A 57,671-nucleotide genomic window follows, 5' to 3' on the forward strand; every position below is an offset into this window, starting at 1 on the left:
TAAAAATAAAAAGTACACAACTATAAATACTATTAAAAATAGTATTATGAAACCAATAAATTTAATAAAATTATTAGATTTTAAGAAACTAAATATTAATAAAGAAATTGATATAACCCCTAGTAATAATAAGATTATTGACATAGAATCTCTCCTTTTATGATATTATTAGCAAACCAAACGATACCACAACCAATATTAATTTAAACAATTATATAAAAAATAATAATTTTATATAATTGTTATTTAAAATTTTAGTGTAATATATTACGTAATGTAAAAATAAATATACAAAGTTCTCTATTTTAATGTGCTTTTTAAACATTCTTAAATAACCTTGGTATATGAGAATAATTTCACTTAATATTTGAAGTCGCTTGTTTAGTAACTAAATTTAATAAAAAGGCATAATAATTTCTAATAACGATTACTTATGTTAATACCTATGATTATTACTTTTAATTGTATCTAGAAAGTCAATGCTCTAACTACAAATTGAAGAAACTAGTTTATCAAGGTTTAATTCTATTTCATTCAATTTACAACCTACTTTAGGGGGAACTACTGGTTAGACAGTTCTTTCAATGATTTTGTCTTGCTCTAATTCTCGAAGTTTTCTTATTAACATACGCTGATTGATATAAGGTAGTGTATTTTGTAATTCACTTAATCTTAAACGATTACTTTTCTAAAATTAGTAGCTATGATTGCAGTACAAGATTTAGATGATTTAGACGCAGATTATATCGCTGTTCATACTGGTTATGACTTACAAGCTGAAGGTCAATCTCCTTTAGAAAGTTTACGTAAAGTTAAATCTGTAATTAGTAATTCTAAAGTAGCAGTCGCAGGTGGTATTAAACCAGATACAATTAAAGATATTGTTGCAGAAAATCCTGATTTAATTATTGTTGGTGGCGGCATTGCAAATGCTGATGACCCTGTAGAAGCTGCTAAACAATGTCGTGATATTGTAGATGCCCATACAAATGCATAATCAGTTACAATTAATATTAAATAAGATTAAACTAAACAGATAAAAATGCACATGTAGTTGGTGAAAAAATTAGAAAACATTTTATGTTTAAACTTCCTTTTTCTAGTGTATATAGTACTTAGGTTTTAAAATATAATTGAAAGGTAGGTTGTATTATGACTAAAAAAGTAGCAATCATTTTAGCAGATGAATTTGAAGATATAGAATTGACTAGTCCAAAAGAAGCATTAGAAAATGCTGGATTTGAGACTGAAGTTATTGGAGATACAGCAAAACATGAACTTGTTGGCAAACATGGGAAGAAAGTAACTGTAGATGTTAGCATTGCAGATGCGAAACCAGAAAATTATGATGCATTATTAATTCCTGGCGGATTCTCACCCGATCATTTACGTGGTGATGAAGAAGGTCGCTATGGTACATTTACTAAGTATTTTACTCAAAATGATGTGCCTACATTTGCGATTTGTCATGGTCCACTTCTACTAGTTGATACTGATGATTTAAAGGGTCGCACAATAACTGGCGTTATCAATGTACGTAAAGATTTATCTAATGCTGGTGCACACGTTGTTGATGAATCAGTTGTAATAGATGACAATATTGTAACGAGTCGTGTCCCAGATGACTTAGATGATTTCAATAGAGAAATTATTAAAAAGTTAAAAGCATAATTTTATAATATCAATCAGTATTTATTATCTAAGAGACTAACAGCAAAGTTTATAACTTTGCTGTTAGTCTCTTGTTGTTAGGTTTTTATAAAAATAAAATGAACTTAACTTCATTAAGATAACTTATAATCTACGATAAAATATTAGATATTCTACATACTGTTTTTGTAATGTAACCTATTTCGAAATTCTACTAATCTTTTAACTTCATCTATACTATTAATTGTTAAAAATTACAATGGAGAGCAATTTAATTTATGAATGATATTACCATTATAGGAGCTTCACAAAATAATTTGAAAAATATAAATATAACTATACCTAAACATTTAGTTACAGTATTTACAGGTCGTTCTGGTTCAGGTAAGTCATCACTGGTTTTCAGAACAATAGCTGCTGAATCTGAACAACTTTTAAATGAAAGTTATTCTAGCTACATTCAATTTCATTTAAATAAGCAGCCTAAACCAAAAGTAAAAGCAATTAAAAATCTTCCTGTTGCAATGACGATTAGTCAAAAAAGATTTAATGGTAATTCTCGCTCTACTGTAGGTACAGTATCTGATATATACGCCTCTGTTAGATTGTTATGGTCAAGGATAGGTGAGCCTTTTGTCGGTTATTCAGATGCCTTTTCATTTAACAGTCCCAATGGTATGTGTGAAACATGTGAAGGATTAGGTTACATTGAAGACATTAATTTAAATGAGCTCTTAGATTGGAACAAATCTTTAAATGAAGGTGCTATTAATTTTCCATCTTTTGGACCTGATAAAGAAAGAGGTAAAGCTTATCGTGATAGTGGTCTGTTTGATAATGATAAAAAATTAAAAGCATATACAAAAGAAGAATTAGATTTGTTTTTGTATCAGGAGCCAATAAAATTAAAAAAACCACCTGAAGAATGGCGGAAATCAGCAAAATATGTGGGACTTATACCTAGGTTTAGAAGAATATTCTTGGGAGATAAAGAATTTAACAAAAAACGTTATGCTAAACATCTTAAAAATGTTGTGGAAAATAAAATTTGTCCAACTTGTAACGGTCAACGTTTAAATTCGAAAATTTTGAGTTGTAAAATTATGTGGAAAAATATTTCAGATTTCACACAATTGACTGTAAAAGAAAATTTAGCATTTCTTAATAAATTAAATAATTCAACAGCCCAGTTTATTATTGAACCACTCCGAAAACAATTAGAAGCACTTGATTATATAGGATTAAGTTATTTAACTCTTGACCGTGTAACCACTTCTTTATCAGGTGGAGAAGCACAACGGCTTAAATTAATACGACATTTAAATAGTTCCTATCTGATTTGGTTTATATCATTGATGAACCAAGTGTTGGTTTACATCCAGAGGATATTGCAAAAATAAATGAAATTTTGAAATCTTTAAAACATAAAGGTAATACAGTATTAATTGTAGAACATGACCCTGATGTAATTAAAGAAGCAGATTATATTATTGATATGGGGCCAAGTTCAGGGGCGCAAGGTGGAGAGATAACGTTTAAGGGAACATACAAAGAATTATTGTCTTCAGATACATCTACTGGGGAAGCACTACGTATCAAACATCACTTAAAAAATGAGATACGTGAAGCAAAGAGTTTTTATCATCTGGGACCAGTGACCCAAAACAATTTGAATAATGTGACAGTTGATATACCCAAGCATGTTTTGACAGTATTAACTGGAGTAGCAGGTTCTGGGAAAAGTTCACTTGTTAAGGCAGGTTTTGCAAAAAATGATAATGCAGTATTTATGGATCAAAAAGCGATACAAGGTTCCGATCGGTCTAATTTACTAACTTATTTAGGTGTTTTTGATAGAGTCAGAAATTTTTTCAGCAAAGAAACTGGATTAAATAAATCTATGTTTAGTTATAATTCGAAAGGAGCTTGTCCCAATTGTGGTGGTAAAGGTTATATTGAAACAGAACTTGCATTTATGGGTGAATTTTCACAAACATGTGAAGTGTGCCACGGTAAACGTTATAAGCCAGAAGTGTTGAATGCAACTATAGATGGCTATTCCATTGCTGATTTCCTTGAATTGACTGTTGACGAAGGTATAAGATTTTTTGATAAAGAAAATGAAATTCAGTCTAAGTTACAAGCTATAAGTAAAACTGGATTAAATTACGTAACCCTTGGCCAACCTCTATCTACATTATCAGGTGGTGAAATTCAACGCGTTAAATTAGGCCAATATTTAAATGATGATGTTACAGATAGTATTTTTATATTTGATGAACCTACGACAGGTTTACATGAAGCTGATATTCCTATATTGATAAACTGTTTTAATGATCTTATTGAACAAAATAACACTGTTATTTTAATTGAACATAATTTATCAATTATGTGTGATGCTGATTGGATTATAGATGTAGGACCAGGTCCTGGTCTAGATGGAGGTAAAGTACAATTTAGTGGCTATCCTATAAACTTTGTTAAAGAGAATAAAACATTAACATCTAAGCATTTGAAACTTTATATAGCAAATGATTAAAATTGTTTCATATTTTCATAGAGCATTGGTTAGATTTAGAAATTTTGAAACTTAGCGATTCTGAAAATTATCACATGAAATTAATAAAGAAGTCTATATACTGGTTATAATCTGTATATAGACTTCTTTATATATTTATTATTATGGTTTTAGAATTACTTTAATATTATTATCTTTTTTCTGATCGAAAATATCATACGCTTGTTTTGCATCTTCTAAAGGCATTGTATGAGTTATAATTTCTGTTGGATCAAAAACCTCATTTTTAATCATTTCATATAATTTTGGCATTTGATGAATAACTGGCGCTTGTCCACTTTTTACTTGGACATCTCTATTGAAAATTAAATCTATTGGAAAATTGTCTGCAGGTGTACCGTAAATACCAGTTAATTGAATCGTTCCAAATTTTCTTACTGATTCAGCTGCTGTAATAATGGGACTAATATTACCTCGTTGCGCTGAATTTGAACTTATCTCTAAATCATCTTGAGCAACTTGGCCATCCATTCCAACACAATCTATAACGACATCTGCACCACCGCGTGTGCTTTCATGAAGTAATTTTCCTATATTATCTTCTCTAGAAAAATTATATACTTCAGCGCCATTGGATTTTTTGGCATGGGTTAATCTATGTTCTACATTGTCAATGGCAATAACACGTTCAGCGCCTTTTAATTTAGCAAATTTTTGTGCCATTAAACCGATTGGGCCACAACCGAGAACAATAACAGTATCTCCAGATTTTACGCCTGCATGTTCAACACTCCAATAAGCTGTTGGGACCACATCAGATAAAAATAATACTTGTTCGTCTTTCAAATCACTATCTGGAACTTTGAAAGAGGAGAAATCGGCAAATGGGACTCTCAAATACTCTGCTTGACCTCCCCAGTGGTTTCCGTGCATGCCACCAAAACCGAAGAGTCCACCATTATTCATTTTCCAACTTGCCGGTGATGGATTAGAATTATCACACTGAGACTCCATTTCATTATTACAATAGAAACAATCGCCACAACCTATGTTAAAAGGTATAACTACTCTATCTCCCTTTTTTAAGGTTTTAACCTCTTTTCCTACTTCTTCTACAATTCCCATTGGCTCATGTCCAATAACAAAATCAGGATCCATAAATAAATCACCTTGATGGTAAAGATGTAAATCAGAACCACATATACCTGAAGCTGTTATTTTTATAATTGCATCCGTTGATTCTTCTATTATTGGATCATGTACTTCACGCACTTCCATATTTTTATGACCTTGATAAGTAACTGCTTTCATTTGTACCATCCTCCTCTAAAGATTTTACCCTTGGTATTATAATGTAAACTCAGAGGAATAAATTGATTTATTACTCTTTTCAGAAAATTGTTAGTTCATATGTAGCAAAATGCCAAACATCGTATTTATTTAGCCAAAATTAATTAAAAAGTAATTATAGATAAGTTTAATACACGTAAGCAATATACTATACTAAAATTAAAGATTTACCTAAAAGTAACTATACAGTTTTGAACCATTTATAAGTAATTGCTGATTTTAAAGAAGAATTTGTGTGTTTTCTTAAACCGAAATAAAAATCTGAAAAGCGAAGGATTTTAATGTTTATTGCTTTTAAAAGCTGATAATTTAAATGCACATTATGTTATTGCTACTTTTTGGGAAATTAAGTTACTTACAAACTATGGCAAGATTCTCGAAAATATAAAGTACCTCATAAGAAAAGAGAGATAAAAAATGTATAGATCAAGATATATTCGTTAACGAGCATGTTTTGAAATGATTAAGACACTCTTTATAAAGAAGTATCTTTTTTATACTACTTTATAGCTTAAAAATTTTGAAAAATTTGTTTAATTTTCATACTTACTTTTTTTCGGTGTAGTTAAAGCTACGACAGCTATAATAATAAATAGTCCGCCTACTAGTTGATAGTATCCAAAGGATTCATTTAACCAAGTAATTGAAATGATGATGGCAACAAGAGGTTCTATACTGGATAAAATGCTTGTTTCAGATGGAGATAAATACTTTAAACTTCCAATATAAAGAAGAAAAGAAAGAGTTCCACTTATAATCACACCTAATAACATGATAGTTGTTGTGATTGTTAAGTCTTCAATAAAACTTTGAATACTAAAATTTAAATTTAATAAAAAGGAAAGTACACCTGCGATTAACATCCCCCACCCAACCACAAGAATGACGCCCCATTTCTTGATTAAAGAAACGGGTTGTATAGTATAAAATGTAAAACCTAACATTGTAAGAATTCCAAAGATAATACCCTGTTTGGTTAGAAGAATGTTTTGATACGAACCATTTGTGATTAAAAAATAGAGACCAATTAAAGCTATAACTATAGAAATAAATTGTCTGGCAGTTGGTAGCTGCTTGATTTGTATGGATACATAAATTGTAATAAGGATTGGAGCAAAAAACTGAAACAACATAGCCGTGACAGCATTGCTTACATTGATTGCCTCGATAAAAAAGTATTGAGCACCGAGCATACCAATAGCGCCAAATAATATAAGTTGAATTCTGTGACCCGGGTGCTTCCAAATTTCAAAGATTTGTTTTTTTGAAAAAGAAAGGTACAAGAGAAGAAAAATTCCAGCTAATAATAAGCGAAAAACAAGAAAATCTATGGATGAAATGCTGGAATGTTGGAAAAGCCACTGTATCATCGGTCCCGATAGGCCCCAAAGAGTTGCTCCGCTAATAATAATAATAAATCCTATATGTTGATTTTGTTGATTCATTTTAACCCTCCATTGTTGTTGTTTTTTTATTTCTATGATGTAAAAATTATACTCTTGAGGTATTATAGTGAATATCTGACTCTTTTATAAGTGCCAGTATTTTATTAGTAGAGGGGGCCAGAGTTAATGTTACAGTTAACACCGAATTTTGATATTCAAGGCAAAGATCCGATTTATATCCAGTTATATTCGTATATTAAACAAGAGATAAAGAAAAAAAGATTATTACCTGAAATGAAATTGCCTTCAAAACGAAAACTTTCTCAGCATCTTTGCGTTAGTCAAAATACTGTTGAATCTGCCTATGGGCAATTAGTTGCTGAAGGCTACTTAAAAGCACTTCCTAGAAAAGGATATTATGTTTGCGATATTGAAGAAGAGGATTTTAATATAAATTATCAAAACCCCCAGTATGTGGAAGAAAAATTAAATAAAAACGATGGTTATACCTATGATTTTGCATACACTGGTGTTGATCTAGAATCTTTTCCTTTTAACCTTTATAGAAAGTTGATAAATGAAATATTTCAAAGTGATAACAAACAAATATTACAGTTAGGCCATCCTCAAGGAGAGCTATATTTACGAAGAGCGATTGCGGATTATATTTACGAAGCAAGAGGAGTAAAATGTTATCCAAGTCAAATTGTTATCGGATCTGGCACACAAACTTTAATGAAGATACTTTTTCTATTATTACCAAGGAGCAAATTTGCTGTTGAAGACCCTGGCTATCATAGGAAAGTGATGTTGTTTGAAAAAGAAGCAAATCAAGTAGAATTGGTTCCAATCGATTCAGAAGGTATGCTTGTTTCCCATTTAAGTAAATCTGATGCAGATGTAGCGATTGTGACGCCGTCCCATCAGTTTCCTAGTGGTATGATTATGCCGGTTTCAAAACGCTTACAAATATTGAAATGGGCAAAAGAGCAAAAAGACCGTTATATTATTGAAGATGATTATGATAGTGAATTTCGATATAGTGGTAAACCAGTACCTGCGCTTCAAGGGTTAGATACCGGAGAAAATGTGATTTATATGGGTACTTTCTCCAAATTACTATTACCTTCTCTGCGTATTAGTTATATGGTTTTACCAATTTCTCTAATCAAGATTTATCAAGAAGACTTTTTCTTTTATGCTCAAACAGTCTCTCGCATAGACCAAAATATCTTAAAAGAATTTTTAAATAGAGGACATTGGGAAAAACATATTCAAAAAATGAAAGTGGTTTATCGAAAAAAAAGAGATGTTTTAATTACAGCTATTTCAAAATATTTCCCAGAAAGTGTTGAAGTTATAGGCCAAGACTCTGGTTTGCATTTAACCCTACGTTTAAATAATGGTATGACGGAACAAGAGGCTATTGATCAAGCAGCAAAATTTGGTATAAAAGTAAATTCTGTTTCTGAATACGGGGAAAATGATGGCCAAACCGTCCTCCTTGGCTTTGCAGTACTATCCATAGAACAAATAAAAGCAGCAGTTAAACTGCTTGAAAAAGCATGGTTTGAAAAAAATACAAGTAATCATTATTAAGATTTTCTTTTTCAATAATGACTCTAAAGGTAAGTATATACAAAGTATTGTATATAAGAATGATGCTAAAAGAGACTTTTGTTACTCATACTGTGATATCAACAATAGTTTCGATAGCAAAGTTAGTATTTATACTAATATTCCATTATTTTTAATATTAATTTTATTATAAAGATTAACTTAAAGCGAAGTATAATTATACTTCGCCTTTTTAAATATATAATCTAATGACCCTATATACACTATTAATATCAGAAAAAATATTTTGTATGTTTAGAGCGTACTTATATGTCTCTGAGTCGTTCTCTATTTATATCGATCTACTAGTCCATATAAAAACATATCAATATTCCTGAAAGAGATTATATAAAGTTCGGTTCAATTTTTCTTCTTTTAAAAAAATTAACTAATTTTCATTGTTAATTAATTTCAAATATTCATCTCCCCATTCACAAATACCATAGACCACATTGTCGAGAGACAAACCAACACTAGTTAATCGATATTCAACTTTTGGAGGGACTACTGGATATATAGTTCTTTTTATTATCATATCCTTTTCAAGCTCTCTTAATTGTCTAATTAACATTCTTTGATTAATATCTGGTAATTTTTTTTCTAATTCACTCAACCTAAGTACTTTTGATTGTAATAAATGATAAATAATAGGGATTTTCCACCTACCACCAATTACTGATAAAGCTAAATCTTTAGAAGTGTAAAATAATTTATTATTGTATTCTATTAACAATTTCTTCTCCTCAGTGACATATTTGTCAGTATTGTATTATCGAAGTTATTATACCATAATGAATACATAATATATAGGAGGTAATAACATATGGAATTACAACTAGCAATTGATTTATTGAATAAAGAGGAAGCGACAAAACTTGCGAATAAAGTTAAAGATTATGTTGATATCGTAGAAATCGGTACACCAATCGTTATTAATGAAGGTTTACCAGCGGTTCAACATTTAAACGATAATATAGAAGGCGTAAAAGTGCTTGCAGATTTAAAAATTATGGATGCTGCAGACTACGAAGTAAGCCAAGCAGTTAAATTTGGTGCAGACGTAGTAACAATTTTAGGTGTTGCTGAAGATGCATCAATTAAAGCAGCAGTTGAAGAAGCACATAAAAGTGGTAAAGAACTGTTAGTAGATATGATTGCAGTCCAAGATTTAGAAAAACGTGCTAAAGAATTAGACGATTTAGGCGCAGACTATATCGCTGTGCATACTGGTTATGACTTACAAGCTGAAGGTCAATCTCCTTTAGAAAGTTTACGTAAAGTTAAATCAGTTATTTCTAATTCTAAAGTAGCTGTTATTGGTGGTATTAAACCAGATACAATTAAAGAAGTTGTAGCAGAAGAACCAGACTTGGTTGTAGTTGGTGGCGGTATTGCTAACGCAGACGATCCAGTTGAAGCTGCTAAACAATGTAGAGATGCGATTGAAGGCAGATAATATGACTGAAATTACAAATTATCGCTTAATATTAGATGAATTAGACCATACACTATCACACGTTAAAGATAGTGAAGCAAAAACGTTTTTAACACAAGTGGTTGAAGCGAATCAAATATTTGTTGCAGGAAAAGGTCGCTCTGGCTTTGTAGCAAATAGTTTTGCAATGCGTTTAAATCAATTAGGTAAATACGCGCATGTTGTGGGTGAGTCCACTACACCTTCCATTACCGAAAAAGATTTGTTTGTTATCCTTTCTGGCTCAGGTTCGACAGAGCATTTAAGATTATTAGCAGATAAAGCTAAAGCTGTAGGTGCAGAAGTTGTATTATTGTCAACAAATCCAACGTCAAAGATTGGTGAACTTGCAAATGCAGTGATTGAATTACCGGCGGGAACGAAATATGATGCTGAAGGTTCAGCACAACCTCTAGGTAGCTTATTTGAACAAGCATCACAAGTGTTTTTAGATAGTATTGTTTTAGATTTAATGACTGAGATAAACGTTGATGAAGAAACAATGCAGCAAAATCATGCTAATCTGGAATAAAACCTACAAAAGATAATTCACTTTAATACTCCACATTTATTTGTGGAGTATTTTTAATTTAAAGAAACGCTTTAAGATATTTCCTAGTAGTTATAAAAATTAATTAGTATTGAATATCACTACTACATTTTTGAAAAGTGATGTAGATTTATAGCCATAATTTTTAGATTTACATTGACGATACTGCATCAAAAGAAAAAGTCAATCTACTTTTTCTAGGTTGACTTTTATTTTTATATCTGAAGGCACACTTACACACCTAAAAAACGTCGTGCTAAAAACAAATTTACATATGGTAATCCAATATCCTTATTATACATTTTAACAGTTGGTTTAAAGGAAACTTTAAAAATATATAATTTTTAACCTATTCAATTACATTTGTTTCTTAAAACGCATATATGAGCCAAAATAGAAAAGAGTTGCAGGAAAGATAAAAGATTGCTTAAGAATCAGCAAGTTTTGGCGTTACAGAGTAATAAAAAAGATTCAAAAATCAATTAGAGGAAGAGAGGCTGCTTAATTATTCCTTTGTTACACCTACTAATGATAGATAAAAAGTGGATGTGTAAGAAGCATCATATACTACAGACGCTGTAAATATTAATCAACATCAGGAAGAAAAAAGGGTGAATAAACACAACTGAAAAAGGCTTTTGGAGTCGTTTGTTAGTAACTAATTGTAATTAAAAAGGTGCGACAAGCTCATAAACTTGTCGTACCTTTTTATGTGAATCGTACTTCTGATACTCATCAATTTAATTTTAAATTTAAGTTCATTTATCAATAAAATTGGGTATTATTTATTAAGAGACGTAAAACTCTTGCCACACTTATATCAAATTAATTTAATTGTAATGAGCAATTTAGCTTATTATGAAAAAGATGAGCTGAGGCAAGCATGTGCCTGCTCATTTTAAAATTGGAGGCTAAATTTACGAAAAAATTCTATTAACAGGTGCTTCAGCATATATAGAAAATAAGTCTAATGAACAAAATGTTACATGGAAATCTTCAGATTTATTTGATTTAAATGAGATAACAGAAGTAATGAAAAACGTAGATATCGCTATATATCTTGTTCATTCGATCATACCTTCAGCTAAGTTAACACAAGCAAGTTTTGAAGATATAGATGAAATATTAGCAGATAATTTTGCTAAAGCATCAAGGTTTTAATAAAGTTAAACATATCATATTTATGAGTGACCTAATTCCAAATACGAATGAATTACCACCATGTTTAAGAAGTCGCTTAGAGTGTAAAGACATTTTAGGAGCATATGGTGTGCCAGTAACTACGTTGAGAGCTGGACTAATTATAAGTGCTAAGGGAAGTTCTTATCCAATACTAAAAAATTGGTATCCAATGCTCGTTTTTATATAGTTAATATGAAATTTATATTCGTAGATTGTTGAATATAAATTGTTTTATGCTATGTTTAATTTCCTACTACTATTTCCTAAAAAAGAAAAGGAGCTAAATATGATTAATATTATATCAGCGATAGGATCGCTTGGAACATTTATTATGGCGTTATTTTATTTTGTATCAGTATCAGTTCAACTTTACCAAATGAAAATAAGTTTTATTCCTGCATTAGGATTTAATCAGATTTTATTAATTAGAGATAAAGACCAAAAATTAATTTTAAAAAACACCACTTCCAATGTGGAAGAAAATGAAGATTATTTGAAATTATATAATTTAGGAGGCGGTGCAGCAAAAAAAATCACCATTGAAGTTTTATTAGGTGAAGATAAAGTTATTCAAAAAAAGTATGTTAATATGTTACCTAGTAAAGAAGGTTATATGTTACCTATAAATAAGACAGTATTTGATGAATTAGAAGATACTATAAAAAATAACGGTTACGAATCCAATATGAATATTAAGTTATCCTATTATCATAATGTGAGTAGAAAAAAACAAGAAATATTTTTAAAAGGGCATATAGATGCATTCAATAACTACGAAGATAAGAACATTTATGAATTACAGTTTATTTAAAGTAATAAAATGAATGAAAAATAAGATAGTTAATAGTAAGGCCTTTCTTTAACAAAATGCTTTTTAATCATAAAATATGATAATGATTCTTATAATAATCGTATTTTTTATATCATCTCATTAGTTGATACTTTGCTTGTTCAGTTAACACTAACAAAGAAAAATAGAGTTCAGCTTGTTTTAAATATTGATTATGAGTTAATTATTTTATAAGAATACTAATCTACATTTTCATGATTAATTCATAAAATAACTAAAACGAAATATACAAAAGTACATTAAAGTTTTTCATAAAAAATAACTAGCCTAGAATTTGATACACTCCTCTAAAAGTAGACACTTTAAATATAAAAAGTGAATTACATTAGAGGAGTGTATTTTTATGTCTATAATTAAAATTCTAGTTAGAAAAATCGTTCGATTTTGACACAAAACCTCTTAACTTAATATTAAGAGGTTTTTCTTGGATATTTAAGTCTATAAACTTGTACTACAATCTATGCATCATAAATATCAAAACTCATGAGATTTAGGCGATAAGAGACGCGTTTATTTGCATCGAGAATTATATTTCGCTAATAAGTGTGCAAATGGCTAAAATTGGCTATGCACGTGTATCAACACAAGATCAAAGTCTTAATGGACAGATTGATACACTTGAGGAATATGGTTGTGAACGTATCTTTAGCGAGAAAGCAAGTGGTCGTAAAACAAAAAGAACGGAACTTGATAAGTGTTTGGATTGTTTACGAGAAGGAGATATTCTAGTTATCTATAAACTAGATCGTCTTGGCCGAACAACAAAGCAATTAATTGAGTTATCTCAATGGTTAGATGATAATAGTATTGATTTACATATTATAGATATGAACGTATCAACCAAGGACGCGATGGGCAAAATGTTCTTTACAATGATGAGTGCATTCTCTGAACTTGAAGCTAACTTGTTAAGTGAACGAACTAAAAAAGGTCTAGAAGCAGCGCGAGCAAGAGGACGAAAAGGTGGAAGACCTTCATTACCTGACCACAAAAAAAGAGAGATTAAATTTTTATACGATGAAAAAAACTTACCGGTGAAGAAATTGCTCAAGAGACTGGTGTAAGTCGTTCTACTGTGTATAGAATAATTAAAAACTAGTGTGATAATACCATATATAAATAGGAGAAGTTAATATGAAATACACAGAAATTTTCACTAGTTCCTTACCCTTACTTGCTACTTTGGTTACTATTATCGGTGGACTTGTAGCTACATCAAAGGCTGTTCTTAAATTTACCAAAAGTGAAGATATGACTATTAAAAAAGTTAAAATATTTTTCAGTTCACTTATTCTTTTCTTTTTCACAAATTTATTAGTTTTAATAATACTTTTTACAATTTATATAACTGTATCCTCATCTACTAATAATGAGTCAACGGTAAATAATACTTTAACTATTTCAACAATAATTATATTTTTAATTGGGTTAATTTCTTTAATGATTAAGATAAATGTTAAGAACAAGTATTTATTGACTATAAATTCAAATAGAAAGCACATGGATGATGATTACGAGAAGAACCATTCTACAAAAACATCAAATTTATTATCGATAGAGACAGCTAGTTTAAATGGAGATAATAAACAAATAAAATCAAAACTACTCGAGATCAATAACACTTTTAAAAATGAAGTTTCTTATAAATTAAATACAATCTATAACGTATTAGTTTTTATAAGCTTTTTCTGCTTACCTTCTGTAAATCTTTTATTTTTTCTAATTTCTTTATATAATAGTAACAATAAAATTGACTTACCTAGTATTATTACTACAGTTATATTAGTAGTATTTAACATTGTGCTAATATATAGAGATACAGGAATATCCAAAGGTATATTCTCAATTACTGACTCTATAGTAAAAGGTCATATTAAACGTTATCAAAAAGAATTATCTAAGAAAGGTATTATATTATAATTTTGCATTCCTCTCCACTATGATGTTATAATGCACTTAACAAGGAATCCAACATGGATACACCAATCCCCTCACTATTTGCGGTAGTGAGGGGATTTTTGTAGGTGTGGCTATTGTCGCCTATTTGTCTTTGCGATTACGCAGCCAATGCGTAAATAACGCAATAATACAACCACTGATGACTGTGGTCGTGATATGAACAAGGATTTCCAACATGAATAACACCTCCCCCTACGTCAAATTGACGCCTGAGAGATAGGCGACTTCATTATTATATCATCTGTAAATACATAAACATATGCGCTTCCGATAAGTTAAATGATGTTAATATGTCATAATTTTAGTATTTATTTAATAATATCAATTAACTCTTTCTTAGCTGCTGCTCGGGCTGGAATCCAACCAAAAACAATTCCTATCAACATAGAAACACCTACCGCAATGACGACAGAACTGATACTAACAACACTCTTAATGTAGTCTGGCGTGATCGCATCAACTAGACTGGCGATTAAAATACCTAGAATCAATCCAATAAGACCACCGAGGACACACAGGACAACACTTTCTACTAAAAATTGTAGCTCGATATCTCTACTTTTCGCACCAAATGCGCGGCGAATCGCTATTTCCTCCGTACGTTCAGTAACTGAGATGTACATTACATTCATAACACCAATACCTGCAATAAATAACGAAATGCCTGCTACTGCTGCCACAAAGTAAGTAATACCATCAAAGACTTTGTTAATTCCTTTCATCATCTCTTCAGTGTCATTATAACTATAGCTACCGTCAGGCATACCCGAACCATTTTTATTCAATTTATCCGCAACTTTGTTAGCTACTTCTTTTTTATTCGCATTATCGGCAATGATTAATTGTAATGACGGAAAATCTTGCTGTAAATTGCCCATATATTGATTAAATGTTTGAGACGGCATGCTAACAGCTTTAGGGTTCATCATATCATTCACGATACCTACAACTTCAAAGCCTTGGCCATCAATATACAACGTCTTACCTATCGCATCTTTATTAAAGACATCTTTGGCAATTTTATCATCAACCGTTACGACCTTTTTGCGTAATTCATTATCTTCTGAATCGAAGCCTTTTCCTTCTTCAGGACGCGTTACTTCGTCCTTTTTCAAAATACTGATGTCGCCTTTTTTCTGTGGATTTGTCATTTTTGCTGAATAACCTTGATCTTCAGTTTCTTTAATTTTGGCATCTGATACGCCATCAATTTGTTTAACAATACCTATATCTTGCTGACTGAATGGGTTATTTTTCGCACTTTCTCCACTGCTTGTCATAAAGCTAATAAGTGCGGAGTTTTTACCAGCGCCTGAATCTGAAAATTCATCTGCCGCAGTCTTTTTAAATCCATTACCTAATGACATAATCGTTATAACTGCTGCAATACCAATAATAATACCAATCATAGTAAAGATATTACGGCGTTTGTTTTTTAAAATAGATTTGAACGAGATGGCGATAATATTCGATAAATTCTTCATTCTACCACCTCTTCCCGCTGAACGCGTCCATCTAAAATGTGAATAATACGGTCGGCTTTATCGGCAACTTTACGATCGTGTGTGACCATGATCATCGTCGTATTAGACTCTTTATTTAACTTCATAAATAATTCCATAATATCCTTCGAAGTCTTCGAATCTAACGCTCCCGTTGGTTCATCGGCAATAATAAATTTAGGTTGATTAACAATAGCGCGTGCAATCGCCACACGTTGTTGTTGCCCACCTGATAATTTATTAGGGACAAGACTTTCTTTATCGTACAAGCCCACATCATGCAAAGTGTCGACTACTCTTTGTTTGCGCGCTTGAGATCCTAAACCAGCATACACCAAAGGAATACTTACATTCTCTAAAATGGTATTATTTTGAATCAGTTTAAAGTTTTGGAATACGAACCCTACGGTCTTATTTCTAATATCTGAGAGTTGATTATCTGAAGTTTTTTTATAATTTTCTCCATTAAAAAGGTAATCTCCTTCATATCCACGGTCAATAAACCCTAGTATATTGATTAATGTACTCTTACCAGAACCTGAGGGACCCATAATCGCAATGAATTCACCTTCGTTAATGTTGATATTAATGTCTTTCAAAATATGGTTCTCTTCATCCCCATTTTTGAAGTGTCGATTGATATCTACAAGTTCTATCATGATGACACCTCAACTTTGTCTCCATCATTTAATGTGTTTTTAGGGTTTTTGAGGACTTTGTCACCTTTGTTCAGTCCTTCTTTAACGAATATTTCTCCGTTTACTTTATCGATTTTAATATTACGTTTTTCAACTTTATTATCCTTATTAACGACAAATACGTTATTATCTTTCGTTAATACTGTTTTAGGTAATTTAATAGAGTCTAATGGGACTTTTACTTCCATAGAATAACCTGCACGTACTGGAATATCTATATCACTAATAATCACTGTATATTTAGAGGACTCTGAATCATTACCGCCACTTGGCGCTGATTGAACTGGGTTGGATGACTTCATTGTAGCACTTTCTTCATCACCACTTCCTCCGGCACTCGCACCACCTGCAGCACCAGATTCACTCAACTGATCTTCATAGCTTTTAGGTAATTCTGCGATTTTTTTAATTGTGCCATTTCCTGTTTTACCGTTACTTGTGATTTTAACGTCTACCTTGTCGCCTTCTTTGATTTTTTCTAAATCAAATTCGGACACCGTTGTTTTAATTTGTGGTTCATTTGAAACCAATTGTAATATTGTTTGCCCATCTGATACATTTTCCTTATTTTTGATATCTACTTTACCATCAAATGCTGCATAGACACTGTCATTGATTTGCTTATCATGTTGATTCAACTGTTGTTGTGCTTCGTTTAATGCACTTTGATCTTGTGTCAGTTTCTTCTGTAAATCACTATTGTTGGGCGCTTGATTAATATTTTTATAATCTTCATTAACAGCGCCCTGTGCTTCGTCTACTTTATTTACTAATTGTTGGCGTTTATTATTGTTAACGTCATAGTTAATGAGTGAGTGACCTTGCTTCACTGATTGACCATCATCAACTTGTGTACTTACAAATGTGCCTAACTGGCTATTGTTGTTATATGTTTTTACTGATTGAGGCGATGCTTTCCCCTCTAAATTAAGTGGACTTTCTTGCTCCACTTTATATGTATCGTAACCGTCTTTATCCTTTTCATCGCTATTCACTTGTTTTAATACTAAAGCAATGGCTAACAATACTATAACTGCGACAATCCCTATAAGCCACATCCATTTTTTCTTCAATTAACAAACACTCCTTGTATATATTCTCACAGTAAGAATATCACAGCCACACAATTAAAAACATAAAGCATTTCATAATTAATAAATCAATATCATTTTGAATTTATATATATAACGATATTGACACTTGAATTATTTTTATTTTTCACTGAATCTACTACATCTTTCGTTTATGTTACACCCAAGTGTAAACACTCATTTCAAACATATCATCTCTTAATGCTTTATTTATAATTGTAAATTAATATTTCATATGTATATTAAAATGTAAAAATCAACAAAAATATTTCTAAATTTTCAGAATCTAACAAATTATTTTTAATTATTTTATGGTAAATTTAATTTATTTAGCATTTATATAAGGGGGAGGTTATTTGAGTTACTTCAATAAAGCACGCAATCATGCGCCAAAACCTAAGAAAAAATTTAAAATGCCACACATCTATGTCATTTTATTTATTTTTGGTGTAATCGCTACGCTTGCTACTTATATTGTTCCATCAGGTGAATTTAAGAGAATTAAGGGCCCTGAAGGCAGAGAAATGGTGGATGCTGATTCATTTCACTACATTACTTCTGCACCAGTAGGCATTGTAGACTTTATATCGATTATTCCTAGAGGACTCATTGAAGCTGGGGAAATTGTATTCTTTACATTAATTATTGGTGGCATGTTCATGGTACTTAGAAGAACGGGTATCATTGAAATTGCTGTTGATAACTTAGCGCGTCGGTTTATTTATAAAAGTATATTTATTATTCCGGTATTAACTACAGTATTTGCTATTGTAGCTACTTTAATTGGTACCGCAGAATTATCGCTAGTTTATATTCCTGTCATCATTCCACTCATCATCGCTTTAGGATATGATTCTATAACTGCCACAGCGATTGCTCTTTGTGGAACAGTTGTGGGCTTTACAGTAGGTGTACTTAACCCTATCAATACGGGATTAGCACAAAAGCTTTCTGGTATCCCTGTATTCTCAGGTATCGGTTTAAGAATCGTCTTATTTATTGTAGTGTTAGCAGCCACAATTATTTTCATTATGCGTTATGCTAGAAAAGTTCAAAAACAACCTACTTTAAGCTCCGTATATGAGGACGACTCAGAAAAAAGAGAGCTGTATCAACACATTACAGAACATGCACCATCTAAAGCTACAACAAGACAAAAGTGGGGCATCGCTGTTATCTTTGCCTTCTTTATTATCCTGGTATACGGCGTCACTACCCAAGGTTGGTTCATGGTAGAAATGGCTGGTTTATTTATATTCATGGGCGTCATCGTCGGTTACGTTTCTGGTCTATCCATGCAAACGATTTGCGAAGCATTCAATGATGGCTTTAAGGATGTACTCATGGGTGCAATCATCGTTGGCCTTGCACGTTCCATTGCTGTAGTTCTTGAAGACGGCAAGATTATGGACACCATCGTTCATGGACTTGGTTCAGTTATTGATGGTACTACACCAACCATTGCAGTCATCGGCATGTATGCAGTACAGATGTTGATCAACTTCATCATCTCTTCTGGTAGTGGTCAAGCATTGGTTACAATGCCTATTATGGCTCCTTTATCTGACATGCTTGGCATCACTAGACAAACCGCTGTCTTAGCTTTCCAGCTTGGAGATGGCTTCACACACATATTTTATCCTACGAGTGGTTATTTTATGGCAGCATTAGCCATAGGTGGCGTTTCTTATACTAAATGGATCCGCTTCTTCTTCCCGCTCTTTATAATATGGGCAATTATTTCTATTATTACATTAATCATTGCACAACTTAGTGGATGGTCTTAAATAGCTTTTTATAATATAGTACTATCTTAAAAATATAATACTCAAGACTAAGTCAGAAATTACATATACTATGATACTTATCGCAAAACAGTATGCCTAAAATAACGACATGCATAGAAGATAGACGCGATGCTTAACAATCTATATGTCTTTTTGTGACAGTGTTTAATTTTAAGGGAGCAAGAGATAAACTTATGATGAGTTTCTCCTGTTCCCTTCACTATTGTAGGAGTTAAATCACACTACATTAAAGATTTTTACACCATGAGCTACTTCATTGGTAATCAATGATTACCAAAATCAATTTCAAAGCCTAAATCTTCTATCATTTTATAATCTAATTTATTCGGCTGACCACCTGTAATAAGATAATCTCCCACGAATATTGAATTTGCAGCTTTTAAAGCTAGTGGTTGTAGCGAGCGTAAATTAACCTCTCTACCTCCTGCAATTCTAATTTCTTTAGATGGATTTATAATTCTAAATAGCGCTATAATCCGTAAACATTTCATTGGTGTTAACTCATCCATGTCTCCAAACTTTGTTCCTTTAATAGGATGTAGAAAATTTATAGGAATACTATCCGCATCTATTTCTTTCAATGCAAATGCCATATCTATGATGTCTTGATTAGATTCCCCCATACCACAAATCACTCCAGAACATGGCGAGATATGATTTTCCTTCATGATTTCTATCGTATCCGTTCTATTTTTGTATGTATGTGTAGTTACAACTTCCTCATGATAATTTTCACTCGTATTAATATTATGATTATATCTATCCACGCCAGCTTGTTTTAGTTTTTTAGCTTGTTCATCATTTGTTAACCCTAAACACGCACATATCTTAAGTTGAGGATGTTTTGCCTTAATTTCTTCTACTGATTTACTTATATGATCTATTTCTTTGTTACTAGGTCCTCTACCACTCATTACAATGCAGTAGGTACCTATGTCATGTTCATGTGCCACTTCAGCCCCTTTAAGAATTTGCTCTTCTGGAACTAATGCGTACCTTTGTTTTTGCTTCATATCTCTAGATTGCCCACAATAGCCACAATTTTCTGGGCATATACCACTTTTTGCATTTAAAATCATGTTCAATTTCACTTTTTTTCCATAATAGTGCTTTCTCAAAATATAAGCTTCATTTAACAAATCTAATGTATCCACACTCGCGTCTTCATATACATCCAGTAACATTTCTTTAGTTAACTGCTTTCCTTGTAAAATACTTTGAGCTAATTTCATATATACATCCCCTTTTAAAATATGAATTAAATATTATTTTTAAATTTCTACTTAATTCATCATAAAACTAATTAATACTAAATGTAAACCTTTTAAAAATTTTAGTTTACATTACACCCACATTAATTCCATATACTTCATAACCCTCTCTATTTACTAAGGTAAAAGGACAAGCTTTTTACACTAAATATTTGAATGTTTTATATTGCTGAATGATAATTATAGTAATTTACATATTATTACGCAGGAGGTAACCATGAGTTTAGCTGAAACTTTATTTACGACGGGAGAATTCTCTGAATTATGTAGTGTGAAAAAGCAGACACTTTTCCATTATGATGAAATTGGTATTTTAAAGCCTCAATATAGGAATGACAAAGGTTATCGATTTTACACTTTAAAACAATTAGAAATATTCAGTGTGATTGATATATTGAAGGGGCTTGGTTTATCGCTTACTGAAATAAAGGAATTTTTAGATATTCGATCACTACCTAAAACAATTAATTTGTTAGCCGACAAAGAACAAGAAATAGATTTGAAAATCCAACAATTAAAACAACAAAAGCTAACCGTACAAAATAAAAAGCGTTATTTATATGAGTCTTACAAAGCGGACTTTTCTTCTATAGCTATTGTAACGTTACCAACACAATACTATTTGTTAAGTGATACTATCGGCGACGTAACACTTAAATCTTCATCGCATAAACTCATGATGTTTATCAATTTTATAAAGCATAATCACCTAGACTCTGGTTATCCTATTGGTGTCATCATTGCTAAAAATAATATTCAAAACGATAAATACACTGTGTTTAATCATTTTTATATTCAAGTAGAACAAAATATTAAGCAGTCACATTTTACTAGAGACAAAGGGCAATACGTGATTGCCTACCATGAAGGCCCTGATGAAACGTTATACAAAACACATAAAAAAATTAAAGATTATCTAATAAACACTGGACATAAAATGATTGGTGATAGCTTTGAAGAATATGTTGTTGATGAAATCAGTACTAATGGGCCCGATAAATATGTCACAAAAATTTCTATAGCAGTCGAAAAAATTTAATACTTTCTGCTTTGTATAAAAACTTACAAAACCATGCTTGACTATCTGGTTACCGTATAGTTTATATTTTTATATATGGAAAGTAGGTGACCGTTATGAATATAAAAAAATGGATAATCTTATGTTTGGTTTCTAGTGCATTATTTTTAATCGTGATTGATATGACAGTTTTATATACTGCCCTGCCGTTGCTAACACATGATTTAGAAGCAACAGCTACACAAAAATTATGGATTGTTAATGCCTATGCTTTAGTAGTTGCAGGATTACTACCCGGTCTTGGTACATTGGGAGATTATGTAGGCTATAAGAAGATGTTTTTACTTGGTTTGGCTATTTTTGGTGGCGCTTCATTACTAGCAGCAAGTGCTACGACGCCAACTGTATTAATATTGGCTAGAGTGTTATTAGCTATAGGCGCTGCTACAATGATGCCTTCAACACTATCAATCATAAAATTAACATTCAAAGATTACCAAGAACGTGCATTAGCACTTGGTATTTGGTCTGCAATTACCGCAGCTGGTGCGGGTTTAGGTCCTGTAATAAGTGGTCTATTATTAGAGAAATTTTCATGGCCATCTGTATTTATTATCAATATACCTGTTGTGATTATCGTCTTAATTATTTCTTATATTTTAATACCTCAATACCCTACAAACAAAGATGGTACTTGGGATTTTATAAGCTCATTCCAAATCATGGTAGGACTGATTACAGTAGTATTTGCAATCAAAGAATTAGCTAAGCCAGATCATAATTCAGCAGTATTATTCGGTGCTTTCGCTATTGGACTCATTGCTATATGGATGTTCATTAGAAGACAAAATAGATTAAAATTTCCATTAATCAATTTAGCTATCTTTAAAAACCCATACTTTACGGGGGGGACGATTGTTGCTATTACAACTTCCTTTATATTGATGGGATTTGAATATATTCTTTCTCAAAGGCTACAACTTGTTTTAGGCTTAACACCATTAAATGCTGGGTTAACAATAATGATGATGGCCTTAGCCTCACTGGTAGGCGCAATTTTAATTGGAATTATATTAACTAAATTTGGCACATTAAAACTACAATGGGTAACCTTACTACTGGCCTTTATCGGCATATCAGCATTTTATTGGGTTTTACATGCACATTTAGCCATGCAAATTGTTACTTTAATCATCATTGGTCTTGGTTTAGGTGGCGCAATGACGCTAGCATCTAACGCTATTATGTCAAATGCGGATGATAAGCATTCTGGTATGGCCGCTTCTATTGAAGAAGTGTCGTTTGAATTTGGTGGATCATTAGGCATCGCTATTTTAGGTGGATTATTCTCTGTTTTCTACAGTTTATTCTTTAATTTTAATAGTAATTCTATTGATTTATCTAAGGCAAAAGGCAGTTTAGATGAGACATTGATTCAAGCAGAACAACTTCCTTTATCTATCAGTAATGAACTTATCGAGGCTGGCAAAGCAGCATATGACGATGCCTTTTCACTCATTATTATTATAAGTATTTTGTCGCTAGCATTCACCATTATCTTATTAATATGGATGGACTTAAAACATAAGCGACTACCTGAATAAATAAGCGTATAAAAAGCAGATGAAACGTTCAATCTATGAACACTTCATCTGCTTTGTTCTTGTTGTTATATCATTGTTAAACATAATCCTAGTTATCAAACTAACTACAACCGCATAGAAATTATCTATACTTTAAATCTTACGATAACCATTCTGGTTTACTAGATCCTCTAGGAATTAACGTAGTATGGTAATGGCCAGGTGTTTCTGACATTGTCACTTGATCAGTCACACCGATATAATGTCCGAGTGGTGTCTCAGCTTCAAATTGGTCAGGAGCGACAATTGCATGCGTATCTGTCGTATTAAAAACATCATTTACATATGCTTTTTCAAAAATACCTAATGACATTAAATAGAGAGAAACACGACTCAAATTAACCTGAACTCTATAACTGCCGCCTTCTTTCGCTCTTCTTTCTAACGCTTTAATTGCTCCTGTTTCTAACAACCATGATATGACATAGTCATTCACAACCACGATTGGTGGTAACTTAGGTTGGTCTTCTGTACCCTCTAATGCCATAACACCTGTAGCGCTTCCGGCAGTTTGATCGAAACCATTTCTATCTGACCATGGTCCTTGATCACCATAACAACTAACAGAACAATGAATAATCCCGGGTCTTTTTTCGGCAAGTTCATAAGGTGTTAAATGTCTCTCTTGCATGAAACCATATCTTTTATTCATGAAAAAGATATCTGCTGATTTTAATAGGTCATCAAATTTTTGTTGATGTTCAGTTGAATGATCGATATCTAAATAGGTTGATCTCATGCCGATATGTGAAGTTAATAATAACGTTTCCTCTTCTAGCTCAGAAGGTCTCCAAACATTTAACACATCTGTGCCATGTAAAGCTAAGCCTCTTCCTAAACCAGCCCCAGCAATTACATGTCCCATGCCTAACGCACGGATGCCATCCAATGGTTGTTGAGGGTTTTCACTGAAACTCTCGGGTTCTGACTCACCAATTTTCTCTATCGTAACAAGTGGTTCTTTAGCGATATATTCAAACTGTTCTTCTTGCATAAATTCCGGCAATGTTCTTACCATAGGCATGACGACACCTTTTTCTGCAGCAGCTTCTTCCAAATCTTTGGCGTCCCACTGTTTAATCGCATGAGCGACAGACTGTTTGTTTGGTAATGCTTTGATGAGTTCAAGCGTATGTCTATGTGAACTTGGATAAGGATTTAATGGCATCACCCATCGATTATCTTTTGTTTGATAAAAACTAAATCGTGTTGGATTATTTGGAAAATATTGCTGTTTAGCAGGAAAGCCATTTAATGTTTCCCATTTTCTTTCATAAAAAGGAGATAAACGTTTCAATGCCTTTCTTATATCTACATAAATATCTTGTCCGTTACCTCCCCTGTTTTGCCATAAGGAAGCAAGCGCAACGGATTTGGCGGCTAAGCCTATACCTGCTAATGAAGCAATTCTTAGTGTACTAGGTTGTATTGGATCCTTACCATAGAATGTAACTTCCCCACCAGCATCCGCAGTTGAATAGCCAATATCATTCAATAATTTCTCTAACTCAGAATTAATATCAAAATCATCGTCTTTATTTATACGATGCCGATAATTGTGTAGCAACACTGTTTTTAAATCTTCATTTAGCATTTCTTTTCCTTCTTTCTCAATAGCTTTATTTCATTATAGTTATTTCGTTATACTCATTAAAGTAAGCGAAAGTTCAAAAATATACACTTTATTTATAATTGTTTATTTTTAAGGAGTGTTTTTTATTTATACAAATAAGCGAAATAAAACCAAAAAAAGCATTACAACTTCAATGCTATCATTACTAGAAAAACGTGATTTAACTGACATGACAGTATCTGATATATGCAACGAGGCTAATATCACACGTGCCACATTCTATAAATACTATAAAAATATTGATATGTTATACAACAACATTAAAACACAAACGCTCAACGAATTATTTGGTAATCCTTATGTCTTCTTTAATAAGCATCAAAATATTTTAGATGCTCAATTGTACTTAGCAAACCAAGTTTTTCATTATATTATTCATCATCGTTATTTATTCAAAACTTTAATACTGAATGACACTAGATTCAATTTAGACATGTATCACTATTTTAAAGAAAACTATATTAACTTTTTAAGCAATACTATTGTTAATAACCACAATTTAGAAATTGATGATCAATTCTTATGTACTTATATCGCTTCAGCTTATACTGGCATCATCTATGAGTGGGTACTTTCTGATTTTGAAATGTCACCTATTGATTTAACACATAGCATGATTTTTATAAATTCAAATGGTCCAATAAGTGTTTTAGAAAAGTAAAATTTATTGAAATTTCAAATAATAATAACGTTAAAATATTTTCTAAATATTTAAGCAAAAATATTGAAACCCGATTAAAACGGTAGTATTATCACCTAATGTCAGTTTGAAATTCACTTCACAAGAACTGGACTATGAATATAAAAGACTAAGAGGAGTGTAAATATGTTCAATCAAACCAAACAATATATCAACGGTGAATGGGTAGAGAGTCACAGCAACGAAACAATGGATGTTATCAATCCAGCAACAGAAGAAGCTTTTGGTAAAATTGCTAAAGGTAATGCTCAAGACGTTGAAGATGCAGTTAACGCTGCAGATAGCGTTTATTTAGAATTCCGTAATACTTCAGTAGAATACCGTCAAAACTTACTTAACGATATCGTCAAAGAATACGAAAATCGTAAAGAAGATTTAATCAAAGCGATGACTTTAGAGCTTGGTACACCAGTTACAGCATCTGAAAATGTCCACTACGAAATGGGATTATCACATTTTAAAGCAGCAAGAGATGCTTTAGATAACTTTAATTTTAGAGAGCGTAGAGGCAATAATATCGTTATAAAAGAAGCAATCGGTGTAGCAGGATTAATTACACCTTGGAACTTCCCTACAAATCAAACTGCCTTGAAATTAGCAGGTGCATTTGCAGCAGGTAGTAGTGTAGTCTTAAAACCATCAGAAGAAACACCATTTGCTGCAATTATCTTAGCAGAAATTTTTGATAAAGTAGGCGTGCCAAAAGGCGTCTTCAACTTGGTAAATGGCGATGGTCTTGGTGTAGGTAACCCAATCTCTGAAAATGAAAAAATTAGAATGGTATCTTTCACTGGCTCTGGTAATACTGGTAGTAAAATCATGGAAAAAGCAAGTAAAGATTTTAAAAAAGTATCACTTGAATTAGGTGGTAAATCACCTTATGTCATCTTAGAAGATGCTGATTTAGACAAAGCTGCAGATGCAGCAGTTCATAAAGTAGTTGGCAATTCAGGACAAGTTTGTATTGCTGGCTCAAGAACGCTTGTTCCAGAATCAATCAAAGATCAATTTATTGAAAAAGTAAAAGAAAAAATGAGTGCAATCAAAGTTGGCGACCCACAGGATGCAACAGTAGAGATGGGACCAGTCATTAACAGTAAACAATTTAACCAAATCCAAGAATTTATTAAAATTGGTGCACAAGAAGGCGCAACAATTGAATTAGGTGGAGAAGGTAAACCTGAAGGACTAGAAACAGGCTACTTCATTAAACCAACTATTTTCTCAAATGTAGATAATCATATGACTATCGCTCAAGAAGAAATATTTGGACCAGTCATGTCTATTATCACTTACAGCGATGTTGATGAAGCAATCAAAATTGCAAATGATACAAAATATGGTTTAGCTGCATATGTGTATGGTTCAGATATGGATACTTTACAAAAAGTAGCTACTGCATTTGAAGCAGGCGTTATTGAAATTAATGAATACCCAAGAAGCGCTGATATGCCATTTGGTGGTTATAAACAATCTGGTATCGGTAGAGAATGGGGAGACTATGGTATTGAAGAATTCTTAGAAGTTAAATCAATTTCTGGCTTCTTTCAATAAATAAAAGTAACAACTGTACGATAACCAACTGATTAATATTAATAATGAAGCACTAATTAAATATACTTCCATTTAAATGTAATAAACCCCAAAAGCTGAACTTATAATTCAACTTTTGGGGTTCTTATATTTTATATACTATTACAATTATTTTCACACCATACAAAGTCACAATATTTTTAATCACTTTTACTATCCCGCCAATTATATTAATCAATATATCTAGTATTATAGTAAATATACTTTCTTTACTCTCTCTACTTAACTTTCTTTTTCTTTGATTACACATTACCTTCACGCCCTTGTTCAAAGCTTCCAAATTGACTTAATTATATCATCATCAATAGCTATAAAATCTTTATTTATAGAAAAAGAGTGAGTGCTTATTTTTTATGGACCGTTCTTTTAGGGTTCGGACCGTATTGGTTATCTTCTTTTTGCCCTTTTGAACAACAAACAACTAATGCAACAATTGCAATAACCAGATAAATAACCCCAACTATAACTAATACAATACCCACCACAGGATTATCCATGGTCGTAATATCTGTGTCTATCCATCTATTTATATCTTCTAAAAAAGTAATTAAAAAAAACAAAATAGGAATTAACATCGTCATACCTACATCATGAAACCTTCTAACTGTGACAGTGAACATAGCAATTATGACTAATATATATATGACCCAACCAACTATTTCCTCTATTATGGTTGGAATTGGTACGATATATAAAAACAAACTCATCACAGTGTAAAGCAGCATATTCATTAACATAGGATACCAATACTCTTTTCTTCGTGATCTTCCTGTAACATTTAAGGCGTTAATCCAAAATAACTTATAGTAATATAACATCAATTTGCACCCCTTTGTATTTTTTAACTCAATATGTTGAAAGACTACCCACAATAATAAACATACGAAATATCATAAATTAGCAATTAAAACTTAACGATAAAATGTTAACAAAAAACTAATTTTACATTATGATTAAAATTTTTATTTGTATTTGATTAATTTTTATTAAGTTGTTTTAATATATTGTAGCACGTGTTATGCTTTTTAAAAAGATACACTTAGGAGGCAATATACATATGGAAACATCTAAATTACCGTTAGCTCAACATTTTTCAAATTTACGAGCTAATCCTAAATGGGCATTAAAACTACTTATCGCTATAGTCGTTGTGGTACTATCTACCATAGTTAGTAGTAGTTTAATTGACTATGATACCTTGTTTAAAGATACTGGTTTAAGCGGACAACAGCTTGAACAAACGAAAGCTATAGGACAAATCACCGGAATCATTAGTGGCATTGTTGGCGGCATCATCGGCATCGGTATTACATTCGTTATTTTCTTATTAATTTCAAAAATTATGAAATCTGATGCTAGTGCTAAATCTATTTTTTCAGCTACATTAAGCTATACAGTTATCACTAGTGTAATTGGACTTATCGTAATTGTTATCCAATGGATTGCAGGCTTGTCACCAACGGACTATGTCATAACAAGTCTCAATATCTTTGATAAAGGCAACAGCTTTCTTGGTGCATTCAACTTACAAACACTTATTGGCGCTTATGTATTTGGCGTAATGCTCTTAGCTACAAATCGTTTTTCTAAAAAATCAGCACTTATTTGGTCAATTGCCTATTTAGTGATCTTGATCGGCTTTGCATTAATTGGTGCTTCATTTCAATAATTATTGAATCAATATCTTTTAAAATCAGTTAGGCACGGTTATTCAACTGAATAACCGTGCCTAACTTTTATATTTTATTCAATAACTGAATTACTTATGCTTTTCTGCTTCTCTTAATTCAATACGTCTAATCTTACCTGAGTTTGTTTTAGGTAAGTCTTCTACAAACTCAATATCACGTGGATATTTGTATGGCGCGACGTCTTGTTTTACATAATCTTGAAGTGTTTTGACTGTATCATCCGTTGCAGATATACCCTCTTGCAAGATAACAAAGGCTTTAACGATATTCCCTCTGATTTCATGTGGGCTAGCAACTACAGCACATTCTTTTACAAATTCATGTTTTGTAAGGGAGTCTTCTACTTCAAAAGGTCCAATTGTATACCCAGAACTAATGATAATGTCATCTTTACGTCCTTCAAACCAGAAATAACCATCCGCATCTAATTTGGCTAAATCACCTGTGATATAATAATCACCTACTCTAGGCTCAGCAGTGCGTTCAGGATCTTTATAATAACCTTTGAATAACGCCGGTAAGTCTAACGGCACTGCTATATTGCCCACTTCACCTATTTCTGCTCGTTCACCGTCATCATTAATGACAGTAACATGACTACCAGGAATTGCTTTACCCATAGATCCTGGACGACTTTCTGTATCTTTTAAGAAACCAATTAATAAAGTACTCTCCGTTTGTCCATAACCATCTCTAACTGTAAGGTTAAAATTAGTTTGGAATTTTTCTACAACTTCTCTATTTAAAGGTTCACCTGCAGAAACTGCGCTATGCAAGTATTCTAAATTATAGTCTGTTAGGTTAGGTAGTTTTGCCATTAAACGATATTCAGTAGGCGTACAACAAAGGACATTAATTTTATAATTTTGGAGTAATTCTAAGTATTTTTCAGCGTTAAATTTGCCGTTATAAACAAATGCCGTTGCTCCTGACCCCATAATTGATAAAAATGGACTCCATACCCATTTTTGCCAACCAGGTGCTGCAGTAGCCCATGCAATATCGTCTTCTTTGATACTCAACCAATGTTTAGGCGCCATTTGCATATGCGCATAACCCCATCCATGTGAATGTACGACAGCTTTCGGATTACCTGTGGTACCAGACGTGTATGATAATAAGGCAACATCATCTTTAGATGTGTCGACAATTTGTAATTGATCTGCTTCTTTGGCTGATTCTGAATCGACCGTATACCAATCATCATACGCTCCACCAACAATAAATTTTGTTAATGTGTTGTATTCTTTGACTGCTTTAAATTCATCAATGCGCTCAGCAGTTACTACGATAGCTTTGACCTCTCCGTGTGAAATTCTATATTGTAAATCTTTTGTACGTAACATTTCAGAACTTGGAATAACGACAATGCCCAATTTCAAAGCAGCTATGTAAATTTCATACGTTTCAATAGAACGTGGCATCATTACAAGTACTTTGTCACCTTTTTGTAAGCCATGTTTTAAAAACATATTACCGACTTGGTTAGCATTTTTTACCAATTGGTCATATGTGATTGAATATGTTTCGCCCTCAGCATTTTCAAAAATAATAGCTTTTTTATTTTCATCAGCTGTATATTTTTCTATTTCGCTAACGATATTATACGTATCTGGAGCGACTAAATCTTTTTTATTCATTATTAACTCTCCTTTAATTCTAAATCTATAATTATCGTATTTACGTATGTAAACACCAACCATAGATTATACTTTCGTTAATACAAAGTAACCCTATTACTCAATAACACCATAATTCTAATCCTTCTTTATCTAAAAAGATACAATTATGACTTTAATCATATCAATACTTTCCTATTATAATATGCTACTAATTATACTTAAAGCCTAATCAAATTTGCGAAGTACTTGATTTTTAAAATATAGCTAATTCTGAAATAACTTTGACATTTAGGATATATCTCATGTAGTATTTCTAGCATACAGTTGTAAAATGTTATCGAAAACGAGGTTAGAACACAAATATCTGTCGTAACCTCGAAAATGATGCTTATTTCAGTGCATTATATTTATGTTCACTTCCAAATATTCTACTATAATTTTCTATTTTCATAAGTTTTATTGATGAAATTTATTTTTCACAGTTCAACATTTAGCTTTAACTTGTGCTTAGTGATATAATATAAAACTGTGTAATTTTTAATGAAAGAAGTGATACGATTGAGTTCAAATGATACTTTCCATGTTGAAAAAAGAATCCCCTTATTTATTGTGCTACTATCTGGGGCATTTATTACGATTTTGAACCAAACGTTACTTGGTACGGCATTACCGCCAATTATGAAAGACCTCCAAGTAACTGAAAGCACTGTACAATGGTTACAGTCTATATTTATGCTTATAAATGGGATAATGATTCCAGTAACAGCATTTTTAATTGAAAGATATACATCGAGGCAATTATTCTTAACTGCCATGAGCATCTTTGCCGCAGGTACCTTACTCTGTGCAGTAGGCTCAGACTTTTCAATGCTACTTATCGGACGCGTCTTACAAGCAGCAGGTGCTGGTATTATGATGCCATTGATGCAAACAATTCTATTTTTAACTTTTCCTAAAGAAAAACGTGGTACTGCAATGGGACTTTTTGGTCTCGTAATTGCATTTGCGCCAGCTATAGGGCCAACGTTATCAGGTGTATTAGTAGAACATCTATCATGGAGAAGTGTCTTCTATGTTGTATTCCCTATCGCAGTTATTATTATTATTGCGTCAATTTTCCTATTGAAAAATGTGACCGAAACTTCACATCCAAAATTAGATACACCATCAGTAATTCTATCTACATTAGGATTTGGTGGACTATTATATAGTTTCAGTTCTGTAGGTGAAGCAGGTTGGAGCAGCGTGCAATTCATAGCTCCATTAATCGTAGGTATTGTTTCATTGGTTGTATTCATTCGTCGTCAATTGAAGCTAAAAGAACCTATGCTTGAATTTAGAGTGTTTAGTTACAATGTCTATACGTTAGGTACAGTATTAAGTATGTTTGTATTCGGTGTATTAATTGCTACAAACATTATATTGCCGCTCTATATGCAAAATATGTTACAGTTCTCTGCGCTAGAATCTGGTCTTGTCTTACTACCAGGTGCAGTAGTCATGGGCCTTATGAACCCACTTACAGGCTATTTATTCGATAAATTCGGTGGAACGTGGTTAGCACGTATCGGGTTACTCGTATTAGTAGCGTCATCCGTACCGTTTACTGTACTAACAGCGCATACTAGTTTTACTTACCTTGCAATATCTAACGCCTTACGAATGATTTCTATCGCAATGGTAATGATGCCTATGACCACGTTAGCCATTAATCAGTTACCAAATCATCTCATTGCGCATGGTACTGCAATGAACAATACTTTCAGACAAATGGCAGGTGCCATTGGTACAGCTTTATTTATCACATTAATGTCTGTATCAGCTAATCCAAGTGATGGCGTTGAAGGTATCATCCATGGTGTAAACGTGACATTTATGGTTGCAACTGGTATTTCAGTAGTTGCGTTGATCTTATCAGCTAAACTTTCCGATGATAGTAAACCAGCTCGTAGAACGTTATAAGATCTAATAATTTAAAACATGGATAAAAAATGATAAAAAATAACACTTTCGAAAAGTTCACTGCACATTGAACTTTTTGAAAGTGTTTTATTTTGCAAAATGATAGAAAATTACAACGCAATACATAATCAGCATAACGCATTAGCATGCGTTGCGGGTATTTACTTTATTAAGCCTTAGCAGATAATCTATTAATCGCAATCTCACCTAATGATTTTGCAGATACCAAGAGTGCATTTTCATTAACTTCAAACTTAGGATGATGATTCATATAAGGGTCTTCTATATGTTCTGGCTTACAACCTACAATGAAAAATGTCCCTGGTATTTCTTTTAAATAATAAGCAAAGTCTTCTGAACCTGAAACTGCAGGAATTTCAACTAAATGTTTAAAATAGTCTCCCTGGCTTGTTGATAAAATGTCTGTTACCGCTTGTGTTTGATCAGGATGGTTGTATAAGACTGGATAACCAAATTGATAATCTAAGTCATACGTAATATCGAATCCTACTGCGACACTTTTTGCGACTTTCTCAATTTCTTCATACATAAATTGTTCTAAATCATCATTAAGATAACGTGCAGTACCTTTAATCGTCACTTTATCTTGAATGACATTAGCGCCACCTGGTGCATCGAAAGAACCAACAGTAACAACACCCATCTCCGAAGGATCAATACGTCTAGACACAATTGTTTGGAGCGTATTTACAAAGTTTGTTCCCGCTACTAAGGCATCGTGTGTCTTATGCGGGCTTGCAGCATGTCCACCTAATCCTTTAATTGTTAATGTGAACGTTGAGCTTCCAGCAAAAGCATTGCCTGTATTATAACCAATTACTTCTGGACCAGCGACTGGCACAACATGAATACCATATACCTCATCTAAATCACTTAACGCACCTGATGCCATAATTTGCTGTGCGCCACCTGGAGGCATTTCTTCCGCATGTTGATGGATAATTTTAATTGTGCCTGGCAGTTCATCTTTGATATCAATTAGTGCGTCCGCTAAACCTAGTAAATAAGCCGTATGCGCATCATGACCACAAGCATGCATTACACCTTCGTTCTTTGATTTAAAAGGGACGTCCGCTTCTTCATGTATAGGTAACGCATCAAAATCTGCACGCAAACCTATCGTATTACCAGGGTGTTGGCCTTTGATTTCTACAATAATTGCATTACTCTCAGCCACCGGTTGCGTGACTACTACATCTTTATCCTTATAAAAAGCTTTGATATACTCTGCTGTAGCATTTTCTTGGAAAGACAACTCAGGGTGCTGATGCAAATAACGACGATGCTGAACCATGTCAGCTTCCTTCTGTTCTAACTTCTCAAATAATTTTTCTTTCACATTCATGAACATTCACTTCTTTCGATTGAATTTTAAAACATATCACGCATTAATAAGTTTAAATTCCAAAGCGTATTAATTCAAACATAAAATAACATTTTATAAAATTTCTAGTTATTTTCAATCGAATTTAGTGAAATTAATTACCAAAACAAACATATTTTCATTTCACATTTTATTAACTTATTTTAATTCCTTAAGAAACTTTAAGTTCTACTGTCGTTTCTTTTTTATGAATGATATACATCATAACACTAGCAATGATTACCATTCCAAAGCCAAAATATGGTGTCATTGTAATACCGAAATGATTTAGTACAAACCCACCAATAACAGATCCTAATGTGATCCCAATATTAAACGAAGCAATGTTTAAACTTGATGCGAAATTCGTTGTCGCTTTGTTTCTACGTTCAGCAAAAAGTACTACAATCAGTTGTAGTCCTGGTACATTCATAAAAGCAAATAAACCCATAAGTAATACGATTAATGTGCCTAATACATGATGCGTAACGGTTATACCTACAAGTAATAAGACTAGTGCTTGTACTAAAAATATACCTATCAGCACTTTAGTGGGCTGATTATTTGTTAATTTACCGCCTAGTGTATTCCCGATTGCAACCATTACGCCATAGACAACTAATAAAACTACAACGGCGTCATCACTATAATTTAATACATCTGTAAGCATGGTCGTCAAATAAGTGTATACGACAAATGTTCCACCATAACCTAATGCTGTAATTAAATAAATCATCATCAAAGATTTATTTTTAAATACAGTTAATTGTTCTAACATTGAAGCTTGTTCATATTCATTAAGATCTTTAGGAACAGTAAATACATTAACGATTAAACTGATCAAACCAATTAGCGCAATTGTAATAAATGAAGCTTCCCAACCAAATTGTTGGCCAATCCATGTTCCTAGAGGCACACCGGTAATCGTTGCAACAGTCAATCCCGTAAACATCATTGCAATAGCGCTTGAACGTTTGTCAGGTGTTACTAAATCACTGGCGATAGCAGTCGCTATAGACATAAATACGCCATGCATTAATGCAGACAGTATACGCATAGCCAACAACATACTCAAAGTTGTAGCAAAAGCAGCGAGTGCATTTGCGATAATAAATATTAACATAATACCTATAAGCAAATGCTTGCGTTTCATTCTATTAGTTAATGGAGTAAGTAATGGCGCACCAATCGTTACACCTACTGCATATAACGAAACAGTTAAACCAGCCAAAGAAATAGTTGTATTAAATGAATCTTTAATTAACGGTAATAAACCAACACTAATAAACTCCGTCATACCAATTGCAAAAGCTGACATCGCTAAAGCCAAAATAGCAAATTTATTTTTCTTCATAAGTTATTTTCTCTCCTTAATTTTGTTGATTGTGTTACTATATATCACACATGCAAGAAGAGGAAGTACGCACTTTAAAGTAATATAGGTACCTTTTAGTACCTATAAGGAGGAAATCATATGAGTAAAACATACAATATAGGCGTTGAAGCTACAATTGACGTCATTGGTGGTAAATGGAAGCCTGTCATACTATGTCACTTACAAAATAATGGCTTAATGCGAACTTCTGCATTAAAACGAGCGATACCAACTATTACTCAAAAAATGTTAACCCAGCAATTACGTGAATTAGAGAAAGACGGCATTATCAATCGTATCGTTTACGACCAAGTTCCGCCGAAAGTTGAATACGAACTTTCTGAATATGGTCGAACACTTGGTAATATTTTATCTTCTTTATGTTATTGGGGAGAATTTCACGTAGAAAAAATGTATGAACAAGGTGAACCTGTCACATTGAACCAACAAGACTTTATTAATATTCCAAATGCCTAATCAAACGATTAAACTCGGGCTTCAAGCGCTTCAAACAAATTTCTAAGGATAGCACTTAAGCATTTTGGACCAATTAATGATGAATTACTACAGTAGAGGAGTATTTAAAAATTATGAAACTGGATGAATTTGAAATAGATGATGTATTTACTACACCTCCTCATAAGATAAGTGAGCAAGATATTATCAACTTTGCCCAAGAATTCGACCCACAATATATGCATTTGGATAAAGAAAAAGCTGCACAAGGTAGATTCAATGGCATCATTGCCTCAGGTATACACACATTGTCCATTTCATTCAAATTATGGATCGAAGCAGGTAAGTATGGTGAAGATGTAATCGCAGGTACACATATGAATCATATTAAATTTATCAAGCCCGTATATCCTGAAGATGAACTTTACACAAAAATAAAAGTATTGAAAAAACAAGCCACGAAACACGACCAAGGTTTACTCACAGTATTATTATCGACATTTAACCAAAACGAAGATAAAGTGTTTGAAGGAGAATTGACAGCATTGATAAGACGTTAATGCTATTGAGGCATTGATATCTTACTAATCATATACTTAGCTGTAACATATCCAAAAGGCTAAATAATAATGATGCTACTTCATGCCTATACATGATCTTTTAAAGACTACACATTTCATTCATGTACGTTCATATAAAAATTAATCATAATTTATATTTATTTTTCATTGCTATTTCTATATAATCATAAAGATGTAAAAATTAATTATTTACTAAAGGAGCTATTTGTATGAGTATCATATCAATGATTTTAGTTTTATTAGTTGCCGCAGAGTTTTTCTATATCATGGCCTTGCAGACTTTTGCAACAACTTCTGACAAAACGAGCAATTTATTTAAAATGACTAAACAAGCGCTACAACAAGATAATTTAAAAACACTTCTGAAAAACCAAGGCGTTTACAATGGCCTTTTAGGCGTATTCTTACTATATGCTTTATTCTTTTCAAACAATGCTAAAGAGTTAGTTGCTTGTATATTAGTGTACATGATTATCGTTGCGATATATGGTGCCGTAACAAGTCAAAAATCTATTTTATTGAAACAAGGCGGCTTACCAATCCTAGCCTTAATTTCATTGTTATTTTAATATCTAGCATCCATGAACATATCGTTACAACATGTAGCTAAAAACAATAAAAAATACAATCCGAAATCAACAGCAAGACATGTTAAATTGATTCGCACAATACAAAAACTATTACCATAATTCTTGAAACTTCTCAATTCAACTTGCTTCAAACAAACTAGAAGACAAATAAAGGCGAGTATATAACACCAATAATTAATGTTGATGTCATATACTCGCCTTTTAATTTTTTACTGATTGTTTACAACTGAGCACTATAAATCTCGTTGTTTAAAACCGATAATGCCTATGATACACATCATTATTGCAATAATAGTTAATATCACCAGTGGTAATAATTTAAAATCATCTACTGGTATATTCGGAATATGATTAAACGGTGTAATATCTTTCATCCATGCTTTTACATTTAATAACACGCCTAAGTAATTTACTACAAAGGTGTAAGCTAAATAAAGATATACTACATTTGTAAACTTAATACCCCAACCAATAACCAAAGTACCAAGTCCTACAAAAACCAATATTGCTGGGATAAAGACCATTGCTGATTGCATAATCGTTCCAAAATCAATTGCGTTTTCTAATGCATAAACTTGCCCTACATATAAACCTAGAGCAGCTAAAGAAATCATAACTATAGCGTTAATAATACTTAAAATCAAGAAACTAGATAAAAAATTGATTCGTGATACTGTGTTTGCTAATACAAGCATCGCATAACCCATATCAATACTCTTTTTAATTTTAAACAGTGACATCAATGATGGTATTGTACTGATTAAGCTCATAACTAACATCAATTGTGGCAAAAATTGTTCAACATAATTATTACCTTTATTGGAAAGCATTGATTGTAATAATGGATTATCTTTGAAAAAACGATCTAAATCGCCAAAGATAGACCCATAGGAAAGTCCGAGTACGAATAATCCGATAGCAAAATAGCAAAAACCCGCTTTTTGTAATTTTATTTGTAAGCCTAGTGGCGATTTCATGTACCACGTTGCACGCTTTCTACTTGGTAATTGTGGTAGCATCTTAGCGTTTATATCTCTAATATGATTTAATGCTAATGCGATAACATACATTAAAACAGTCACAACGAGCATGGTAAAAATTGGCCACCAGTTATTTTCTGAAAAAGCATAGACTCTAGACAACCACCCCATAGGTGAGTACATTGATATTTGTTCATTGGCTATATCACCAAAAGCCCTAACTAAATACATCAATAACAAAATGGCAATACTCATACTCGCCGTTTCTCCACCCGATGATACAAGTTGTGAGATAACCATCGTTAGTGCACTAAACATTAAACCGAAGACGCCCATACTAAAGCCATAAACTAAGGCACCTGAAAAAACTATAGAATTGGTATTTAAACATGTAAGTCCTACCACAAATAAAATAGCTAACAGACCATTGCTAAATATACTCAGCAATAAATGACTAATTAATGGTGCATGTTTCCCTATTGGTAATGCTTTTAAAATTTCTGTCCTACCATCCGCTTCATCCCCACGTGTATCTCTAGCTACAATGAGAATGTTCATAATAGCTACCATAATACCCGTAAACAAAGTCATTTCATGCGCAAACAATACACCAATATTAACATCGTTGAAATCTCCTGGCCCTAGCATAACTTCCATTGCAGGGTTCTTCGACATTTCTATTATTGGCCCCATCTTCGATTCATTAGGATACATGTTTTCAAAAGCTGGCGGGATAAGTAATGTTAAAATAGTTAAAAGTGTAAGCCATAGAAAAATTTTGAATTTATTACGCTTTAAATAAAAATAAAAAAGTTTCGGCGTTTGGAATAATGATGCCCCCATAATTATTCCTCCTCTTCACTATGGTTATCATAATGACGTTTGAATAATGCTTCTAACGTTGGTGGCATAGATTCTAATTTCTTAACATCATATTTCCCTAAGTATTTAATTACATCTGATACACAATTTGCATCTACTTCAAAGCGATATGTTGAATAATCTTGCTGAATGTTATGAACACCATGCACTTGTGATAAATTTTCTAATTTTTGTTGTGACTCGACGATAAACTGCATGCGTGTTAAATGCCTCATTTCTTCTAATGTTCCCGTCTCCACAACCTCACCATTGCGAATAATCCCCACACGATCACACAATTTTTCTACTTCACTTAAAATATGACTAGAAAGCAATACACTTTTGTTGTCCCTTTTAACAGTTCTTACACATTCTTGGAATACGTCTTCCATAAGTGGATCTAGACCTGAAGTAGGCTCATCTAATATATACAAACTTGCATCTATACTAAAAGCAGTAATCAAGGCTACTTTTTGACGATTACCCGTTGAATAAGCGCTACATTTTTTGGTAATGTCTAACTCGAAACGTTTAATCAAATCCTTTTTCTTTTCATGGTTAGCATTAGGATGTAAATGTAAAAAGAAATCTATAATTTCACCACCAGTCAAGTTTGGCCATAGATTAACATCTCCTGGTACAAATGCAATATCTTTGTGAACCTCAACAGCTTCAGTCATCGCATCTTTCCCAAACACTTCAATTAAGCCTTGTGTTGGTTTCAACAAGCCTAATATAGACTTGATCGTAGTAGATTTTCCTGCACCATTTGGACCGATAAAACCGTAAATCTCCCCTGCGTTTAATTCCATATTCACACCATTTAATGCATAGAAATCACCAAATTTTTTTGTTAAATTCTCAATTTTTAGAATAACCATCGTATCACCCATTTTTATTAATTTTCTATTCATTAAATTAAGTCTGTTTGAAAGTGATTATTTTATCAAAGTATGTCTTATAACGACGAATAATTGTGTATATGTTTATTCTAACCCTTGTATTTTATTGTGTCGTTTCCAGATGTCCGGTCTCTTAAATCATATTCAATTTCTTCTAAACTCCGTCCTCGCGTTTCTGGCAAATATTTTATTACAAAGTACATTGCAAATATACCAATAACTGCAAAAATCAAGAATACCCATTCTGTACTTAGTGCATGATTTAACACTGGAAATAGTTGCGCAACAAGTAATGTACCGAAATTTAATACAAGCGTTGCTAAACCAGTAGCTGCACCACGCGCACGCATCGGGAACATTTCTGGCAACATAACCCAAAGGATAGGCCCCCAAGTTAAACCAAAGAATACAATAAATAGTGATAAACACACGATAATAATACCTGCTGATGATGCGATACCAATGGTCCATATTAAGATTGCCATAATAAGTAATGAAGCTACCATCCCGATATTCCCGGTTATCAACAACTTCTTACGATCAACTTTATCCGCTATAAACACCGCTACAATCGTTACAAGTACATTGATCGTCCCAATTCCTACCGTTCCTAAAATAGAAGTTGCTTCACCTAATCCTGCTTTACTAAAAATAGTAGGTGCATAAAATATAATCGCATTAATACCTATGATTTGTTGAAATAATGCAAAAATACACCCAATGATTAATGTCGGTCTTAACCAAGGAGATTTTAAAATAGTCCAAGTTGATTCTGAAATTGCTGATAGTTCTTTCATCTCTTTAATTTCTGTATTAATCTCATTATCATCATTAAATGTAATTCTCATAACATCTCTTGCAGCCCTTTCATTCCTGTGTTCCAATAACCATCTTGGACTCTCAGGCATAAATGCTATACCAATTAATAAGATAACAGATGGTACTATTGCTAAACCTAGCATCCAACGCCATCCTTCTATATCGGCAAAAGCATAATTAACGAGATACGCTGCTAAAATTCCAATTGTAATCATTAATTGATTCAATGAGCCAAGCGAACCACGATAAGCTGTTGGAGCCATTTCTGATAAATAGACAGGCACCGTTGCCATTGAGCCACCTACAGCCAGACCAATAATAAGACGTCCAAACACAAGCGTTGGCATATTTTGCGCAACCGCTAATATCAATGATCCGACAATATAAATAATTGCAATGATTAATACTAAACGTCTTCTTCCGATTCTATCCGATAAAGGTCCACTCCCACCAGAACCGATGATTGCACCTATAAGCATGGATGAAACTACAAGACCTTCTGTAAAACTGTTTAATGGAATATCGTCATTTATAAAGAGCAACGCTCCTGAAATAACACCATTATCATAACCGTATAATAAACCACCAAGTGCACCTAAAATAAATATTAAACTCTTATTTGCTTTCAATTTGTACCAACCCCTTTAAAATTATGTCTATTATATTCTTAATATGTAAGCGTTACAAATATTTCCGAATTATTATATTCACAACTATTATTTTTGAAACTCTTATTATTATATATACGATATATCAATAAGTTTAAAACTTATAATTTAGGAAATTAAATAATATATTATGATTTTAAGGGGTGAAGTGTAATGCTTTTAAAAGAAGAAATTAATAACTTAGAAAAATATGATGGTACAACAGAGAACCAAAAAGTATTTTCAATTTATTTAAATACACATCCTGACCAAGGCACAAAATGGAAAATCGAATTAAAAAATGCACTAAAAGATTTAGCTTATAGAACAAAACACAGTGATGACCATGAGGAAAAAAATCAAGCTAAAGAAGTCATTAAAAAGGTTGAAACAGAAATTCAAAGTGTAGAACCTGAGTTAAAAAGAGGTCTCATTCTATTTTTAACTGCAGATGAATCATTATTATTTAAAAAATTAACTCATATATCCTTAGATACTGAGTTTAATTGGGGGGATCAACCTAAATTAGATCAATTGAAATCATTACAAGGAAACTATCCTTATACTGGTATTTTAGTTTTACAACAAGATAAGGCACGTTTAATTGAAACAGAAATAGGTACTATCGTTAAAGAAAAAGACTTTATTTTAGATTTAGACACAGATGATTGGCGTGAACACCAAGGGCCACAAGGTGATGACTTTACGCAAGGCGGCTCAAAAAGAGACGAGTTTAAAGAAAGAGTCAAAGCGAACCAAGAACGTTGGCTCAAAAACTTAGCTTCTACTGTGGAAATAAATGCTAAAAGAAATGAATGGAAACAAATTTATTTAGCAGGAGAAAAAGAAGAAATAGAAAAACTACGTTCTTTATTTAATAGAAATATTGATAAAGTGATTACCAGCAACATCTTAAATTTAAACGCTACTGAAATTATAAATAAAGTTAATGAAACATAATAAAAATGGGGCAATATAAAAATCACAGTGTTAAGATGATTTTTATATTTGCCCCATTATGTTACTGATATATTTTAAATTTAATTAATTTCTATGATCCGCTTACGTTATAATTTTTAAAACTTACAATACGATTTCTCAATTATTCGTTTTTACAGCTTTCGGCTCTCTACCGATATATATTGATTGAAGCATAATATATAAAACAAGCAAGCTACCCAATGTATCTGTAAAATAGTGTGCTTGTAAATAGATTCTAGAAATCATAATAGAAATGACTAATAGTACACAGATTACCGATAATATTTTGCTGTTTTTTAATAATAAGATGAGACTTACTAATAAACAAACACTTAAAACATGCATACTTGGAAAACTATAACCATCTATATCTATACTCGGTCTTGGGCGTTGAATCACATACTTTAGAAATGTGCCTATCGCAAATACACTAAAACACCAAAAACCATACCACCAAAATTTAACTTTATTAAAGAAAAATAATACAAGCAGGATGAACAGCACCATAATCAAACAATTCAGAGGAGAAAATATCGCAGAAATAAAAGACAAATAATGAACTAGTATATCGGCAGTTATTAATTCATGTAACCAATGATAAACAAAAGCATCTAAGCCATTCGTTAAACCTGTATGTATACATAAAACTAAGAGCATAAAACATATGCTAACTAAAATCATATTTACGTAATTTTTCATTTCATAGCCTTCCTTTCCTTATTAATATTTCTAGCTACTGCAAGCAACGCACCAAATGCAATACTTATACTTAACATCGATGAACCACCGTAACTTAATAACGGTAATGTTACCCCTGTTAATGGAATAAGGCCTGATACACCTGCAAGATTGATAAATACTTGCATAAATAAATAACTTACAACACCTACACAAATTAACTTATAAAATTGGTTTTTTGCTTTATTTGCATAAATGAGCCCTTTAAACAAAATAACGCCATAAACCATTAATGTGCATAATACACCAATTAAACCCAATTCTTCTGCTATCACAGTAAATATAAAATCTGTATGTGGTTCTGGTAAATATCCTAGTTTGGCGATACCATTACCTAAGCCTCTGCCCGTTAAACCACCATTTCCTATAGAGGTCAGTGCCCCAGTTAATTGGTAACCGTCTCCACTTTCATATTTAAATGGATCTAACATAACCTTGATTCTTTTTAATCTATATAAGTTTTTAGAATCAAATATCAATGTATAAATAATATAAAAAACAATGGGAACCATCGTAATCATCATAATTTGAAGTTTAATTTTATTTTTTATATCTGAATAAATAAGTATAGAAGCAATTATAGCGACTGTTAGCAATGTGCCACCTAGGTCCCCTTGCATCAACACAAGTAATAAACCAACACCTAGCACACCTAATGGAGGAATCATATGTTTTAAATGATAATCTCGAGAACTCGAAATACGCCGGTTAATTATGTATGATAGATAAAAAATTGAAGCTAACTTTAAAAATTCCGAAGATTGTAAACTGAACAGTCCTAAGTTAATCCAGTTTCTCGAACCGTTGATTTCTTTCCCAATCAGTACTGTAATGAGTAATAAACATAAAGTACCTATAATTATAAGCTTTTGTATATTGCTCTTTTTTAATACATTAATATTGATAAAAGCGCCGATGAAAATAATGACTAAAAATCCAATTACTACAAAGAGAAATTGCCTTTTCATAAAATGATTACTTTCAATAGGTACACCACCTGTAAGAGAACCTTTAGAAGCTGGCACCATACTGGCACTGTAAACCATTATTACGCCTAAAATGCCTAGTAGCAAAAAACTTATAATTAAAATATAATCTAATTCCTTGATATGTTTACGTATGTAAGTTAAAAATCGTTTCATGTCTGCACCTCATTATGACTGTCAGAATATAGTAAAACACAAATTTAATATTAGCTCAATCATACTTTAGCCTTATCTAATTTGAATTCTTAATATTTAAGTATTTAACTTTTATTCAATTATTATATATTTATCTATAATCGGAATATTTACACATATACACATCCTATCGATATTGCTTTAACACCCCTCCATATCACCAAGTAAAAGAAATTGAAAAATATAAAGCGCTATGCTAAAATCAATCAAAGACTTAAAGTATCTATAATAACCTTATAAGTAGAAGCATATTTCAAACCTACTTATAAATGAAGGAGCTTTTATTTGAACAAAGATCGTTTTGACCAAATTGCACAAAAATACGATGACCCTGAAAGAATACACCTCGCTCATGTTATTACTCAAGCAATAACGCAACAAATTAAAGATACAAACTACCAAACTTTGCTAGACTATGGTGGTGGCACTGGCCTTGTAACATTAAATATCGCAGATTATTTTGAAGCAGTTACGCTCATAGATGCTTCTCCACATATGGTAGATATATTTGAACACAAGGTATCATATTTAAATCAAACTTCCATTAAAACCTTGGTGGGCGATGTACTTTTAGACGATACAATACTCAACCACAAAAATTATGATGTTATTGTATTATCTTTAGTCTTACTACACAGTGGTAACTATCAATTATTATTACAGAAGCTTTATAATCACCTAAATAGTGAAGGCATGATGATACTTGTTGATTTTGATAAAAATGAAAATATTTATCATCCAAAAGTATATAATGGCTTTGAACAAATAGATATCATCCATGCTTTTAACGAATTAGGCCTGACAAACCCACAGATTAATACTTTTTACAGTGGTCAGAAAATATTTATGAAGCAAGATGCAAGCTTATTTATAGCTACAGGTCGCAAACTATAGATTTTCATATTTATAACGAGAGATTCCGTGACACCAATTGGTGTCACGTTTTTTTATTATCTAGTTAGAAGACGACCAATACCGATGTCTTTGCTCCTATCATCAGTAGTATCAAGTACCTTGGCCATTATTCAAGTGTTTGTTCGTCTATTTAAGACTGGAACCTTGCTTTTAATGACATTTTTTCTATATCTGATAAGAAAGTATAGTTAATCGCACGTTGATTAATGTATTCAATTTGCTCTAACGTAATCATTTGGTTATCTACTAACAATTCATACTCTTCATTCAAGGAAGTTTGAGTAACCGTTCGATTGTCAGTATTTATAAGAAATGGAATCTCTTGGTCTAGCAAATAAGGAATATTTAATTCTTTTAAATCTGCAATTGCTTTTGTCTGAATATTACTTTTAGGACACATTTCTAATAGTACATTCTGTGCTTTTACAAACTGTAAGGCTGCTTCATCTTGATTGATAGCAACGCCATGACCAATGCGCTTTGCCCCTAATTTGATAGACTCTACCACATTTTGCATACAACCACACTCGCCTGCATGCAATGTGAGATTGAAACCTTGATCTAAGGCATATTGAATAGGTGCTGCTATATCTTTAGGAGGGAAATCTGCCTCAGGGCCGGCGAAATCAATACCATTGATGACTTTACTATCATATTTTTGAATAAAATCGAAAAGTGCTTTATTAACTTCTGACTCATGTTGTCGCATTGCACAAACTAATAAGTTAACTTGAATGTCTAATGTATGAATAGCCTCTTGTACGCCAGCTTCAACCGCTTCTATCACTTCAGTTAACGTTAATCCTAAATCCATATGAAATCGCGGCGCAAATCGAATTTCAATGTATTTCACATTATCGCGTTGTGCCTGTTGTGCAACATCGACAACCGCTCTTCTTAAAGCATCTTGTGTCTGTAAAACTTTTAATATTTCATCAAAACATTGCAAGTATTCATCTAAACTCTCACAATTACTACTCACAAATAGACGCGCTTCATTTAACTTTATGCCTTGCTCCATCGCTAATTGTCTAATTAATTCAACACTAGTAGAACCATCTAAATGGCAATGTAATTCAACTTTTGGGATATCTTGTAGCATTTTATTCATATCTGACTGACCTGCCTTACCTCTCAAATGTCACCATTAATTTTTAATACGGAAACAAAAAGATTTTTTAAAAATTTTATCTATATACTATATCACGACGTTAAACACAATACTATAAACGCATATAATAAAGGAAAATGTATTTTGAATAAAATCACACAATACAACGCGATATCAAATAAATATCATCACACTATTAAACAGAGTAATTCAATAAAAAAACTGTCAACAAGTCTTCAGACTAAGTCGACAGTATTGTGATTGATCAAAACTAAATTGCATTAAACCCCTTATGTGTATAACATATAAAACGTGAGCGTTACTATTTGCCTCCTAAATAACCTATAGTAACTAATGAAATGCCTAAACCTAAAAAGCATACACAAAGTAAGATTACGATCATTTTCAATTCGGTCATGAAATGTTTTCTACTTTGTCCTTTATTAACAAGCAAGATACCTATAACAATATCTAAAATAAAGACTGTAATTAAAGTGTAAGCAACGATATTTAATATGGCCATCCCATCTTCCCCTTTTAAAGTTATACATAAGTCTTATGATAAAACTATTATTGTGTTACTAAACTACTGCGCTCACACGGTTATGTTTGGCTTAACTTGTAAGACTTAAACTTGTGTCCTTACAAATTAAATATATTGATGTGTTTTTAAATAATCGATGATTTGAGTAACTGCATCTTCCACACTATATTGCTCTGTATCTATGACAATTTCTGGATTTTGTGGTTCTTCATACGGTGCGTTTATACCTGTAAACCCTTGAATCTCACCGTTGCGTGCTTTTTGATATAACCCTTTAGGGTCTCTTGCTTCACATTCATCCAGGCTACATGAAGTATAAACTTCTATAAATTCATCTTCTGCTAATAGTTCACGAACAACGTCTCTATCTGCTTGATAAGGTGAAATAAATGCCGTCACTGTTACTAATCCAGCGTCGACCATCAGTTTACTCACTTCACCAATACGACGAATATTTTCCGTACGATCGTCTGGGCTAAATCCAAGATTTTTATTAAGTCCATGTCTCACGTTATCTCCATCTAAACGATACGTGTGAACTTGTTGATCATATAAAGCTTTTTCCAATGCTACAGAAATTGTAGATTTTCCTGAACCTGATAATCCAGTAAACCAAATAACTGCACTTTTATGGTTTTTACGCTGTTGTCTTTCTTCCTTAGTTACTTCTGATGCATGCCAAGTAATATTTTTTGAAGTAGTCATAATTAAGCTCCTTTAAAGTTATTTTTCTTGTAACCCTTTAATAAGTACTGCCGCTACTTCAGGTCTTGAGAACTCTTTAGGTAATGATTCACCGTTTTTTAATTTTTCTCGAACTTTTGTACCACTTAGATGTAAGTGTGAAGAAGCATCATGCGGACATGTCTTCGCTGTTGCCATGTTTTCACAAGATTTACAGTAGAAAGCATGCTCAAATTTCAAAATTTGTATTCCCAACTCTGCTTCATATTGTGCAATTAATTCTTGGGCTTCATATGTACCATAATAATCACCCACACCTGCATGATCACGACCAACAATAAAGTGAGTACAGCCATAATTTTTACGCACTGTCGCATGCAATATGGCTTCTCTTGGGCCAGCATAACGCATTGCTGCTGGGTATATAACTAAGCGTGTTCTATTTTCTGGGTAATAATTTTTAAGAATAACTTCGTAACTTTCCATTCGTACTTCGGCTGGGATATCATCTGATTTCGTTTCTCCTACTAATGGATTTAATAGAAGTCCATCAACCGACTCTAATGCGGCTTTTTGAATATATTCATGTGCACGGTGTACTGGATTACGCGTTTGGAAACCAACAATTGTCTTCCAATTCAAATCGTAGAATAGTTGTCTCGTTTCAGCTGGATCTAAATGATAATCTACAAAGTCGTCATGTTTGGGTCTATCTAATAAATGAATCGGTCCAGCTAAATATACGCTACCTTTTTCATAGACTTTTGCTACACCTGGATGTTCTACATCTGTTGTTCCGTATACAAATTGCGCTTCTTTCTCTTTGTCATAAGTATACTTCTCTTCTAGTTCAAGAACGCCATATAAATGAGTGTCTTCGCCATATAAAGCAATACGTGAACCTATTTCAAGTTCATTAGCTTTATCCTCAGTCACTGGTAAAGTGATTGGGATACTCCATACTAAACCATTACTCAAATGTAAGTTCTCTACTACCTCAGTATAGTCAGCTTTATTCATAAATCCTGTTAACGGACTAAAACCACCGATACCAATAAGTTCTAAATCTGATAAACTCCATGGGTTTAATGTAATAGCCGGTAACGAATCTACTACTGTTAGTAACTCCTCTTTTAAAATTGTATCTGCTTCTCTATTAATCAATGTTCCACCATGTGGTTGAATTGTATTTTCTTTAATTTCTTTAGTTAATGGCAATTGTAAAACTCCTTTTTTAATCTACTTCATGCGCGTTGACTTTGGCATTATTTTTAGTGAATATAAATGGTAATTTCTTATTTTGATATAGAGTGAAGAATAATAAACCAATCCAAATAACGATTAACGCTATTTTTACAGAGATTGAAAATGTTGGACTAACTTCAAATACACTTAATAAAGAACTACTATTTGTAAAAATTATTAATCCACTGACACAAATAGCTAAAATATTCATAGGTAAAATCTTAACTAAATAAGCTGCAAATGGTGCTGCTATCAAGCCACCAATACTTAATGCAATTACTAATCCCCAGTTAATTTGGCTCCACCCTAAAAAGATAATAAAACTAATAGAAGCTGAAACAGTTACAAAAAATTCACTTGCCGAAACAGTACCTATTGCATACCTTGGCTCTAATTTTTTCTGAGCTAATAGCAATGGCGTATTAACTGGTCCCCAGCCACCGCCACCAACAGAATCTAAAAAACCTGCAACTGCACCTTGTGGAATCATTGAATATTTACCAATGCTTGAAGGTTCTTTAATTTCGTGCTTATTTCGTTTATATAAAAACTGATATAAAATATAAAAGCCCATTGTTAATAAAAATATCGCGATAAATGGTTTGATAAATTCACTGTGAATATGGCTCAAAAATGCTGCACCTATAAAAGCTGAAATAGCACCTGGAAGCGCTAATTTAATCATCGTTGGCTTGTGTACATTATCAAACTTCCAATGTGATGTACCTGAAGCAGCTGTTGTCGCAATTTCTGAAAAATGTATAGTCGCAGAAACGATAGCTGGCGCTACACCAAACGTTAATAGTATAGATGACGAAGATGCGCCAAAACCCATTCCAAGTGAGCCATCAATTAATTGTGCAAGAAAACCTGCAAGTGCAAATATAAATAGTTTATTCATGCATCATACTCCTTCCGACTCTACTTCATTGATTCAAGCCTTTTTATCATTTCAAGTTGCTTATTTTTCTCTCTATATGGCTGAGTTAAAACCATTTTCAAAAAATCTTCTTTTTGGCTTATAGACAATTGTGTTTGCTTAATCTGTTGTCTACATTCATATAAAAAATCCACATAGTCTTCATAACTACTATCAAAACGTTCTTTGAATTCCGATAAAATTTGTGCTGTCAACTTAGGGCTAGCGCCATTGGTAGAAATACTCAGTGTCAACTTTCCTCGACGCAATATACTTGGAAATACAATGTCACCTTCCTCAGCAACGGATGCCATATTGATAAATGCATGCTGAGGTTTTGAAGCTAGAATTTGTTGGTTAACTTCGCTACTATTGGTTGCAGCAATGATTAAATCTGCCTGTTTTATATCTTTTGCTTCGAATGATTTTGCATGCCAATGTATACCATCTTGGTCAACCATATGGCGTAAATGCTCGGAAATCGTAGGGCTAATGATGTGAATGTCTGTTGCATAATGTACTAAAGTACTAACTCTACGTTCAGCAACTTTGCCACCACCAACGACAACAATTTGCTTTTGAGAAATATCTATCATAAGTGGTATAAATGGCATAACATCACTTCCTTCTTAGATTGAATTACTGAGTCACATATTCAAAAGTCTCTTCAACACGTTCTTTTAACGCATCTTGCAAATGTTTATGATTACCTAATCGTTTACAGAGTATAATCTCTTTAGCATTTCCATATTCAACAACTTTCTTAGAAATCTGTTGATCTAGTATGCCTGTAAACCATATATAAGGCACAATATAGATTTGTGAACATTCTGAATGAACAGCATTATGTAAAGCTTCTTCAAAGGAAGGCTTACAAGCTGCTAAATAACAGGTTTCGATATCACTAAATCCAGTTTGCTCTCGCAATTGGGACTTAATTGTCTCTACATCTATTTGAGTTTGTGGGTTATAACTACCTCTACCAATGATGAGCACTTTGGCATCGGCTTTTGGCGTAACACCCGATGCTTCAATCCTCTGTTTTAAAATTTCAGTCAATCTTGGTTGCACGCCTAAAGGTTCACCATAAGTAACATGGACGTTTGGGTGTTTTTGTTGATTACGTTCAATTTCTGATGGAATGTCCTTGAAATAGTGACCAGCGCTTAATAACAATACAGGTATCACCGAAATTTCAGTTGCACCCTTATCAACTAAGCGTTGAAATCCTTGTGATAAGTCTGGGCTTGTTAATTCTAAAAAACAGGTCTCTTGCAGGGCCACATCAACTTGTTCTTTTACTAAATCAATAAATGCTTTAGCTTCATTGACAGCATCGGGTACTCTACTACCGTGACTTACATATAAGACGCCTCGCATACTTACCCCTCCGTTTCTAGCACGCTCAATAACACTGGTGTTAGGTTATTGATATGTTAGTTTTGCTACTGCTGATTCAACTGGCATCTCTTCAAACCAGCTAATACGCTCTCTTAATTTAACTACTTCTCCGACAACAATCATTGCAGGGTTTTCAATGTCTTTTGCAACTTCGACAATATTTGATAACGTCCCTACCACAGTTTTTTGAAATTCTGACGTTCCTAAACGTACTAGAGCAACAGGGGTATCAGCAGCACGGCCATGTTTGATTAACAACTCACTAATTTCAGGTAATTTTTTAACACCCATATAAATACATAGTGTTTCTGGCCCTAGCGCAAGGTGCTTCCAATAACTATCTTTATCTATATTTTTATTAATAACACCTGTAACAAATGCTACGGATGAACTATAGTCACGATGTGTTACTGGAATACCTGCGTATGCTGGTGCCGCTACGCCAGAAGTTATGCCAGGGACAATTTCAAATGGAACATGGTGCTCAGCTAATATTTCCGCTTCTTCTCCACCTCTACCAAAGATAAAAGGATCGCCACCTTTTAACCTTGTTACTACTTGTCCTTTTTTGGCTAAATTCACGAGTAATTTATTCGTGTCTTCTTGTGGCAACGAATGGCGATTAGGATCTTTACCACAGTACATAAATTTTGCTGTGGGTGATGCATGATTTAACAATTCTTTATTCACTAATCGGTCATACAAGATTACATCTGCTTGTTCAATTGCTTTTAATCCTTTGACTGTAATCAGATCAGGATCTCCAGGCCCTGCGCCTACTAAAAATACTTTGCCCATCCTGTCACCACTTTCTCAAATTTTAACTATGGAACGTCTGTCCATCTCTTACTTCTTCAACAATTCCTGCACGTACAACGAAATCTCCGAAATGCTCTCCTTCAGTTCTTTCTTTTGCATATTGGATTAGTATTGGTTTTAAACTTTCTAATATTTCGGCTTCACCAATATTTTCTTTGTAGATTTTATTTAATCTATCGCCTGTAAATCCGCCACCCAAATACATATTATATTTGCCTGGACCTTTACCAATAAAAGCAATTTCTGCTAATGCTGGTCTCGCACAACCATTTGGACATCCAGTCATTCTAATCGTAATTTCTTCTTCGTTTAATCCCGCTTCATCAAGTAAGTTTTCAATTTTACTAATGAGTGAAGGTAGATATCTTTCTGATTCTGCCATGGCTAGACCACATGTTGGGAATGCCACACAAGCCATAGAATTTCGTCTCAAACCTGTATAATTTTCACCATCTGTAATGCCATACTCAGCGATAATTTTTTCGATTTCTGGTTTTTTATCTGCAGACACATTAGCAATGACTAAGTTCTGGTTAGGCGTTAACCTAAAATCACCTGTATGAATTTCTGCTATGTTTCTTAATGCAGTTTTTAATTTATATTCTTCAGTGTCTTTGACGCGTCCATTTTGAACAAATAATGTATAGTGCCATTGGCCACTACCTTCTGTCCAACCATAGCGATCACCATTGTCATCAAAGTGATATGGACGTGGCTCTTCTAATTTCCAGCCTAAACGGTTATTGATTTCATTCTTAATCCAATCAACACCAAGTCTATCTACCGTATATTTAAAGCGGGCATTCGTACGTACTTCACGATTACCATAATCTCTTTGAACGGTTAATATTTTTTCACAGACATCTACGACTTCTTCTTTCGGGAAATATCCAATAAGACGTCCAACTTGTGGATATGTGGCTGTATCACCATGTTTCATGCCCATACCACCGCCTACAGTGATATTGAATCCAACAAGTTCATCGTTTTCTAAAATGGCAATCAAGCCAATATCTTGAGAGTACACATCTATATCATTTGATGGTGGTACCGCGATACCAATCTTAAATTTACGTGGAAGATATGTTTTACCGTAGATTGGCTCTGGCTCTTCATCACTTGTATCCAATACTTTTTCACCATCTAACCAAATCTCATGATACGCCTGTGTCTTAGGTGAAAGGTGTCGGCTAATATCGCTTGCGATTTGATTAACTTCACTATGCACATCAGATTGGTAAGGATTAGGGTTGCACATCACGTTACGATTCACGTCTCCACATGCTGCGAGTGTATCTAGTAACGATTGATTAATATCTTGCATCGTTTGTTTTAAGTTATGTTTTAAGATGCCATGAAATTGAAATGCTTGTCTTGTTGTTAATTTTATTGTGTTATTCGCATATGTGTTTGCGATATCATCCATCGCAATCCATTGATCTGCTGTCGAAGCACCGCCTGGCGCACGCACTCTAATCATAAAACTATAAGCAGGTTCTAACTTTTGTTTTCTACGTTCGTCACGAATATCTCTATCGTCTTGCATGTAACTACCATGGAATTTTAATAGTTTCGTGTCTTCTTCAGCGATTGCACCTGTCACTCTATCTGCTAAACCTTCGACAATCGAGCCACGAAGATAATCACTGTCTGTTTTAATACGTTCCATTTCATCGAGTTTGTCTGAAAAATTCACTTTTGTTTCAGCCATATCATCATCCCTCTCTTAATAAACATCTCTTTGATAACGTTTGTCTTTTTTCATTTGAGTAAGATACGCTTCTGCATCTGTTTCAGACATGCCACCTTCTTGTTCTAAAACATAACGTATGGTTTCATGTACATCTTTTGCCATATTTTTTTCGTCACCACAAACATATAAGGCAGCGCCATCTATCAACCATTGGTAAAACGCTTCACTTTTTTCTGCAATGCGGTGTTGAACATAGACTTTTTCATCAGTATCACGTGAAAATGCCACATCTAATTTGGATAATGTTTCGTCTTTTAACCATGCTTGCCATTCCGTTTGATATAAAAAGTCGGTTGTGAAATATTGTTCACCAAAGAATAGCCATGTATTTCCAGATAATCCCAATTCTTCACGCTCTTGTAAATATGATCTAAATGGCGCTACGCCTGTACCAGGACCAATCATGATTACAGGTGTTGTTTCATCAAATGGGAATTTGAAATTTGGATTTTTCTTTAAATATATTGGAATGGTATCTCCCGGTTGTACGCGTTCAGCTAATTGTACAGAACACACGCCATTACGAGCGCGTTCATGTGCTTCATACCTAACTGCGCCAACAGTTATATGAACCTCATCAGGTGTTGCTTCGTAACTACTTGCTATAGAATATTCTCTTGGTGGTAATTTTCTTAAAAATTTATATAAGTTGTCAGGACTTAAATTTGCTGCTGGGAATGCATTTAATAGGTCGATAACATCACGGCCATCAATGTATTGTTGTATCCACTCAGCATCTTCTATATGTGCAAGTAATTCGGTATTACCAAATAACTCAGCTGCTTTTTGTAATAATGGCTTCGTTAATTTTGTAACTTCAAAGTGTTCTGTTAATGCTTTTTCTAAAGTTAATGTATCACCATCGTCATTAATATTTACTTCTGTCTCTTTATCCCAGTCTAATGTCTCGATTAATGATGACACTATTTCTGGATCGTTTTGAGGTAAGACTACGACGCAGTCTCCAGGTTCAAATGATTCTCCATAATTGTCTAACAACAACTCAATGTGTCTAACTTCTTTGTTAGATCCTCTACCATTGAGATTAATGTTTTCTAGCACTTCTGCTTGATATGGATTCGATTTGGTATAACGTTTTTCTTTTGCTGATTGCACAGTTTCAGTGGATGTTACTGTTGGTTCGTTACCAGAAGATTGGTTGATTATTTCAATATTCGTGCTCATCCATTTTTCTGCTAATTCATCAAAATCTAAATCACAATCTTGTCTTTCAGCTAATTGTTCAGCGCCCAACTCTCGTAACCTCGCATCAAAATCTTTACCAGTTTGGCAGAAATATTCATACGATTCGTCACCTAAAGCTAATACTGAGTACCTTACATTTTCTAATTTCGGTGCCTTACGACTATGTATAAATTCATGGAATGTAAGTGCATTATCAGGAGGATCACCTTCACCATGCGTTGCAGTAATGACAAATAGATCCTCTACTTTTTTCAATTCTTTTGGTTTAAATTCATCCATCGCTGTTAATTTCACGGTATGATTTTGTTCAACAAGTCGATCGGCAAATATTTCAGCCAAACTCTGTGCATTTCCTGTTTCAGAACCATAAACGACTGTGATGTGACGGTTATTTATTTCCGTTTCTAATTCAGAATTCAATACATATGCTGCTACTTGTTGTGGCACTTCGGAAGCTGATTCTTGTGTTGCTTGCTGTGCCGTGAGATAGCCACTTAGCCAAATTTGTTGTTCTGTTGTTAATGTTTGAAAAATTTGATTTAATTGCGCTGCCTGTTCGGCGTCAAAAGGGCTATTTGATACTGATAAATTCACAATGCGTTCACCTCAATTTTATTTTTAAAACTTATGCATTTTTAAATTCTCCCCATTATTTTTAATTAATATACAAATATTAATTAATCAGGAAATATTTTAAAATGGCACAATACTCAATGACTCAATTCATTACATACCCGATACGAATACTAAGGTATTGGGGTAAAAATTTTTCTAATTTAAGTTATGGTTTATTTGTGGTATGAAGTCCACATTCTGTTTTAGTCGAATTACTCCATCTACCTGCTCTTGAATCTCCTGAGCCTGAAACCGCTGCTGTACACGGGATACAACCAATACTCGGATAATTAAAATCATGTAATTCGTTATAATGTAAATCATATTTTTTGATATATGCCCATACATCATCCCATGTCCAATGGATCAGTGGACACACTTTAACAGACTTAAATCGCTCATCCTTATTAATAAAATTAGTAGACTGACGACTTGGTGATTGCTCTCTTCTTAATCCTGAAACCCAAGCTGTCGCACCAGACAACACTTCTTCTAGTGGTTTAATTTTACGAATGTAACAACATTGATTTGGATCGTTCTTCCAGAGTGCTGGATTAAATTGATCAGCCTGTTCTTCTAAAGTAAGGTCTGGCTGTTTAAGTTTTATATTCAATTCTGGATAACGTGCTTTCACACGGTCTATTAAATCATATGTTTCTTGGAAATGAAGGTTTGTATCTAAGAATACAATTTCAGCATCTTTTTTTACGCTGTAAATTAGATCAATTAAAATCATACCTTCAGCACCAAAGCTACATGAATATATAATAGAATCGCCATATGTTTCGTATGCCCATGAAATTACTTCACGAGCGCCTTTTGTTTCATCTGTGATATCTAATGTATCAAAAGCGTTTGGCTTAAAGTTCTCATACGTAATTTTTGCTTCTGACATGAATGGGTCATCCCCTTTTCTTTTAATGTGCTTTGATTAAAAGTTCACGTTATATTTATTTTTTTAGAATTATTCGAAAATAATTATGTTAAACACTTTACTCACTGAATTTTTTTATGTCAAGTTCACCTTTTAATAATTAAAATTGTTAAACTTCTGCTAATTTCATTCAATGAAAGCGCTACAAACGCTTATTTAAAACGTTTTTTAATAATCATTTTAAAAAAACAATTATAATAATCTAATGATTACAATATCGCTCAAATATGCGTTTTTATAGCATTTCTATATTTTTTGAAAAATTTTTAAATTTTTATAATAATTCTAATTTAAAAGCAAAAAATACCAACAAACGTTTAAATGTTTGTTGGTATTTAGTAATTTTTTTATTTTATATACAAACTTGTTAGACCGAAAAGCTTAGTCTCGGTATAAATGTTTCAAAATGAACATGATCCATCGAAATATTCAGCGACTGTAATTCAGCGATCATCGCTTTCAAGAATGAATTACCTCCACATACGTATACCTCAGTATTTTCGTCTACATACTGACTCAATTGTTCTGTCTCAATAAAGCCATCACTATCACGGAAATGCTTAACAAAAGAAGCATTTTCTGATTCCTCAGTAATTTGATTTAATTTTTCTTCAAAAGCGACATTTTCTACATTTGATGTTGATTGTAAAAATATTGCAGGCGTCCCAGCTTTAACTGCTTCATCATACATGGAAACAAGTGGTGTAACTCCTACACCAGAACCTAAAAACAGTTGCTTATTTGATTTATTTTCTAATCTAAAACCACCAACAGGGGCAGATAAAGTTAATGTATCTCCAACAGCCACTTCATCGTGTAAAATCGTTGATACTTCACCTTCATGTGTTTCAGTCACATCTCTTCTCACACCAAAAGTTAAGAAATTAGTGTCACCATCAACGATAGAATAATGTCTTTTAGCTTGATATGGTAATTTATCGCTAGAAATATCTACAGTGATGTACTGTCCAGGTATAAATTGGCTCAAATCTATGTCGTCAGATTTAACAGTAAATGATTTAATTAACTCTGTTTCTTTCGTAATTTGTGTAACTTCAAACGGTTTAAAACCTTCCCATGTCATTTGGTTATATACTTCTTTTTCTAAACCAATAAATGCATCAGCAATTTCATCATATGCTTTCACCCATGCTTGAATAATTGGATCTTCATCTTTCAATCCAGTTACTTCTTCAATAGCCCAAATTAAATTTTCACCGACAATTGGATAATGTTCAGGTTTAACTTGTAATGCACAATGTT

At 32.8% G+C, this 57,671-nt stretch carries 48 protein-coding genes and 6 pseudogenes (1 of these 54 cut by a window edge); 23 read left to right on the forward strand and 31 right to left on the reverse strand.

Going from position 1 to position 57,671, the window contains the following annotated elements; all coding sequences use genetic code 11:
* Nucleotides 1–484 precede the first annotated feature (484 nt).
* Nucleotides 485–676 (reverse strand): annotated as a pseudogene (locus D9V42_RS07840) (winged helix-turn-helix transcriptional regulator); the annotation flags it as partial.
* Between the two features lie 18 nt (nt 677–694).
* Between D9V42_RS07840 and D9V42_RS07845 the strand changes: the two are divergent.
* The 3 genes and pseudogenes from D9V42_RS07845 to D9V42_RS07855 form a co-directional block, all read left to right on the forward strand.
* A pseudogene (locus tag D9V42_RS07845) lies at nt 695–997 on the forward strand (orotidine 5'-phosphate decarboxylase / HUMPS family protein); the annotation flags it as partial.
* A gap of 155 nt (nt 998–1,152) precedes the next feature.
* Nucleotides 1,153–1,671, forward strand: coding sequence for a type 1 glutamine amidotransferase domain-containing protein (locus D9V42_RS07850; protein WP_122064291.1), 519 nt, complete (start codon nt 1,153–1,155; stop codon nt 1,669–1,671).
* A 257-nt stretch (nt 1,672–1,928) separates the two neighbouring features.
* Nucleotides 1,929–4,189: pseudogene (locus D9V42_RS07855) on the forward strand (ATP-binding cassette domain-containing protein).
* Nucleotides 4,190–4,330: 141 nt separating this feature from the next.
* On the opposite strand, the gene D9V42_RS07860 reads toward D9V42_RS07855, so the two are convergent.
* Nucleotides 4,331–5,479 carry an alcohol dehydrogenase catalytic domain-containing protein gene (locus D9V42_RS07860; protein WP_122064293.1) on the reverse strand — a complete coding sequence of 383 codons (1,149 nt, stop codon included), beginning with the start codon at nt 5,477–5,479 and terminating at the stop codon, nt 4,331–4,333.
* 572 nt (nt 5,480–6,051) lie between these two features.
* Complete coding sequence (locus tag D9V42_RS07865) at nt 6,052–6,963, reverse strand: DMT family transporter (protein ID WP_122064295.1); 912 nt, start codon at nt 6,961–6,963, stop codon at nt 6,052–6,054.
* Nucleotides 6,964–7,089: 126 nt separating this feature from the next.
* Between D9V42_RS07865 and pdxR the strand changes: the two genes are divergently transcribed.
* The gene (gene pdxR, locus D9V42_RS07870; protein WP_122064297.1) at nt 7,090–8,502 is read left to right on the forward strand and encodes a MocR-like pyridoxine biosynthesis transcription factor PdxR; all 1,413 of its coding nucleotides are present in this window, start codon (nt 7,090–7,092) and stop codon (nt 8,500–8,502) included.
* A gap of 406 nt (nt 8,503–8,908) precedes the next feature.
* Here pdxR and D9V42_RS07875 read toward each other — a convergent pair whose 3' ends face one another.
* Entirely contained in the window at nt 8,909–9,253 is a 345-nt protein-coding gene (locus D9V42_RS07875) for a winged helix-turn-helix transcriptional regulator (protein ID WP_065339085.1), read from the reverse strand.
* Between the two features lie 90 nt (nt 9,254–9,343).
* Here D9V42_RS07875 and hxlA point away from each other — a divergent pair, with 90 nt between their 5' ends.
* From hxlA to D9V42_RS07910, 7 genes and pseudogenes are all read left to right on the forward strand, one after another.
* Entirely contained in the window at nt 9,344–9,976 is a 633-nt protein-coding gene (gene hxlA / locus D9V42_RS07880) for a 3-hexulose-6-phosphate synthase (RefSeq protein ID WP_107556046.1), read from the forward strand.
* A gap of 1 nt (nt 9,977) precedes the next feature.
* On the forward strand, nt 9,978–10,526 hold the full coding sequence (gene hxlB / locus D9V42_RS07885; RefSeq protein WP_122064299.1) for a 6-phospho-3-hexuloisomerase: 549 nt from the start codon (nt 9,978–9,980) through the stop codon (nt 10,524–10,526).
* 438 nt (nt 10,527–10,964) lie between these two features.
* Nucleotides 10,965–11,080 (forward strand): annotated as a pseudogene (locus tag D9V42_RS15695) (DUF536 domain-containing protein); the annotation flags it as partial.
* 379 nt (nt 11,081–11,459) lie between these two features.
* Nucleotides 11,460–11,883: pseudogene (locus D9V42_RS07895) on the forward strand (Rossmann-fold NAD(P)-binding domain-containing protein); the annotation flags it as partial.
* Nucleotides 11,884–12,012: 129 nt separating this feature from the next.
* Nucleotides 12,013–12,537 (forward strand): hypothetical protein, encoded by a 525-nt coding sequence (locus tag D9V42_RS07900; RefSeq protein WP_031867996.1) that lies wholly within the window; start codon nt 12,013–12,015, stop codon nt 12,535–12,537.
* A 590-nt stretch (nt 12,538–13,127) separates the two neighbouring features.
* A pseudogene (locus tag D9V42_RS07905) lies at nt 13,128–13,675 on the forward strand (recombinase family protein).
* A gap of 35 nt (nt 13,676–13,710) precedes the next feature.
* Entirely contained in the window at nt 13,711–14,496 is a 786-nt protein-coding gene (locus tag D9V42_RS07910; RefSeq protein WP_122064301.1) for a hypothetical protein, read from the forward strand.
* Nucleotides 14,497–14,616: 120 nt separating this feature from the next.
* Here D9V42_RS07910 and D9V42_RS07915 read toward each other — a convergent pair whose 3' ends face one another.
* The 4 genes from D9V42_RS07915 to D9V42_RS07930 all read right to left on the reverse strand — a co-directional run bounded on the left by D9V42_RS07915 (nt 14,617) and on the right by D9V42_RS07930 (nt 17,808).
* Complete coding sequence (locus D9V42_RS07915; protein ID WP_011276848.1) at nt 14,617–14,712, reverse strand: type I toxin-antitoxin system Fst family toxin; 96 nt, start codon at nt 14,710–14,712, stop codon at nt 14,617–14,619.
* 131 nt (nt 14,713–14,843) lie between these two features.
* Nucleotides 14,844–16,019: an ABC transporter permease gene (locus D9V42_RS07920; protein WP_122064303.1), complete on the reverse strand. Its 1,176-nt coding sequence runs from the start codon at nt 16,017–16,019 to the stop codon at nt 14,844–14,846.
* Entirely contained in the window at nt 16,016–16,696 is a 681-nt protein-coding gene (locus D9V42_RS07925; RefSeq protein ID WP_107556316.1) for an ABC transporter ATP-binding protein, read from the reverse strand. The genes D9V42_RS07920 and D9V42_RS07925 overlap by 4 nt, the downstream gene beginning before the upstream one ends.
* Nucleotides 16,693–17,808 carry an efflux RND transporter periplasmic adaptor subunit gene (locus tag D9V42_RS07930; protein WP_122064305.1) on the reverse strand — a complete coding sequence of 372 codons (1,116 nt, stop codon included), beginning with the start codon at nt 17,806–17,808 and terminating at the stop codon, nt 16,693–16,695. Before D9V42_RS07930 ends, D9V42_RS07925 begins: the two co-directional genes overlap by 4 nt.
* Nucleotides 17,809–18,182: 374 nt before the next feature.
* Between D9V42_RS07930 and D9V42_RS07935 the strand changes: the two genes are divergently transcribed.
* Complete coding sequence (locus D9V42_RS07935; protein WP_122064307.1) at nt 18,183–19,613, forward strand: YfcC family protein; 1,431 nt, start codon at nt 18,183–18,185, stop codon at nt 19,611–19,613.
* 284 nt (nt 19,614–19,897) lie between these two features.
* On the opposite strand, the gene bioB is transcribed toward D9V42_RS07935, so the two are convergent.
* A complete protein-coding gene (bioB, locus tag D9V42_RS07940; RefSeq protein WP_122064309.1) occupies nt 19,898–20,866 on the reverse strand; it encodes a biotin synthase BioB in 969 nt (322 codons plus the stop codon).
* A 256-nt stretch (nt 20,867–21,122) separates the two neighbouring features.
* Between bioB and D9V42_RS07945 the strand changes: the two genes are divergently transcribed.
* Together D9V42_RS07945 and D9V42_RS07950 are read left to right on the forward strand one after the other, a co-directional pair.
* Nucleotides 21,123–21,944, forward strand: a complete 822-nt coding sequence (locus D9V42_RS07945; RefSeq protein ID WP_122064311.1) for a MerR family transcriptional regulator — start codon at nt 21,123–21,125, stop codon at nt 21,942–21,944.
* Nucleotides 21,945–22,039: 95 nt separating this feature from the next.
* Complete coding sequence (locus D9V42_RS07950; RefSeq protein ID WP_122064313.1) at nt 22,040–23,527, forward strand: MFS transporter; 1,488 nt, start codon at nt 22,040–22,042, stop codon at nt 23,525–23,527.
* 139 nt (nt 23,528–23,666) lie between these two features.
* Here D9V42_RS07950 and D9V42_RS07955 read toward each other — a convergent pair whose 3' ends face one another.
* Complete coding sequence (locus D9V42_RS07955; RefSeq protein WP_122064315.1) at nt 23,667–25,160, reverse strand: CoA transferase; 1,494 nt, start codon at nt 25,158–25,160, stop codon at nt 23,667–23,669.
* Nucleotides 25,161–25,332: 172 nt separating this feature from the next.
* On the opposite strand from D9V42_RS07955, the gene D9V42_RS07960 reads away from it, so the two are divergent.
* Both D9V42_RS07960 and D9V42_RS07965 read left to right on the forward strand, forming a co-directional pair.
* Nucleotides 25,333–25,860, forward strand: coding sequence for a TetR/AcrR family transcriptional regulator (locus D9V42_RS07960; protein WP_107554685.1), 528 nt, complete (start codon nt 25,333–25,335; stop codon nt 25,858–25,860).
* Between the two features lie 165 nt (nt 25,861–26,025).
* Complete coding sequence (locus D9V42_RS07965; RefSeq protein WP_122064317.1) at nt 26,026–27,453, forward strand: aldehyde dehydrogenase family protein; 1,428 nt, start codon at nt 26,026–26,028, stop codon at nt 27,451–27,453.
* A gap of 383 nt (nt 27,454–27,836) precedes the next feature.
* Here D9V42_RS07965 and D9V42_RS07970 read toward each other — a convergent pair whose 3' ends face one another.
* Nucleotides 27,837–28,310, reverse strand: coding sequence for a DUF805 domain-containing protein (locus tag D9V42_RS07970; protein WP_122064319.1), 474 nt, complete (start codon nt 28,308–28,310; stop codon nt 27,837–27,839).
* Nucleotides 28,311–28,549: 239 nt separating this feature from the next.
* Here D9V42_RS07970 and D9V42_RS07975 point away from each other — a divergent pair, with 239 nt between their 5' ends.
* The gene (locus D9V42_RS07975) at nt 28,550–29,161 is read left to right on the forward strand and encodes a YIP1 family protein (protein ID WP_107554683.1); all 612 of its coding nucleotides are present in this window, start codon (nt 28,550–28,552) and stop codon (nt 29,159–29,161) included.
* Between the two features lie 90 nt (nt 29,162–29,251).
* Here the strand turns inward: D9V42_RS07975 and mbcS are convergent, their stop codons facing one another.
* Nucleotides 29,252–30,823, reverse strand: a complete 1,572-nt coding sequence (mbcS, locus tag D9V42_RS07980; RefSeq protein ID WP_122064321.1) for an acyl-CoA synthetase MbcS — start codon at nt 30,821–30,823, stop codon at nt 29,252–29,254.
* A 522-nt stretch (nt 30,824–31,345) separates the two neighbouring features.
* Here mbcS and D9V42_RS07985 point away from each other — a divergent pair.
* Nucleotides 31,346–32,767 (forward strand): MDR family MFS transporter, encoded by a 1,422-nt coding sequence (locus D9V42_RS07985; protein WP_107554681.1) that lies wholly within the window; start codon nt 31,346–31,348, stop codon nt 32,765–32,767.
* A gap of 169 nt (nt 32,768–32,936) precedes the next feature.
* On the opposite strand, the gene D9V42_RS07990 is transcribed toward D9V42_RS07985, so the two are convergent.
* Both D9V42_RS07990 and D9V42_RS07995 read right to left on the reverse strand, forming a co-directional pair.
* Entirely contained in the window at nt 32,937–34,133 is a 1,197-nt protein-coding gene (locus tag D9V42_RS07990; RefSeq protein ID WP_107554680.1) for an amidohydrolase, read from the reverse strand.
* Nucleotides 34,134–34,323: 190 nt separating this feature from the next.
* On the reverse strand, nt 34,324–35,505 hold the full coding sequence (locus tag D9V42_RS07995) for an MFS transporter (protein ID WP_122064323.1): 1,182 nt from the start codon (nt 35,503–35,505) through the stop codon (nt 34,324–34,326).
* Nucleotides 35,506–35,625: 120 nt separating this feature from the next.
* Between D9V42_RS07995 and D9V42_RS08000 the strand changes: the two genes are divergently transcribed.
* From D9V42_RS08000 to D9V42_RS08010, 3 genes are all read left to right on the forward strand, one after another.
* Entirely contained in the window at nt 35,626–36,003 is a 378-nt protein-coding gene (locus D9V42_RS08000) for a winged helix-turn-helix transcriptional regulator (RefSeq protein ID WP_122064325.1), read from the forward strand.
* A 113-nt stretch (nt 36,004–36,116) separates the two neighbouring features.
* Complete coding sequence (locus D9V42_RS08005; RefSeq protein WP_122064327.1) at nt 36,117–36,542, forward strand: MaoC family dehydratase; 426 nt, start codon at nt 36,117–36,119, stop codon at nt 36,540–36,542.
* Between the two features lie 230 nt (nt 36,543–36,772).
* Nucleotides 36,773–37,132 carry a DUF1304 domain-containing protein gene (locus D9V42_RS08010; protein ID WP_107554676.1) on the forward strand — a complete coding sequence of 120 codons (360 nt, stop codon included), beginning with the start codon at nt 36,773–36,775 and terminating at the stop codon, nt 37,130–37,132.
* A gap of 254 nt (nt 37,133–37,386) precedes the next feature.
* On the opposite strand, the gene D9V42_RS08015 is transcribed toward D9V42_RS08010, so the two are convergent.
* The 3 genes from D9V42_RS08015 to glcP all read right to left on the reverse strand — a co-directional run bounded on the left by D9V42_RS08015 (nt 37,387) and on the right by glcP (nt 41,344).
* The gene (locus D9V42_RS08015; RefSeq protein ID WP_122064329.1) at nt 37,387–38,976 is read right to left on the reverse strand and encodes an ABC transporter permease; all 1,590 of its coding nucleotides are present in this window, start codon (nt 38,974–38,976) and stop codon (nt 37,387–37,389) included.
* 2 nt (nt 38,977–38,978) lie between these two features.
* Entirely contained in the window at nt 38,979–39,875 is an 897-nt protein-coding gene (locus D9V42_RS08020) for an ABC transporter ATP-binding protein (RefSeq protein ID WP_122064331.1), read from the reverse strand.
* 110 nt (nt 39,876–39,985) lie between these two features.
* A complete protein-coding gene (glcP, locus tag D9V42_RS08025) occupies nt 39,986–41,344 on the reverse strand; it encodes a glucose transporter GlcP (protein WP_122064333.1) in 1,359 nt (452 codons plus the stop codon).
* 192 nt (nt 41,345–41,536) lie between these two features.
* Between glcP and D9V42_RS08030 the strand changes: the two genes are divergently transcribed.
* The gene (locus D9V42_RS08030) at nt 41,537–42,322 is read left to right on the forward strand and encodes a VLRF1 family aeRF1-type release factor (RefSeq protein WP_107554672.1); all 786 of its coding nucleotides are present in this window, start codon (nt 41,537–41,539) and stop codon (nt 42,320–42,322) included.
* A gap of 138 nt (nt 42,323–42,460) precedes the next feature.
* Here D9V42_RS08030 and D9V42_RS08035 read toward each other — a convergent pair whose 3' ends face one another.
* Together D9V42_RS08035 and D9V42_RS08040 are read right to left on the reverse strand one after the other, a co-directional pair.
* On the reverse strand, nt 42,461–43,042 hold the full coding sequence (locus tag D9V42_RS08035; RefSeq protein ID WP_122064335.1) for a phosphatase PAP2 family protein: 582 nt from the start codon (nt 43,040–43,042) through the stop codon (nt 42,461–42,463).
* Complete coding sequence (locus tag D9V42_RS08040; protein WP_107554670.1) at nt 43,039–44,223, reverse strand: FtsW/RodA/SpoVE family cell cycle protein; 1,185 nt, start codon at nt 44,221–44,223, stop codon at nt 43,039–43,041. The genes D9V42_RS08035 and D9V42_RS08040 overlap by 4 nt, the downstream gene beginning before the upstream one ends.
* A 324-nt stretch (nt 44,224–44,547) precedes the next feature.
* Between D9V42_RS08040 and D9V42_RS08045 the strand changes: the two genes are divergently transcribed.
* On the forward strand, nt 44,548–45,156 hold the full coding sequence (locus tag D9V42_RS08045) for a class I SAM-dependent methyltransferase (RefSeq protein ID WP_122064337.1): 609 nt from the start codon (nt 44,548–44,550) through the stop codon (nt 45,154–45,156).
* 151 nt (nt 45,157–45,307) lie between these two features.
* Here D9V42_RS08045 and add read toward each other — a convergent pair whose 3' ends face one another.
* The 12 genes from add to D9V42_RS08105 form a co-directional block, all read right to left on the reverse strand.
* A complete protein-coding gene (gene add / locus D9V42_RS08050) occupies nt 45,308–46,288 on the reverse strand; it encodes an adenosine deaminase (RefSeq protein WP_122064375.1) in 981 nt (326 codons plus the stop codon).
* Nucleotides 46,289–46,610: 322 nt separating this feature from the next.
* On the reverse strand, nt 46,611–46,811 hold the full coding sequence (locus D9V42_RS08055; protein ID WP_122064339.1) for a hypothetical protein: 201 nt from the start codon (nt 46,809–46,811) through the stop codon (nt 46,611–46,613).
* A 126-nt stretch (nt 46,812–46,937) separates the two neighbouring features.
* Entirely contained in the window at nt 46,938–47,537 is a 600-nt protein-coding gene (gene cysC, locus D9V42_RS08060) for an adenylyl-sulfate kinase (protein WP_107530317.1), read from the reverse strand.
* 18 nt (nt 47,538–47,555) lie between these two features.
* Entirely contained in the window at nt 47,556–48,734 is a 1,179-nt protein-coding gene (gene sat, locus D9V42_RS08065; RefSeq protein ID WP_107554667.1) for a sulfate adenylyltransferase, read from the reverse strand.
* A 16-nt stretch (nt 48,735–48,750) separates the two neighbouring features.
* Complete coding sequence (locus D9V42_RS08070; protein WP_107554666.1) at nt 48,751–49,662, reverse strand: sulfite exporter TauE/SafE family protein; 912 nt, start codon at nt 49,660–49,662, stop codon at nt 48,751–48,753.
* 20 nt (nt 49,663–49,682) lie between these two features.
* Entirely contained in the window at nt 49,683–50,294 is a 612-nt protein-coding gene (locus D9V42_RS08075; protein ID WP_107554665.1) for an NAD(P)-binding protein, read from the reverse strand.
* Nucleotides 50,295–50,319: 25 nt separating this feature from the next.
* Nucleotides 50,320–51,060, reverse strand: coding sequence for a sirohydrochlorin chelatase (locus D9V42_RS08080; protein ID WP_122064341.1), 741 nt, complete (start codon nt 51,058–51,060; stop codon nt 50,320–50,322).
* Between the two features lie 45 nt (nt 51,061–51,105).
* Nucleotides 51,106–51,879: a uroporphyrinogen-III C-methyltransferase gene (gene cobA, locus D9V42_RS08085; protein ID WP_107530328.1), complete on the reverse strand. Its 774-nt coding sequence runs from the start codon at nt 51,877–51,879 to the stop codon at nt 51,106–51,108.
* A gap of 22 nt (nt 51,880–51,901) precedes the next feature.
* Complete coding sequence (locus D9V42_RS08090; protein WP_122064343.1) at nt 51,902–53,611, reverse strand: NADPH-dependent assimilatory sulfite reductase hemoprotein subunit; 1,710 nt, start codon at nt 53,609–53,611, stop codon at nt 51,902–51,904.
* Nucleotides 53,612–53,626: 15 nt separating this feature from the next.
* Complete coding sequence (locus D9V42_RS08095; protein WP_107554662.1) at nt 53,627–55,453, reverse strand: assimilatory sulfite reductase (NADPH) flavoprotein subunit; 1,827 nt, start codon at nt 55,451–55,453, stop codon at nt 53,627–53,629.
* A 187-nt stretch (nt 55,454–55,640) separates the two neighbouring features.
* The gene (locus D9V42_RS08100; RefSeq protein WP_107530335.1) at nt 55,641–56,369 is read right to left on the reverse strand and encodes a phosphoadenylyl-sulfate reductase; all 729 of its coding nucleotides are present in this window, start codon (nt 56,367–56,369) and stop codon (nt 55,641–55,643) included.
* Nucleotides 56,370–56,775: 406 nt separating this feature from the next.
* Nucleotides 56,776–57,671: the 3' portion of a globin domain-containing protein gene (locus tag D9V42_RS08105; protein ID WP_122064345.1), read on the reverse strand. It continues 250 nt past the right edge of the window; only the last 896 of its 1,146 coding nucleotides appear in the window; the start codon falls outside the window, past its right edge; it ends in the stop codon at nt 56,776–56,778.

The sequence above is a fragment of the Staphylococcus pseudoxylosus genome (assembly GCF_003697915.1).
Lineage (GTDB): Bacteria > Bacillota > Bacilli > Staphylococcales > Staphylococcaceae > Staphylococcus > Staphylococcus pseudoxylosus.

Coding starts and splice junctions, on each gene's coding strand:
- D9V42_RS07850 (WP_122064291.1), top strand. CDS start 1,153: ATGACTAAAAAAGTAGCAATCATTTTAGCAGATGAATTTGAAGATATA.
- D9V42_RS07860 (WP_122064293.1), bottom strand. CDS start 5,479: ATGAAAGCAGTTACTTATCAAGGTCATAAAAATATGGAAGTGCGTGAA.
- D9V42_RS07865 (WP_122064295.1), bottom strand. CDS start 6,963: ATGAATCAACAAAATCAACATATAGGATTTATTATTATTATTAGCGGA.
- pdxR (WP_122064297.1), top strand. CDS start 7,090: ATGTTACAGTTAACACCGAATTTTGATATTCAAGGCAAAGATCCGATT.
- hxlA (WP_107556046.1), top strand. CDS start 9,344: ATGGAATTACAACTAGCAATTGATTTATTGAATAAAGAGGAAGCGACA.
- hxlB (WP_122064299.1), top strand. CDS start 9,978: ATGACTGAAATTACAAATTATCGCTTAATATTAGATGAATTAGACCAT.
- D9V42_RS07900 (WP_031867996.1), top strand. CDS start 12,013: ATGATTAATATTATATCAGCGATAGGATCGCTTGGAACATTTATTATG.
- D9V42_RS07910 (WP_122064301.1), top strand. CDS start 13,711: ATGAAATACACAGAAATTTTCACTAGTTCCTTACCCTTACTTGCTACT.
- D9V42_RS07915 (WP_011276848.1), bottom strand. CDS start 14,712: ATGTTGGAAATCCTTGTTCATATCACGACCACAGTCATCAGTGGTTGT.
- D9V42_RS07920 (WP_122064303.1), bottom strand. CDS start 16,019: ATGAAGAATTTATCGAATATTATCGCCATCTCGTTCAAATCTATTTTA.
- D9V42_RS07925 (WP_107556316.1), bottom strand. CDS start 16,696: ATGATAGAACTTGTAGATATCAATCGACACTTCAAAAATGGGGATGAA.
- bioB (WP_122064309.1), bottom strand. CDS start 20,866: ATGAAATTAGCTCAAAGTATTTTACAAGGAAAGCAGTTAACTAAAGAA.
- D9V42_RS07945 (WP_122064311.1), top strand. CDS start 21,123: ATGAGTTTAGCTGAAACTTTATTTACGACGGGAGAATTCTCTGAATTA.
- D9V42_RS07950 (WP_122064313.1), top strand. CDS start 22,040: ATGAATATAAAAAAATGGATAATCTTATGTTTGGTTTCTAGTGCATTA.
- D9V42_RS07955 (WP_122064315.1), bottom strand. CDS start 25,160: ATGCTAAATGAAGATTTAAAAACAGTGTTGCTACACAATTATCGGCAT.
- D9V42_RS07960 (WP_107554685.1), top strand. CDS start 25,333: ATGCTATCATTACTAGAAAAACGTGATTTAACTGACATGACAGTATCT.
- D9V42_RS07965 (WP_122064317.1), top strand. CDS start 26,026: ATGTTCAATCAAACCAAACAATATATCAACGGTGAATGGGTAGAGAGT.
- D9V42_RS07970 (WP_122064319.1), bottom strand. CDS start 28,310: ATGTTATATTACTATAAGTTATTTTGGATTAACGCCTTAAATGTTACA.
- D9V42_RS07975 (WP_107554683.1), top strand. CDS start 28,550: ATGGAAACATCTAAATTACCGTTAGCTCAACATTTTTCAAATTTACGA.
- mbcS (WP_122064321.1), bottom strand. CDS start 30,823: ATGAATAAAAAAGATTTAGTCGCTCCAGATACGTATAATATCGTTAGC.
- D9V42_RS07985 (WP_107554681.1), top strand. CDS start 31,346: ATGAAAGAAGTGATACGATTGAGTTCAAATGATACTTTCCATGTTGAA.
- D9V42_RS07990 (WP_107554680.1), bottom strand. CDS start 34,133: ATGAATGTGAAAGAAAAATTATTTGAGAAGTTAGAACAGAAGGAAGCT.
- D9V42_RS07995 (WP_122064323.1), bottom strand. CDS start 35,505: ATGAAGAAAAATAAATTTGCTATTTTGGCTTTAGCGATGTCAGCTTTT.
- D9V42_RS08000 (WP_122064325.1), top strand. CDS start 35,626: ATGAGTAAAACATACAATATAGGCGTTGAAGCTACAATTGACGTCATT.
- D9V42_RS08005 (WP_122064327.1), top strand. CDS start 36,117: ATGAAACTGGATGAATTTGAAATAGATGATGTATTTACTACACCTCCT.
- D9V42_RS08010 (WP_107554676.1), top strand. CDS start 36,773: ATGAGTATCATATCAATGATTTTAGTTTTATTAGTTGCCGCAGAGTTT.
- D9V42_RS08015 (WP_122064329.1), bottom strand. CDS start 38,976: ATGGGGGCATCATTATTCCAAACGCCGAAACTTTTTTATTTTTATTTA.
- D9V42_RS08020 (WP_122064331.1), bottom strand. CDS start 39,875: ATGGTTATTCTAAAAATTGAGAATTTAACAAAAAAATTTGGTGATTTC.
- D9V42_RS08030 (WP_107554672.1), top strand. CDS start 41,537: ATGCTTTTAAAAGAAGAAATTAATAACTTAGAAAAATATGATGGTACA.
- D9V42_RS08035 (WP_122064335.1), bottom strand. CDS start 43,042: ATGAAAAATTACGTAAATATGATTTTAGTTAGCATATGTTTTATGCTC.
- D9V42_RS08040 (WP_107554670.1), bottom strand. CDS start 44,223: ATGAAACGATTTTTAACTTACATACGTAAACATATCAAGGAATTAGAT.
- add (WP_122064375.1), bottom strand. CDS start 46,288: ATGAATAAAATGCTACAAGATATCCCAAAAGTTGAATTACATTGCCAT.
- D9V42_RS08055 (WP_122064339.1), bottom strand. CDS start 46,811: ATGGCCATATTAAATATCGTTGCTTACACTTTAATTACAGTCTTTATT.
- cysC (WP_107530317.1), bottom strand. CDS start 47,537: ATGACTACTTCAAAAAATATTACTTGGCATGCATCAGAAGTAACTAAG.
- D9V42_RS08070 (WP_107554666.1), bottom strand. CDS start 49,662: ATGAATAAACTATTTATATTTGCACTTGCAGGTTTTCTTGCACAATTA.
- D9V42_RS08075 (WP_107554665.1), bottom strand. CDS start 50,294: ATGCCATTTATACCACTTATGATAGATATTTCTCAAAAGCAAATTGTT.
- D9V42_RS08080 (WP_122064341.1), bottom strand. CDS start 51,060: ATGCGAGGCGTCTTATATGTAAGTCACGGTAGTAGAGTACCCGATGCT.
- cobA (WP_107530328.1), bottom strand. CDS start 51,879: ATGGGCAAAGTATTTTTAGTAGGCGCAGGGCCTGGAGATCCTGATCTG.
- D9V42_RS08090 (WP_122064343.1), bottom strand. CDS start 53,611: ATGGCTGAAACAAAAGTGAATTTTTCAGACAAACTCGATGAAATGGAA.
- D9V42_RS08100 (WP_107530335.1), bottom strand. CDS start 56,369: ATGTCAGAAGCAAAAATTACGTATGAGAACTTTAAGCCAAACGCTTTT.